Here is a 53,576-nt window from a genome sequence, read left to right as displayed (position 1 = left end):
GCCCGAGGCTTACCGCGAAACCGCCGCCAAGCTCGGCGGCGCGGTGAAGTTCGCTTATCTCTCGGCCGACTTCTCCAACCCGACTGGCGAAACCGTCGATCTGGCCGGCCGCGAAAAGGTTCTGGCGCTAGCCGATGAGCTGGATATCGCCGTCATCGAAGACGCGGCCTATCAGTCGCTGCGTTACGATGGCGAGGCTGTTCCGCCGATCATGGCGCTCGACATCGCCCGCTCGGGCGGCATTGAGAACACCCGCACCATCTATTGCGGCAGCTTTTCGAAGACGCTCGCACCGGGCCTTCGCGTCGGTTACATCGTCGCTTCCGCGCCGGTTATTCGCAAGCTGGTGCTGATGAAGCAGGCAGCCGACCTGCATTCCTCCACCATCAACCAGATCGCCATCGAACGTGTCGCCTCGCGCGGCTTCGACAAACAGGTCGCCAAGATCAAGGCAGCCTATAGCGCCCGCCGCGACGCGATGCTGGCCGCACTCGACAAATATATGCCGAAGGGCACGCGCTGGACGAAGCCGGAAGGTGGAATGTTCATCTGGGTGACGTTGCCGGAAGGCATGGACGGTGCGGCGTTGCTGGCGAAATCCATCGCCACGGAAAAGGTCGCCTTCGTTCCCGGCCGCGCCTTCTTCGCGGATGGCTCTGGCACGAATACGCTGCGCATCAGCTTCTCCTGCGCTAATGAGGCGATGATCGAGGAAGGCATGAAGCGGCTTGGCCGGTTGATCGCGACGGCCCAGGCGGAAACGGGTGAGGCGCTGCCGGCGATTTGAGGGCGGCGGCTTACGGCAGCGGCAGAGGGGGGTAAGCCGCACCCTCGACCTTGGCTATCGAAATCCCACCCCAAAAATCCTGCCTGTCACATACATGTTATGCAATCATGTTTTAGCGGTCCCACCAAACAACAGGGACTGGACCCATGAAAACGCTGCTCTCCGCTTTCACCGCCATCGTGTCGCTCGGCTTCATCGCCACAGCTGCCAATGCTGCCGATCTGGTGCTTTACACCAGCCAGCCCAACGAGGACGCGCAGGCGACCGTTGATGGTTTCAAGGCCGCCAATCCCGGTCTTGAAGTCGAATGGGTGCGTGACGGAACGCCGAAGATCATGGCCAAGCTGATGGCTGAGATCAATGCTGGCAATCCAGTTGCCGACGTCCTGTTGATTGCCGACACCGTGACGCTCGAGCGCATGAAGCAGGCTGGCCAGCTTCTGGCCCACAAGTCTGCGGAAGCCAAGAATATCGACGCTTCGCTCTACGATGCGGACGGTTTCTACTATTCCACCAAGCTCATCACCACCGGCATCATGTACAACACGGCTGCCGCGATGAAGCCGACGAGCTGGAAGGATCTTGCCAAGGCTGAAGCCAAGGGTCTCGTGACCATGCCGAGCCCGCTGACCTCGGGTGCGGCGCTGATCCATGCGCAGACGCTGGCCGCTGCCAACGGCCTCGGCTGGGACTATTACAAGCAGCTGAAGGCCAATGAAGCCATTGCCGGCGGCGGTAACGGTGCGGTTCTGAAGTCCGTTGCATCGGGCGAAAAGGCCTATGGCGTGGTCGTCGATTACATGCCGATCCGCGAAAAGGCCAAGGGCGCGCCGGTCGAGTTCGTCTTCCCGGAAGAAGGCGTTTCGGCCGTCACCGAGCCGGTTGCGATCATCAAGGGCACGAAGCACGAGGAGGCGGCGAAGAAGTTCGTTGACTACGTGCTTTCGGAAAAGGGCCAGCAGGGCTTCGTCAAGCTCGGCTACATTCCTGTTCGCGCCGATGCCGGCATGCCGGAAGGTTTCCCGGCCCGCGACAAGATCAAGGTTCTGCCGCTCAGCGCCGCCGACGCGCTGAAGAACTCCGAACAGGACCTCAAGACCTTCTCCGATATCTTCGGCTCCAAGGGCTGATATAGCGGAATGACCCGTTCCAAGGCTTATGGAAGCAGCCAGCCGCGCTGGCTGTTTCCTTTTGTGGTGAGTGTCGTTTTTGCGCTCAGTGCCCTGCCGCTCGGCCGGCTCGCCTATACCGGCATCGTCTCATCACTCAATGGTGACATATGGCGACTTCTGGCCGATCCCGCTCTCTGGGATGCGGCGCTGAACACGCTCTCCACCTCGTTTTTCGGCATGCTGATTTCACTCGGCATCGGCGGCGCTTTTGCGCTTGCACTGACGCTTTGTGATATTCGCGGCAAGTCGATTTTGAGCTTCCTGTTCATGCTGCCGATGATGATACCGCCACAGGTGACGGCGCTGTCGTGGATTGGCATGACCGGCCCATCGAGCACGCTTTTGAAGGCGATCGGCCTTGCGCCGGCGATGGGATCGCCGCAGCCGCTTTATTCCATTGCGGGCATCGCGCTGCTGCTCGGTGTGCAGCACGCGCCGCTCGTCTATCTGTCGCTGCGGGCCGGTCTGCTGGCCTTGCCGCAGGACGGCATCGAGGCCGCCAAGCTGTCCGGCGCGTCGCCGCGACGGGTGCTGTTCGATATCATCCTGCCGCTGTCGACACCGGGATTGATCGCCGGCGCAGCGATCTCCTTCGTCTCCAGTGTCGGCAATTTTGGCATTCCGGCGATCCTCGGCATCCCCGCCTCGATCTTTACCCTGCCGACGCTGATCTACAGCCGTTTTGCCAGTTTCGGCACCAGCACCTTCGGCGATATTGCCATCCTCTCCACCATGATTGCCATCATCTCGGTCGCCGGGCTTGCTTTGCAGGAACGGGCTATGAAGGGCAGGGACTATCGCATCATTGGTCTTTCCGGCAAGGCGGCGACCTTCCGGCTTGGGCTGTGGCGGGTGGCTGCGGAGCTTGCCCTGTGGTTCGTGCTGTTCTTCATGCTGGTGGCGCCGCTGACGGCGCTGGTGGCAAGCTCGCTCGCGCCTGCCTATGGCGTGCCGCTCAGCCTCAAGACGGCGACGCTGCATGCCTATGAGGAATTGCTCTACCGGCAGAGCGTGACGCGTACCGCCTTCCGCAATTCGTTGTTCCTAGCGACCGCCACCTCGCTTTGCCTGCTGGCGGTGACGGTGCTGACGGCCTATTTTCTGGTGCGCGGCAAGAGCCGTTTCATGTTCCTGCTGTCGGCGCTGGTGGATATTCCCTATGCGTTGCCGGGGGTGGTGATTTCCGTCTCCTTCGTGCTGCTTTTCGCGGCCCCCATCCCGCTTGTCGGCATCACGCTTTACGGCACGATCTGGATCATTCTGCTTGCCTATTTCTCCTCCTTCTTCGCCGTCAGCCTGAAACCCATGGTCAGCGCCTTCCTGCAATTCGATCCGTCGCTGGAAGAGGCAGCAAGGCTCTCCGGCGCCGGTTTCTGGCGGCGGCTGAAGGATATCATCCTGCCGCTGGTCGGGCCTGCGGCGGGGGCATCGGTCATCCTCGTTTTCCTGATCGCCTGCAACGAGTTGACGGTCTCGGCACTGTTGTGGTCGGCCGGCACCCAGACGCTCGGCGTGCTCATTTACAATCTCGATGACAGCGGCAGCTTCGATCTTGCCTCCGCACTTTCGGTGCTTGTCGTCATCATGGTGATTTTCCTCATGGCTCTGCTGGAAATTCTGGGGCGCTATCTGCCAAAAGGAGTGGTCCCTTGGCGAAATTGATCCTCAACCGCCTGTCGAAGAGTTTTGGTGCCGGTTCGAAACCAGCCGTGGACGATGTGTCGCTGACGGTGCGTGACGGCGGTTTTCTCGCTCTTCTCGGGCCTTCCGGCTGCGGCAAGACGACGGTGCTGCGCATGATCGCCGGTTTTGAACAGCCGACCGACGGTTCCATCCTGCTCGGCGAGCGGGTGCTGGCCGATGCCGGCAGCATGGTGCCGCCGGAGCGGCGCAACATGGCGATGGTGTTCCAGTCCTATGCCTTGTGGCCGCATATGTCGGTTGCCGACAATGCCGGTTATCCCTTGAAGGTGCGCGGTATTTCGGGCGAGAAATATCGCGAGAAGGTGCGCCAGGCGCTTGCCGCCGTCCGTCTCGAGAGCTTTGCCGACCGCCGTCCTGCCGAATTGTCCGGCGGCCAGCGGCAGCGCGTGGCGCTTGCCCGCTGCCTCGTTACCGAGCCTGACGTGGTGCTGCTCGACGAGCCGCTCGCCAATCTCGACCGGCATCTGCGGCAGGAGATGGAGGAGACATTCCGCGAGTTTCACATCCGCTCCGGCGCGACGATGATCTATGTCACCCACGATCAGGCGGAAGCCATGGCGCTGGCAACCGATGTTGCCGTGATGTCGCAGGGCAAGCTGCTGCAGGTCGCGCCACCGGCGGAGCTTTATGCGCGGCCCGAAGGCAGGCTGGTCGGCTCGCTGGTGGGGCAGGGGGCGATCGTGACATTGCCGGCGCCGGAAGGGACTTCGCGCGATCTCGAATGGTCGGTGCTTCGGGCAGCGATGGAGAGCGGCAGGCAATCGCCACAGGCGGATATTCTCGTGCGGCCACAGGATGTGGTGCGGGATGCAGAGGGCATCGCCTGCACCGTCACCTCGGTTCTCTACGAGGGCGAGCGTTATGCCCTGCGTCTCGACCTGCCGGATGGGCAGGCGCTCAGGGCCTATTCACGCGAAGCGGTTGCAGTCGGAGACCGTCTGCCGGTGGCCATTCGCGCGGCGTGGCGGCTTTAGGGTGAGAAGTGTACTTCCCTTATCCCTGTGCTTGTCACAGGGATCCAGCCGACGCTCGTCGGCGCGGCGAAAAGAGCTCTTTTCAGTTTAAGGACCTGGGCTGACTGGATTCCTGTGACGAGCGCAGGAATGAGGGCGGGTGAAGGACGTGGCCCTGGCTACTGGCGAGGCGGAGCGACACCGGCTAAGCTTTCCCTGTAGCAATAGGATTGATTCATGTCGCTTCGGCTTGCCACCTTCAATATCGAAAATCTCCTCACCCGTTTCGATTTCACCGGCTTTCGCAACCAGACGCGGCGCGACAGGGCGATCCAGCTTTTCGATATTCGCGACGAGGCGACCTATCAGGCGCTGGAAAGCGCGCGGATGGTCTCTTCCACCGACGACACGCGCCAGCTTTCGGCACTCGCCATTGCCGATGCCGACGCCGATATTCTCTGCCTGCAGGAAGTCGATAACATGGCGGCGCTGCAGGCCTTTGAATATGGCTATCTCTACCGCATGGTCGGCAATGGCTATCTGCAGAAATATCTGGTCGAGGGCAATGACAGCCGCGGCATCGATGTCGCCGTTGTCATGCGCGAGGAGACGCGCGACGGCGACAGGATCGAGGTGGTCGACATCAAGAGCCATGCGGCGCTGACCTATCGCAATCTCGATCTCTTCAATCCCGCGCTTGCCGCCACAAACCAGATCGACGACAAGATTTTCAAACGGGATTGCCTGGAAATCGATCTGAGGATCGGCGGCAAGCCGCTGACGCTTTACGTCACGCATTTCAAATCCATGACCAATGCCCGCGATGCCGTCGACGCCCGTATCGCCACCATGCCGATCCGCGAGGCGGAGGCCATGGCCGTGCGCCGTATCATTGAAAACCGCTGGGGTGTGGGCAACACCCGCAACAAGAATTTCGCGATCTGCGGCGATCTGAACGATTATCAGGAGCGTGTCGCGATTTCCGGCGACAGGCGCAGCGGCTACAGCTTCACGCCGGTCGAGGAGGAGCGCAGCGCGCTCGATATCCTCTCGGCCGATGGTTTCGTGGTCAATCCGATGATGCGCCGTGACGTCATGGATCGCTGGACGCTCTACCATTCACGCGGGCCGCAGGAACAGCATCTGTGCCAGCTCGACTATATCTGGCTGTCCCCGCGTCTGGCGGAGACGAACGCCACGCATGTTCCCGAAATCATTCGCAATGGGCAACCTTTCCGGACGATATTCCCGCCGGGGCAGGAGGTCGAACGTTATCCCCGCACTGGCTGGGATCGCCCCAAGGCTTCCGATCATTGCCCCGTGGTCATGACGCTGGATTTGATCTAGTCGCGGCGAAGTCTGCCGCCGGCGATGTTGTTAGCCGTTCGCGACCTTTGGGAAATAGGTTGCCCAGACCCGGTTGCGGCCCGCACGCTTGGCTTCGTAAAGCCGGTCGTCGGCGATGGCGATCAACTCGTCCCAGCTATTGATCGCACGCGCTTCCTGCCAGACCACGCCGAAACTTGCCGTCAGCGACAGGCCGCTTTGCTCATCGATGGTCTGGGCTTCGATCAGGCGGCGCAGGCGGTCTGCGGTGGCCGTCGCCGTGGCGTGGCTGACATCCTGCAGCACGACGACGAATTCCTCACCGCCATATCGGGCGAGAATGTCGTGCTTGCGCAATGCGCTGCGCAACAGGCCAGCGGTCTTCTGAAGCGCGATGTCACCCATGGCATGGCCGTAACGGTCATTGATCGATTTGAAATGGTCGATATCGACAATCATCACGCCGAGCGACTGACATTGCTCCTCGCCCGTCAATATGGAGCGAACCGCCTTTTCGAGTGCGCGGCGGTTGAAGACGCCCGTCAGCGCATCGGTTTCGGAAAGAGTGCGCAGCTGCTCGGCCAGCGCACGCTGCTGGTTTTCCATTTCGCCCTTCTGGCGAAGCTGTTCGCGCAGGAAATCCAGTTCCTCGAACATCTTCTTCACTTCCGGCGCAACCCTGTCCTCATGATTGCCCTCGGAAAGATCACCGCCGGCGATGGCGGCGATCTGCGTCTGGACGGATTGCATGGGACGGAACAGCGCGGTTTTGTAAACCGATGTCAGCCGCAACAGCACCAGCACAGCGATGCCGGCGAGAAAGAGCGAGGTTCCGCCATAGATCATGGCCTCCTGCTTTTTCTTTTCGATCCGCGCGCGCGTTTCGGACAGAATAAGGTCGCGCAGGGTGTCGGACGATCGCATGCCGGCAATATAGTTTCTGGAGAATTCAAGCGCGCTTGGCTGGGCGGATGGCACCGCCATCACGATCGTGTTCTGCGCGTAACGCAAGGCCTGACCGAAATATTGGGTTTCAAGATCGCGCAATGCGCCGTCCAGCCGCGGCGTCGAGAGATAGGCGGCGGTATAATTGGTCAGCGATGCTTTCAGCGACAGCAGGCTCTGCATCTCGGTATCGAACTTGGCGCGATAACCGAGCGTTTCCTGCCGGTTCGCCTTGAGACTCATGATGACATAGGAACCGAGGCGGCCGATCCGGTCGCGCATCACGCCCGCCGTGCCCGTCATGGCGATGTCGATCGCCACGTCGGGCGTCACCTTGATGATGGCGCGTGCGGCCCTGCCGCGCAGCAGATTGACGCTGTCCGCCGCCTTGAACATCGATGCAATCGCATTGGACATTGCGCCGTGGTTACGCGCGTCAGGGGGGAGCGCGGCAACCTGATCGATCAGCTCTCGCGATTGCTCGAGCTTCTGGCGGGTATCAGCAAGCGACTTCGCCAGTTCAGGCTGTGTTCTGATATCGTTGGCGAAGGATTGCTCCAGCTCCGACAGCTTGTCGTCCGTTGCCTTGCGCGCGGCGGCAAGCCCTTCGGTTAGCCTTGCATCCGGCACGGATGCGCCCATCAGATTATTGGCGGGGCCTCGCTCGGCCGACACCAGCCATGCGGACTGGAGAGCAGTTTCAAAGCGGCTGAGCTGCGCGGCATTTGTGCGATAACGCAGATAATTATGGACGCTGGGCAGCGCGGCAAGGGTTGCCAGCAGGATGGAGCTTACGGCGATGATGATCGTGCCCGTCAGCTGGATTTTCTGTATGCTTGCGCGCATATGATGCGTTGTTCTCACTGGAATGGTTATGTTTCATCGCCATTCTAGTGGTGCTGCGTAAATACTTCGCTTATTTTCCGGGCCTTTTGCTACAATTGCGATCATGCGGACAGCCCGGCCGGCCACGGTGTGGAAAAGCGGTCTGTCGGTGCCACGGCGTTAGTTTTTACTTTACACCAAGTCAGAATCTGATAGTTGGCAAGGCACTGGCTTGCCCTTGTAGCTCAGTTGGTAGAGCACCTGATTTGTAATCAGGGGGTCGCGGGTTCGAACCCTGCCGGGGGCACCAGTAAAATCAATCGCTTAATCCTGAAATCTATTTGGTTGAATGAACCGTGTGACGGGTGGCGCTTTGCGTTTGCCGCCGCCGGTGGTTGAGCCCTGAGGAAACTGGAGTGACCGGCTTCGGCCTGCCAGCCCGGGAGACTTTCGCACCGGGAAGCCGGTTTAGCCCACCAGAAGGCGAGATCGGGAAGGGCGGGGAATCCGCCAGAGTTGTAAAGCCCCAAGTTTTAAGCATATTGTTCGGCAGATAAGTTGAGCAAAGCGGGCGCTTTCAATGGATGCATATGGTCATTTGCGGATATTGGTAAGCCTCATCCTCGGCCTGGCCATTACCAGGGTGTTGTCCGGACTTTCCAGAAGGTTGCAGGAGCCGCAGAAAACCGACCGTATGCATGCGCAGATCGTCTGGTCGATTGCCCTGCTTCTTGGAGCTGTGCATTTCTGGTGGTGGGAATTTGCCCTGCGGCTGATCCACAACTGGAATTTCTGGATTTACATTTTCGTTCTGGTCTACACGTCGCTGTTCTTTTTGATGTCGACGCTGCTTTATCCCGATCACATTCAGGAGCTGTCCGAACGGGAAAGTTTTTTCGTGCGCAGGCGACATGCGTTCTTTGCCCTGTTTGCCGCCTCGTTCGTCTTCGATCTGGTGGACACCTACATCAAGGGCAGGGAACATTTCGAACAGCTTGGGCCATGGTATCTGGCAAGGATAGTCGGCGGTCTGCTTATCGCGATTGTGGCGATGAGAACCGATAGCAGCCGCAAAATCATGTGGCTCGGTGTTATCTGGCTCTTCTTTAACGCGCTCTGGATAACAGCGATCTACAGCGACCTGTTCTAGCTCCTTCAGTGGCAAAGTAACCGGATCGCGAGCCGCGGCTGCGAGTGGAACGCGCAAGCGCGCAATGCGGGGTGGCGGTTTCGATGATCGCCTACGGCTTTATGTGATAGAGCTTGTGCACGATAGACCAGTTGCCGTCGCGTTCCAGCAGGGACAGATATTCGTAAAAATCCATACCGTCGAAACGGGTCGTCAGTTTCACCGAGGCGCTGTCGCCTTCCTTGTCGATGCCCATGATTTCAAAAGCGGGATCGTGATCGGGGAGGCCGCGTTCGCTTTTGCGCATCTGGTCGACAAAGTCCTCCAGTGACAGCCATTCGATCTCGCCTTCGAAGGTTCCGACGATGCTGGCGCGCGGGTCGAAAACGTCACGCATCAGGCTCTCATCCGCATAGGCCATGGCATGGACATAGTCCGTGACGGTCTGGGTAATCGTTTGCGGCATCGGATCATCCTCCCTTCTAATCCAAAGGCCAAGCTTACACCCGTTGGCGTCTTTCCACCATAACCGCCTGAAAACGCGCCGGTTACGCTTCTTCCTGCGGTGTTTCCCGCCGGTTGCGGCAGGCGCGGTGCGAAACCGTGCGGCATGTTTTGCCGCCGCTTTCCACAATTTTGTCCTGCCTGTCATTATAGTCGCCTTGGGTCCGACAAATTTCGGCATCAAGGGCTTTTCCGCCCGTTATTATGCGGCGCGCCGCGAGGCTTTGTGTGGGCTTTGCCGGTTTAACCGCCCGGGCGGGGTGCCGCGCCGGGCGGAATTGGCCTATGATCCGCCCGCGTGCCAAACGGTAGCGGTGTTGGGCATGCGGGTAACAGTTTGCGTTTGAAGGTGTTTTTGTGATTGATCCCTATGTTTTGCTTGGCGTGGAGCGCGATGCCGACGAGGCGGCGATCAAGTCGGCCTACCGCAAGGTGGCCAAGGCCGCGCATCCCGATAGCGGCGGCGATGCCGAGCAATTCGCGCGCCTGCAGACGGCCTATGAGCTGCTGAAGGATCCGGTGCGCCGTAAGGTATTCGACGATACCGGTTACGATCCGCAGCTTGCCGACGCCAAGGACCTCAAGGGCCTGCTGATGCTGGAAACGCTGGTGAATGAATTCATTCTGGACGAACGCGAACCCGGCAGTTTCGACCCCGTGGCCGCCATGCGCCGCAAGCTGACCGACGATATTCTGAAAAGCCGTTTCCATATTCTCGAGCTGGAACGGCACCGCACCCGGGTTCGCAAACATATGGACCGTCTCGGCCGCAAGCCGGAAACCGATGTGCTGAGTTCGATGCTGCGCGCCCGCAGCCAGTCCATCGCCGAAGCCATCCGTAATGCCGAAGCCCAGATCGAGGCAATCGAACAGGCCTATACGATGCTCGAAGGTTATTCCTACGAGCTGGAAAGCGTGACTTTGGCCGAGCCCTTGCTGAAAGGCGAGGCGGCGGAATAGGCGGCTGTTCAGGGGCCGTTGACGAGGGCGAGGATGAGCTGATGCACCCGCCCGCCGGGGGAAAGCTCGTCCCGGTCGAAATCGCGGCCGCGCTGGCGCTGCTCGTTGGAAAGCTCACCCAGCCGCTGTTGCAGAACGGCGCGCACCTTCTGGCATTTGGCATCGTTCTCCGCCCTCAACCCGATGCTGAAGGCTTCGATCTTTTTCACCATGTCGAGAATATGGTCACCATGGACGCGTTCATGGGTTTCCACGCCGGAAATGAAGGTCCTCCAGCTGGCGGCGACGGCGGGCGGCAGATTGGCGGGCGCTTTCGGCCAGGTGTAGATGATTGTGAGATTGGGCCTTGCGGTGGCCAGCACGCAGGCGCCATCCGGCTGCGGACGGTAATCCCGCCGCCATGTCAGCTTGAAGGTGGTGTGGGCAATCGCCTGCACACCGGCGGTCGGACCGCGCTCGCCAATCGATTGATAAAGCGCACCGCCCGAATTGCCGCTGATGGCATAGGTTTTTATCTGCTCGACCGGTTTCCAGTCGGCCGCCTGCGCTGACAGCGGCAGGGCGCCGAGCGTGATGGCGGTGCTGATGGCAAAGGAAAAGAGGCTATTGGCGGGCACGCAGCGATCCTTGATGATTTGCGCGCCGAAGATAGGCGAGAGGCGCGCCGTCAGGCAAGGGCCCTCCGGCGGGGAGTGCCAGGTTTCCCGATAGGTCGCCACATATGAAAACCCCCGCGACAGGGCGCGGGGGGACAAGCTTGCGGACTGCAGGGGTAATCAGTCGTCCAGCTTGTCGTAATCGAGCTTCGGAGCGTTCTGAAGCGCTTCCTTGGTGGTGTCGACATAGGCCTTCCAGGTGCCGTTGTCGTTGTGGACCGCGACGGAAGCTGGGTCGAGCACCACATAGCTCTTGTCGATGCCGAGGAAGCCGCCGACGCTGGCCACCAGGCCGATCACCGACTTGCCGTCACCGATGACGACATCTTCGATTTCACCGATGTTTTCGTTCTGGGCGTTGTAGATGTCCATGCCATCGAGCTGGGAGGCGGTGAGGTCGGTCTTCTGGACATTGACGAACTTCAGCGGGCCGCTGGCCTTGGTGCCCATGGTAATGCCAGGGCCGGACAAAGTGGCGTCCGCGCCGGCAGCAGGAGCAGTAGTGGCCGTCTGGGCAAAAGCCACGGAAGAGGAGAGCGCTGCTGCGGCAGCGAGAGCGATGACCTTGATTTTCATGATGTTTCTTCCCTTTGTATGCTGAACGTTGCGTTCGGGGAGGAAACGATGGGAGGCGGATTTGGTTCCTCATGGGAGGACAGGAAAATTTCGTCTATGCTGAAAAAAGGAACAGGCGTGCGTCGAAATCGGGAGGATGTCATGGCGAAAAACACGGTGGCGAAAGATGCAGAGGAGACCGCACCGTCGGACTTCATCGACCGCAAGATCGCGGAGCTCGGCGACTGGCGCGGTGAAACGCTCGCGCATATTCGCGCGGTGATCAGGAAGGCCGATCCGGAGGTGGTGGAAGAGGTGAAATGGCGCGGCGTGCCGGTCTGGTCGCATGCGGGCATCCTTTGCACCGGCGAAACCTACAAAAGCGCGGTGAAGATGACATTTGCGAAGGGTGCCTCGCTGGAGGACCCGGCGGGCCTGTTCAATTCAAGTCTGGAGGGAAACACACGGCGGGCGATTGATTTTCACGAGGGGGATGTCGTGGATGAGGAGGCGCTGGCGGCGCTGATCCGGGCGGCGGTGGCGTTGAATGTTGCCGGGAAAAAAGTAAAGATTGAAGGGATTTAAAGGAGGGTTCTGCTTGGAGAATACACTAGGTAATAGAAAACGAATCCTTTCCGAGGTTATAAGCTTGGAGGCGTGGCAACAGCCCGGTGGTAACCCGTCTCAGGTTAATTTGCATGCTGACGTTGTTTTTAAGGAAGGTCGTATTGGCGGAGAGGAGGCGTCTAAGATTCGTTTCAGGCTTAGTGTTAGGCGTGCGGAACTAATTGTTATTATTCCTGAGAATGAACCGCTGGTGGCAATTCCAAGTTCGGTCGCGAGGGACAGCATCGCTATCGAGGGTACCAAGACCTCGCGCGTTCATCGTACGTCTGGCATGTCCTCTTCCGCAAAGTTGTCTAGCAAACTTAGCACTTTGGGAGTTCGCGCAGAACTTGACGGGAATATAAATGCTTCAATGAACTCCGATGCCGAAGAAGTTTTTGAAAAAAAGCAGTTATTGCGACCGATTTCTGTTGAACAGTCCCTCACTGTAGATGGGCACTATCGTTGGGAGATGTTCAGTGAAGTTAACAGTGTATTGAGAGGTAGGCCATGGAAGGTCATTGAAGAACCTCGTCTTACTCTAGTTGATAAGAGAGTCGATCAGAGAAAGGGTATTCCTCCGGTTGTAAATATACGAGTAAGATGCCTGCGAGAGGATATCGTTATTTCTGATATCTCCATAAAAGATGAGGGTAAGTGGAGTATGATTAAGTCAGGATCTTTTTTCAAAAATAAATTGATTGCTGCTCAAGCATACATACGGAGCATGCTTGTAAGCGAAGGGTTGAATAGCGGTGATTTGTCTGACCCGTTCTGCTCTATAGATCTTGCTTACATCGCTGTAGATCGGACCTGCGTGTGATGCATTGGTTGAACAAGATTCTTGAACTTTTCGACTCGGAGTCTGGCGATCTTAGGCGTCTGGCGGAATTGGCTGGTAGTGATCCAACGCATTTTTATTATGGGACGGATATATCGGGCGCTGATATACGGGGACAAGATTTAAGAGGAATGACATTTTTAAATTTGGACCTGTCCAAGATAATATATGATAAGGAAACGAAAATAGATGGATATAATTTTGATGGCATCAGTGTCTTTCCTCGAGACGAACTCGAATTAATAGACAAAATAACTGATTTGCAGATTAAGAAAGAGATTGCTCTCATCCATAGAATGAAGCGACAAGAAGAAAGGTTGGTAGCTATAATTAAACTTTACATAAACAATCATGGATTTGAGAATCTGATTGATGAATTGTATTTTGAAAAGGGAAAGTATGCATTTGGTGTTGTAAGGGAATTTCGTGCTGTCTATGATGCAGATTTGTTCGGCGAAAATATAAAAAAAAGAAAGCTATTAAAATTTATTGATGGGTTTATTAACAAGTCATTTCCGCAAAATAGAGGGTATGTCGTTCTTTATTTGGCTAAGTACTTCGGTGGCGATCCAGAAATATCTGAGCTGATACGTAGGCGTCTTCTTCCAAACGTTACGATGTCGAGGCACTTTGAAGAAACAATAGCTTTCTTAAAGGAGTGGAAGATAAAAACAGCGAAAAAAAAGAAAACTCCTCTCTAACGCCCCGGCCGGCCCGTCTTGCCCTTGGTTCGGCTCTTGCGTTTCTGCTCGCCGGCGTCCTCATAGGAACCCGCGCCGATCTTGCCGCGTACCAGCGGTCGGGGATCGTCCGTGGCGCGCTCCGGCTGGCCTTCGAGAAGCGGTGAGAACCGTTTGCCGGGTTCGGTCTCGGGCTTGTCGGGCAACGCGCCGCGCACGGGTTTTTCGGTTCTGCCCACCGTCATCTCATCCAGTGTGTTCCTGCGGAATAGCGGTTTTCCCGCATCCGAGCCGGGGCCCATTTCGTCGAGCGAGGGTTTGGCGAAGAGGGATTTGCCGCTTTCGTTCGCTGCGGCGTCCGTCTCTGTCCTGCCGGATGTCTCACCCTCCGGTGGGGAGATCGACAAGTGGCTGCGTCTGTTGTTTTTTCCGCCGCCTTCGATGGCGCGGGCCTCTTCCTTGGCCATCGGGTCGTCCATGGTCGCCAGCTCGGCGGCCTTGAGGCGTTTGATTTCGTCGCGCAGGCGGGCGGCTTTTTCGAAGTCGAGATCGGCTGCGGCGTCGCGCATGGATTTTTCCAGCGCGTTGAGATGGGCCTGCAGATTGTTGCCGACGAGATGGCCGCCATCGGCGAAGCCCTTGCCGGAAACGCCAGAAATATCGGCCCTTACGTGATCGCGCTCATAAACAGAATCAAGAATGTCGGAAATCTTCGCCTTGACCGATTCCGGCGTGATGCCGTGTTCGGCGTTGTAGGCCATCTGCTTTTCGCGGCGGCGGGAGGTTTCCTCCATCGCCCGCTTCATCGAGCCGGTGATGTTGTCGGCATAGAGGATGACCTTGCCGTCGACGTTACGGGCGGCGCGGCCAATGGTCTGGATCAGCGAGGTTTCCGAGCGCAGGAAACCTTCCTTGTCGGCATCGAGGATGGCGACGAAACCGCATTCGGGAATGTCGAGGCCTTCACGCAGCAGGTTGATACCGACGAGCACGTCGAAGGCGCCGAGGCGCAGGTCGCGGATGATTTCGATGCGCTCCAGCGTGTCGATATCCGAGTGCATGTAACGGACGCGGACGCCCTGTTCATGCAGATATTCGGTCAGGTCCTCGGCCATGCGTTTGGTCAGCACGGTGCAGAGCGTGCGATAACCCTTGGCGGCGGTCTCGCGGATTTCGCCGAGAACATCGTCGACCTGGCTGCGGGCGGAGCGCACTTCCACCGGCGGGTCGATGAGGCCGGTCGGGCGGATGACCTGTTCGGCAAAGACGCCGCCGGACTGTTCCATCTCCCATGAGCCGGGTGTTGCCGAAACCGCCACGGTGAGCGGGCGCATCGCATCCCATTCCTCGAAGCGCAGCGGCCGGTTGTCCATGCAGGAGGGCAGGCGGAAGCCATATTCGGCCAGCGTCGCCTTGCGCCTGAAGTCGCCGCGATACATGCCGCCGATCTGGCTGACGGAGACGTGGCTTTCGTCGATGAACAGCAGCGCGTTATCAGGGATATATTCGAACAGGGTCGGCGGCGGTTCGCCGGGATTGCGGCCGGTGAGATAACGCGAATAGTTCTCGATGCCGGCGCAGGAGCCGGTCGCTTCCAGCATCTCGATATCGTAGCGGGTACGCTGCTCCAGCCGCTGGGCTTCCAGCAGACGCCCGGCCTTTTCCAGTTCGGCGAGGCGGCCCTTCAGCTCTTCCTTGATCGACTTGATCGCGCCGTTCAGCGTCGGGCGTGGGGTCACATAGTGCGAATTGGCGTAAATCTTGACCGATTGCAGGTCGCCGGTCTTCTGGCCCGTCAAGGGGTCGAATTCGGTGATGGAATCGATCTCGTCGCCGAACATCGATATGCGCCAGGCGGCATCTTCAAGGTGGGCGGGGAAGATTTCGATGGTATCGCCGCGCACGCGGAACGAGCCGCGCTGGAAATCCATGTCGCGGCGTTTGTATTGCTGGGCTACGAGGTCGGCCAGAAGCTGGCGCTGGTCCAGCCGGTCACCCACCTGCATCTGGAAGGTCATGGCCGTATAGGTCTCGACCGAACCGATACCGTAGATACAGGAGACCGAGGCGACGATGATGCAGTCGTCGCGTTCCAGCAGCGAGCGGGTGGCGGAGTGGCGCATCCGGTCGATCTGTTCGTTGATCGAGGATTCCTTCTCGATGAAGGTGTCGGAGCGCGGCACATAGGCTTCCGGCTGGTAATAATCGTAGTAGGAGACGAAATATTCCACCGCATTATCGGGGAAGAAGTTCTTGAACTCCGAATAGAGCTGCGCGGCCAGCGTCTTGTTGGGCGCAAGGATGACGGCTGGTCGCTGCGTCGCCTCGATCACCTTGGCCATGGTGAAGGTCTTGCCCGAGCCGGTGACGCCGAGCAGCACCTGGCTGCGTTCGCCGGAATTGATGCCTTCGACGAGGTCGGCAATGGCCGTCGGCTGGTCACCTGCGGGCTTGTACTCTGAAGCCATGCGGATCGGCACGCCGCCTTCCGATTTCGGCGGCCGGGCCGGGCGGTGCGGCGTCCACAGCTTGCCGTCCTTGAACAGCGGATTGCCGCTCTCGATCAGCTTCGAGAGCGCGTCCACCGTGGCGGTGACGGCGCCGGGCGCAAGGTTGGCGGCATCCTCCAGCGATACGTCCATGCCGGCGACCGGATTGAGACCGGCGGCGGCGCGGGTTTTCGGATCGCTCGATGCGCCGACGGAAACGCCGCGTGCGGTCTTGGAGGCCGTGGTGTTCTTGGCCGTCTTCGGGGGGGCTTTCTGGGCCTCCTTGCGCGCTTCGATCTCGATCTTCTTGCGGTGCTTGCCCGCCTTCGAGGCGATTTCGCGCTGGGTTTCCACGGAGGAAGCCTCCGCTTCCGCCTCGAGCTGCTTCACCCAATCGGCGACGCTGCCGCTGAGCGGCGCGCCTTCGAAGGACGATTGCGGAGCTTCCTCGAAGCCCGAGGGCGAGGAGGTGGAGTTTTTCGGTGATCTGGCCATAGGCGAAATATGGAGGGAGTCACGCATAAAGGGAAGGGGATGCGGTGAAAAAATGAGTACAAAAAGGAAACGAAGCGTGCGGAACAAAATTCGGCCGGATGCGTTGCGTAGCGGCTGAAGACAGCTTTGTTCAAATCCGTCGGAAATCGATTTCGGTTTTCGGGCGGATGCGCTAGAGCAAATCCATACGGGCGGAATGAGGGTTCCCTTCTGACTGCCTTCTCTGCCGCATTTCATGACATCCCTCCTTTTTCCAGGACCCATCATGCCGTTCTCAATCAGCCCTGCCCATATCTGGCCTGTCCTGATGCTCATCGCCTCCAATGTTTTCATGACCTTCGCCTGGTACGGCCATCTCAAGCACAAGGGCAGCGCGCTCTTCCTGGCGATTGTCGCCAGCTGGGGCATCGCCTTCTTCGAATATGTGCTTGCCGTTCCCGCCAACCGCATCGGTTCGGAGGTCTATTCGACCGCGCAGCTCAAGACCATTCAGGAAGTCATCACGCTCGCGGTCTTCGCGCTGTTTTCTATCTTCTGGCTGAAGGAAAGCATCACCATCAATCACGTGATCGGTTTCGCGCTGATCGCTTTCGGTGCGTCCTTCATTTTCCGCTCCTGAAAAGGAAAAAATACCCCGGCGCTTGCCGGCCCGGAACCAGTCGCAACGGATATGGGTGATGTATCGATGAAAATACGGCCTGCGACAGTTGACGATGCAAGGGGAATGGCGGCGGTTCAGAACGAGATATTCTCGGCCGGCCTCCGAAAAGCGCCGACGGACATTACGGCGGTGCTGGAGAATTACCTCCAGCACGCCGACCGTATCGAATGCTCGGTCGCCGAGGACGGCGACGGGCGTATCCTGGGCTTCCAGTCGCTGCGTTATGCGCGCACGGACAATCCCTATGGCGTGGCGGAAGGCTGGGGCATCATCGGCACCCATGTCAGCCCGCAGGCGGCGCGAAGAGGCGTGGGATCCGCCCTCTTCGCGGCAACGCGCAGCGCAGCGGAGGCGCGTGGCCTTAAAAATATCGATGCCAGCATCGGTGCGGACAACATGCTCGGCCAAAGCTATTACGACGCCATGGGATTTACGACCTATCGCCAACCGGAGGGGCTGGTCTGCAAGGTTTACCGGCTGGGATAGACGCGGTCTGCTCCCGGTCAGCCGCGATTGTCGTTTTCGGAATATTGCAGGCGGGCCTTGCAGATGCGAACGTGGTTCTCGTCAGCCCATTGCACCAGCAATTGCATCGGCACCAGAAACGAGCGGCCGAGATTGGTCAGCTCATATTCAACGCGCGGCGGCACCTCGGCATAAAGCGTGCGGCGGATGAAGCCATCCTCTTCCAGCCGTTTCAGCGTGCGGGACAACATCTGCTTGGAAATATCGTCGATCCTGCGGTTCAGCTCGTTGAAGCGCAGCACGCCGCCCTGCAGGGCTTCCAGAACCAAAAGGCTCCATTGATCGCCGATACGGTCGAGCACATCGCGGATGGGGCAGGGCTGGTCGAAGGCAAAAACCTCTTTCGTCTGCGTATCCGCCATGTCCTTACCCCTTGCCCTTTTACCCTTGCAGGTCATCGCCATGTGACCAGATCAGCCGCCGCTGACTTCTTGCGGCTATGGCTGCGATACCATAGCTCTTCTTCTAGGTCTATAATCTAGACCGGTAACGATAGTGACAAGAGGAAAGAAGCCATGGCTAAAATCGCGCTCATCGGCGCTTCCGGCAATGCCGGGTCCCGTATTCTGAAGGAACTTTCCGACCGGGGACATCACGTGACGGCAATTGCCCGCAATCCCGAAAAGATCGCCAGCCTGCCGAATGTGGTGGCAAAGGAGGGCGATGTTTTCGATCAGGCAGGGCTTTCGGAACTGCTGAAGGGTCACGATGCCGTGATCAGTTCGGTGCATTTCACCGCCAGCGATCCGGCAAGGCTGATCGAGGCCGTGCGCGCCTCCGGCGTTCAGCGCTATCTCGTCGTCGGCGGCGCCGGCAGCCTTGAAATTGCGCCGGGCCAGCGTGTGGTCGACCTGCCGGATTTCCCGGCCGCCTACAAGGCTGAAGCGACCAAGGGCGCGGAGTTTCTGGACCGGCTGAAACAGGAAAAGCAGCTCGACTGGACCTTCCTGTCGCCATCCGCCGAATTCGTGCCGGGCGAAAGAACGGGCAAATTCCGCATCGGCAAGGATAATCTCCTCAGCAACGATGAGGGCAGCCGCATTTCCTTCGAAGACTATGCCATCGCGCTTGTCGATGAAATCGAGAAGCCGCAGCATTCCCGCCAGCGTTTCACCGTCGGTTATTGAGAGGTATCACCCATGAATTTCGTAACGCGCCGTCTTGCCATCGCCGCTTTCGCCCTCGTGCCCGCCTTGATGGCGGTACCCGTTCTGGCGCAAACCGCAGCACGGGACTTCGCGCAGGAAGAAGCCAACCGCAAACTGGTGATCGAGTTTTACGACACGGTCTTCAACAAGCATGAGGTTGACAAGGGCGCCGCCGTCCTCGTCGACAGCTACAAGCAGCACAACCCGATGGTGCCGGATGGCAAGGCGCCGTTCGTCAATTATTTTACCGGCTTCTTCAAGGAAAACCCGCAGTCGAAAGCGCGGATCGTGCGTAGCGCCACGGATGGCGATCTGGTCTATCTGCACATCCATTCGACGGAAAATGAAGGTGATCGCGGCAGGGCCATCGTCGATATTTTCCGGGTTACCGACGGCAAGATCACCGAGCACTGGGACGTGATCCAGGAGGTGCCGGAAAAGGCGGCGAACACCAATACGATGTTCTGAGGGCCGTTGCCGTCGCATTGCCGATAACAAGGGAACAGCCGGGATTTTCGCCCGGCTGTTTTCATTTTCAGATTGAACGTCGTTTCTGGCGCGACTGTACGATCAGATCCAGCGCCAGCATGACCAGCAGGCTCGCGCCCACCAGCGGGAAAATGATGCCGCCGATGGCGAGTATGGCGAGCAGGCCGTATAGGGCGCGTTTCTCCTGCGGCAGGGGTGGCACGCCGAGCGCCCCTTTCGGGCGGCGTTTCCACCACATGATGCCGGCAGACACAGCAAGCAGCACAATGCCGATACAGGCGGCCAGAAGCACGATCTGGTTGGCGAGGCCATATTGCTGGCCCAGATGCACGTTGATGCCCCATTCCAACGCCTTACCGAGCGGGCCGTAATCGGCGTAGCTCATATCGATCAGCGGTTTACCGCTATATTGATCGAGGTGGACGACTCGTTGCTGCGCGAGATCGTCGGGATAGACGGAGCCGCTATAGACGCCCGTCGGTTTTCCCGGCAGGGAGACAGCGTAACCGGCGGCAAGAACGAGCGCGTCGAAACGTGCTATCGCCTCGTCGATCCCGATTGGCTGGCCTTCCGCTGAATGGGTGGATTCCGGTATTTTCGCCTGCTCCAGTGACCAGCTTGTCTTCGCCACGTGATCGAGATGTTCCCCCGACATCGGAACATCGGTGCGAATGCCCGCCGGATATCCGAAGTTGCTGCCATTCGCCCATTCATTGACCTTCGCACCCCAGACGCCCGACCAGGGCATGCCGGTGACCGCAAGGAAAACGATGAAGGAGCCGACGAAAATGCCGGTGACAGCATGGGTATCGCGCCAGAACACCCGCTTTTTCGGCGTGCCGCGCACGGTCACGACACCGCCGGTCTGTTTTCGCGGCCACCAGAGATAGATGCCGGTGGCGACAAGAAGGATGGACCAGCCGGCAGCGATCTCGATCAGATAGCGGGCATAGGTACCGAAATATTTCAGGCTGTGGAGATAGCGGATCGTCCACATGACGGTGCCGCGATCCGGCAGGGAGCCCGCAACCTCAACAGTGTAGGGATTGACGTAGACGGCCCGCTTTCCATCCGCCGTATTGACGGTGATTTCCGTCGATGCGCCCGGATCGGCGGGGGTGGTATATTTGACGGCTGTGCCGGGAACGGCCGCAAGTGCTGCACTCACGATCTCGGAAGGCAGCGCTTTCGGCGCATTTTGCACCACTTCGATCCGCTTCAGGTCTGAATGGATGAGATTATCGAACTCGTCCCGGAAGAGATACAGCGCACCGGTGACGGCGAGCGATATCATGAAGGGCAGGACGAGCAGACCGGCGTAGAAATGCCAGCGCCATACGGCGCGGTAAAGATTTGCGGACGAGGAATGCGCAGGCGCGCGCTCGCCCTCGAAAGAGGTCGTAACGGACATGGATGTCTCCGCAAGAGAATTGATTTTCCGGTAGGCCGGACAGTGTTCTAGCGTTGCGGAGCGGAGGGAGGTGCGCGTGGGCGCGATTCCAGATTGGGCGGCGATGGCGGCAACGCCGCGTGGATGTTCAGGAAGGTGACTTCGACCGCAGGGAGAATATTGTCCGCGCGCTCGACGGGAATAACCGGAAGAGCGGCGGCCGTGGCCGAAGCCAGACGGCAGAGCGTGCCGCAACAGTCGTCGGCGATCTTGCCGGCAGGGTTGTGTTTGCCGGAGCCGCCTTCCGGCATATGGCTGGAACAGATGATCTCATCCGCCGCCAGCGCGGCCATCGCCATGTTGCCGCTGGTCAGGCCGTTGGCGAGCCCCTGCAAAAGGAAAAGCAGAACCGCCAGCATGGCGATGGCGCCAGCCGAACTTCTGTCCTGCATGATCCTGCGAATGAATCCCATGCAATCGGAATGTCATATTTGCGGCGAGATGTCACCGCGACACAATGACGGGAAGGGAGGGGTCGGTCCCGACAAAGCGTGGGATGCCGATGCTGCTTGTTGTTATATATGCCGCTTAAATGGAGAGTGGCGCTGGAGCCCAGCGCCGCAGCGCGCTTATTCCGCTGCCGGAATGGGCGTGGGTTGTCCGTTTTCGTCCATCGCCACCATGATGAAGGTTCCGGCGGTGACTTTTTCCAGCTTGTCATAACGCGACCGCTGCGCCCAGGCCTCCACCGTCAGGGTGATGGAGGTGCGGCCAACGCGGGCGATATCGGTATAGATGGACAGCGTATCGCCGATCTTCACCGGCAACTCGAACGCCATTTCCTTGACCGCCGCCGTGACGACGCGACAGCGCGAACGCTCCGCTGCACGGATGCCGCTCGCCAAGTCCATCTGCGACATGACCCAGCCGCCGAAAATATCGCCGGCCGGATTGGCGTCGGCCGGCATGGCAAGCGTTCTGAGCGTCAGCTCGCCGGTCGGTTTGATGGTCTGCTCGGTCATGTTGAAATTTGCTCCTTGCGAAAAAGCGCAGCATGCGTTGCGCTTTGCGATTTCGCAAGGAAGGCGAAGCGTCAGGACGACGCTTTGCCCAGAAATTGCTGCGTTGCATAAAGGGCGATGGCTGCCGCATTCGAAACGTTGAGCGATTTGATCTCGCCGGGCATATCGAGACGGGCGAGCGCCGAGACGGTTTCGCGCGTTTTCTGGCGCAGGCCCTTGCCTTCGGCGCCCAGCACCAGAGCGATTTTTTCACCGCTGAAGGTCTGCTCGATGGGGGCGGGGCCTTCCGAATCCAGACCGACGGAGAAGAAGCCGAGCTTGTGCAACTCGCCGAGCGCATCGGCCAGATTGGTGATCTGGATATAGGGAATGAGTTCCAGCGCACCGGAAGCCGATTTCGCCAGCACGCCCGACTCGGTCGGGCTGTGGCGCATGGTGGTGATGACGGCGCCGGCGTTGAAGGCGACCGCCGAGCGCATGATGGCGCCGACATTGTGCGGATCGGTGACCTGATCGAGCACGAGAATGAGCGGGCTGTCCTTCAGCGCGCCGAGACGCTTGACCGGCAGCGGCCGGGTTTCCAGCATCACGCCCTGGTGGATGGCCTCGGGGCCGAGCACACGGTCGATATCCTGAGGGGAAACCATCTCGACCGGGAAGGGCTGGGCATCGGCCTCGCCGATATCCAGCCGCACAAAGGCGTTCTGGGTGACGGAGAGCTTGACGATCTGCCGTTCGGGATTGGCGAGTGCGGCACGCACGGTATGCAGGCCGTAAAGATGCACCTGATCGGGCGCTAGCTGCGGCGGCTTCCAGTCGTCCGCGCCGCGGTTCTTGCGCCTCGGTTGCTGCGGGGTCGGAATTTCGCCGCGCTCGCGCTTGGCGTCGCGCACGGCGCGGCGCAGGTTGGCATAGTGCGTGTCGCGGGTGGATTTGTTCTTGGGATCGTCTTTGCTCATGGCGCCTTATATCTCCGCCGGGAGGCGCGCACCAGCCCCCGCGATAATCCACAGGGCCGTAAAGAGGTTTGAATTTTTTCCCGAAAATTCGTGAAAGGGCGTGTTGACAGAAACGAACGAGGCCGTCATATACGCGCCACAGACGACGCAACGGCGCTTCGCCGCAGCGAAATCTGAAGAGCTTGGTCGCTCGATCCTAGCAGAAAGCTGGAGGGATGCCCGAGTGGTTAAAGGGGACGGACTGTAAATCCGTTGGCTACGCCTACGTTGGTTCAAATCCAACTCCCTCCACCATTCTGCACGGATCGAAATCACCACCGCGGGTATAGCTCAATGGTAGAGCAGCAGCCTTCCAAGCTGAATACGCGGGTTCGATTCCCGCTACCCGCTCCAGCTACCCCTGAAAAAATCGATAAATTTCCTCAATCGCTGGCTTCCCTTCGCTTTACCGTGCGCATGTAGCGCCTATTTCTGCGGGATGGTCCGGCACGCGAGCTTTTCACCGTCACGGTTTTGCCAGCCAATGAATCGCATTGATGTCATATGGGCGCCATTTCAACCTCTTGCCAAAACCAGCGTTTACATCTTCGCAATAATCAATAGGTTGGCGGCATCTTTTGAGCAGGTCGAACGTTCTTGCAAAGAGAGCGGCTGGAGAAAGTTATGAGTTCAAATACGCCGAAACTGGATAGTTGCGGCGCCGAGCCCATCCACATTCCCGGTGCTATTCAGGAACATGGGGCCCTTCTGGCTCTGTCCGCGCGGGAATTTTCCCTGGTGCAGGCGAGCGATAATCTTGCCGACTATATTGGTGTGGCCCTGCCAATCGGGGTCGTCGTCACCGAAAAAATCTTGCCTTTCATCTCCGCACTCTCCGCCTGGTATTCCTCCGAAGAGAGCAACTTCCGATATGCGTGGGCCGAAAAGAAACTCGATGTTTCGGCGCATCGATCAGGGACTTTGGTTATTCTCGAGGTGGAAAAGGCAAGAGAGGGCGAGTCGGCTGAAAAGCTGATGGGCGAACTTACCAATCTGGCGCAATATCTGAACAGCGCGCCGTCGCTCGAGGACGCTCTTTCGCGGACCGCGCAATTGGTGTCCTCGATCAGCGGTTATGATCGTACCTTGATTTATGATTTCGCACTGGACTGGAGCGGCCATGTCGTGGCGGAAGCCGGAAGCGGGACTTTGCCGTCTTATCTCGGACTTCGCTTTCCGGCGGGCGATATCCCGCCGCAGGCGCGGCAGCTCTACACCATCAATCGCCTGCGAATGATTCCCGATGTCGATTATAAGCCTGTCCCGATCAGACCGCCGGTCAATGCGGAAACGGGAGCGGTGCTCGATATGAGCTTTTCGCAGCTTCGCAGCGTGTCGCCGGTTCATCTCGAATATATGCGCAATATGGGCACGGCCGCTTCGATGTCCGTGTCTATCATCGTTAATGGCACTCTCTGGGGCTTGATCGCCTGCCACCATGCGACACCCCATTCGGCATCCTTTGCCGTCCGTGAAGCCTGTGATTTTGCGGCACAGCTCCTGTCTATGCGGATCGCGGCCGAGCGGAGTTCCCAGGATGCATTCCGCCGGGTGGAGCTTGGCCAAATTCAGGCGCGTCTCTTGAAAGGCATGGCCGCCGCCGAAAAATGGGTTGATGGACTGCTTGCGGGTGACGACGAAAAAAACGACCTGCTGAAACAGGTGGGAGCGGACGGCGCTGCACTCGTCCTTGGCGACGACTATGAGCTTGTCGGCAGAACGCCGTCACGGCAGCAAGTTGAAGAGCTTGTCTTATGGTTGGCAGAGAAGGACGTTGTGGATGTTTTTGCAACCGACAATCTGGCCGGCGATTACGCTGCCGCTGAGGCCTATGCTGCCGCCGCAAGCGGAATTATTGCGATGCGGGTTTCGGAATTGCACGGCAGTTGGCTTATCTGGTTTCGGCCGGAAGTCATAAAAACGGTGCGCTGGGGCGGTGATCCGCACAAGACGGTGCAGGAGAGCGGGCGCATTCATCCGCGCAAGTCCTTTGAAATCTGGAAGGAGCAATTGCGCAATACGTCATCCCCCTGGTCGGAGGCCGAGCTTGCGGCGGCGAGGGAGCTTCGCAGCGCGATCATCGGCATTGTCCTGCGCAAGGCCGAGGAGATGGCGGATCTGACGCGGGAATTGCAGCGGACCAACAAAGAGTTGGAGGCATTTTCCTATTCTGTTTCGCACGACCTGCGTGCCCCGTTCCGTCATATTGTCGGGTTTGCGCAGTTACTGCGGGAGCGCAGCAATGTTCTGGACGAGAAATCCCTGCATTATCTGCAGATGATATCAGAGGCGGCGCTGGGTGCCGGCAGGCTGGTGGATGATCTCCTGAATTTTTCACAGCTTGGCCGCACGCAACTCACCCTGAAACCGGTGGATATGCAGAAGGTGGTGAGCGAAGTTCGTCGCTCTCTGGCGCCCGCCGTTGCGGATCGCCAGATCGAGTGGCGCATCGGAGAGTTACCGGTGATATTCGGGGATGCGACCCTGCTGCGGCAGGTCTGGTACAATCTCATCGAAAATGCCATCAAATATTCGTCTCGGGAGCCGGTCTCGATCATCATCATTTCTGCGGTGGAAACCGAGGATGACGTCACTTATTCGGTCGAAGACAATGGTGTTGGCTTCGATATGGCCTATTACTCCAAGCTTTTTGGTGTGTTCCAGAGGTTGCAGCGGGTAGAGGATTTCGAGGGAACGGGCATTGGACTGGCGTTGGTGCGACGAATTGTCGAACGCCATCACGGTTCGGTCGGTGCCGAGGGAACTGTCGGTGAGGGAGCCACGTTCTTCTTCACATTGCCGGTTATGAAAGTTGAAGAGGAAAAAATTGCCTGAACTCAGACCCATTCTGCTGGTGGAAGACAATCCACGCGATCTGGAACTAACGCTGACCGCTCTTGAAAAATGCCAATTGGCGAATGAGGTGGTGGTGGCACGCGATGGCACCGAGGCACTCGACTATCTGAATGTAACCGGTAGCTATCATAACCGCTCGGCTGGTGATCCGGCAGTAGTTCTTCTCGACCTCAAACTGCCGAAAGTGGATGGGCTTGAGGTGTTGCAGACGGTCAAGGGCAGCGATCACTTGCGGCACATTCCCGTCGTCATGCTGACGTCTTCGCGAGAAGAACAGGATCTCGTTAGGAGCTACGAACTCGGCGTGAACGCTTTTGTCGTCAAGCCCGTGGAATTCAACCAGTTCTTCAAGGCGATACAGGATCTTGGTGTCTTCTGGGCTCTCCTGAACGAACCGCCACCGGGTGCACATCGCAATGGCGGATGAGGCGGTGTCGCGAATGGAGGCAAGCAGACTTCTTCTCCTGGAAGACAGTTCTGTGGATGCCGAACTGATCGAAGAACAGCTTTCACGCCTTTCGCCGCCACCTGCGGTAACGAGAGCCGTAGGCAAGGCATCGTTCATTGAGGCGTTGGAAAAACAGCAGTTCGATATCATTCTCGCGGATTTCTCCTTGCCGGACTTCGATGGCATGTCGGCGCTCGATGTCGTTATGGCGAGAAGACCCGATACGCCGTTCATTTTCGTGTCCGGTGTCTTAGGCGAGGACGCGGCGATCGATGCATTCCGGCGCGGGGCGACGGATTATGTTCTCAAGCAGCGGCTTGTGAGACTGCCATCCGCTGTCGAGCGCGCGCTGGCGGAAGCCCGGGAGAAACAGGAGCGAAAGCGGGCGGAGCTGCACAAGGAGCTGCTCGTCCGTGAGCTCAGCCATCGCGTCAAGAACACGATGGCGATGGTCGTTTCAATCATTCGCAGAACGGCCAAAGGCAGCACCTCCATCAAGGATTACCAAGAACGGCTGGTGGCCCGCGTGAGTGCCCTTGCGGAGAGCCATGCGCTGCTTTTTCAGAGTAATTGGGGCGAGACGAATCTGAGGGATGTCGTGACGCGGGCGATCGAGCCGCATAATACCTTTGCGAGCAGGATCGAACTCGACGGTCCGGATGAGGTACAGGTGTCGCCGAAATCGGCGCTGGCGCTGGGAATGATCCTGCACGAGCTAGCCACAAATGCCCAGAAATACGGTTCTCTTTCCGGCGCAAACGGAAAGGTCGAGGTTGTCTGGAAAAAGGTTCTGAACGGAGACGGCCATGACTGCATCGACCTGCGGTGGCAGGAAAGTGGCGGCCCGCCTGTTTCCGTGCCGCAGGATACCGGATTTGGAACAACCCTGATAACAAGGGGTGTGCAATACGAATTGCAGGCGGAAAGCGAAATTCGCTATGATCGCGACGGCTTGCGATATCAGGTCATCTTTCCCCTGGACTAAGTCGCCAGACGAAAAGAAGCGGAGTGGGGCACCCGACCGAGATTGGCCCCGCACTTAGTTGGTCAGTGAAAACTCGTTCGCCAGAACACGCGACAGATTGTCGAAATCGCAGGGTTTGGAGACGACCGTCAGCCCGTCTAGTTGCGCGCGGACCCCGGGTATCTCCGCATATCCGCTGCAGATGACGAAGGGGATGTTTGCCGCCTTGAGTTCTTCAATGACGGGTAAGGACAATTCGCCTCGCAAATTGAGATCGATGACGGCGCCATCCAGATCGGTGTCGTTTATTTTCTCCAGGGCGGCACCGATGTGCGAAACCGGCCCGACGACATTGACTCCCAGATCGGAAAGGAAATCCTCCATATCCATCGCCAGAAGCGCGTCGTCCTCTAATACGAGGATTTGTTTTCCCTGGAAACTATAGCTCATCGTTACCGCATTTTCGTCATTTGGGCTCAGTCTGGCACCGCCAATCAACATTGCAAAACCCCTAAGTCCCCAACTGGTTCCTTCCATAAATAAAAAGAAAACAGTCGCCTGTGATGTCGTCGTACTCTAGTTTGCAAACTCAATTCGTGCGTACCGGGAATGTGTTTCTGTGACTGGTTTTTCACCGTTTGCCCAACGAAGCCTTTTGATGCTTGCCGTGGGTGTTGCGATTTTGATTGGCATGGTCTCCATGTCGTTGTGGCTTGTGCAGGTGAATAACCGCTATTCCCAGGAAACAGCGGAACTCCGACGTTTCCGTGCCGCTGTTTTGGATGTGCTGACGACGATGCAGGACATCGAAACCGGCCAGAGGGGATATCTGCTGACCAATAATCGCGATTATCTCCTGCCTTATGAAGAAGCCCTGCGTGGCTTGCCTCAACGCCAGTCAAGACTTTTCGATCTTCTGACGGAAGACGAGCAATACAAGCAGTCTCTTTCGGGCCTGAGACAGGCAATCGACGCGAAGTTGGCCGAGACCCGCGAGACCATAGATCTGCAGCGTGCGGGCCGAATAACGGAGGCGGTTGAGGTTGTCCGCAATAATGACGGCAAACGCTTCATGAACGAGATCAGGAGTATTCTGTTTGACCTGCAATCGGACACAGATGATCGCTTGCGCATCATCGTTGCGGATCAGCTGGGGGCCGCCAATACGCTGCGGTGGGTGACGGTCGGCGGTGCGCTCGCCATCCTCATTGTGGTCGGTGGTTCGATCTTCCTTGTCTTCACCTATATCCGCGCCCTGACAAGGTCGCGGGAGGATGTCGATGAACTCAATCGTCATCTTGAAGAACGTGTAGAGGAAAGAACGCGCGATCTCCGGCGAGCCAATCAGGAAATTCAGCGCTTCGCCTATATCGTAACGCATGACCTGCGCGCGCCGCTCGTCAATATCATGGGCTTCCTCTCCGAATTCGATACATCGCTGAAGCCGGTGAGCCGTTATGTTCTCGCAGATGGCGAGTCGCTGCCGGAAGATGTTATCCGTGAGGCGCGGCTGGCTGTTGAAGAGGATATTCCAGAGGCTATCGGCTTCATTCGCTCGTCTACCCGCAAAATGGATCAGCTGATCAACGCCATCCTTAAAATATCCCGCGACGGCCAGCGAAAGCTACAGCCGGAAAAGGTTGATATCGAAACGTTGCTTTCGTCGCTGTCTGAGACGGTGCGCCACCAGATCAACGCCAATGGCGGTGAGATTGAGGTCGATACGCCGAAGCTGACGATCGTGACCGATCGAATATCCCTTGATCAGATTCTTGGAAATCTTTTCGACAATGCGGTGAAATACCAGATGCCTGGCCGTCCGCTGAGGCTGACGGCACGAGCCTATCCGGCCGGGCGGGGGGCGATTTGTATCGAGGTCGCCGACAATGGGCGCGGTATCGGGGAACAGGATCTTGAACGGGTATTCGAGCTCTTTCGCCGGGCGGGCAGTCAGGACCAGCCGGGAGAGGGCATTGGTCTCGCGCATGTTCGTTCGCTAATCAGAAATTTAGGAGGTGACATTAAAGTCGAGTCTAAACTCGGTGAGGGCAGTACATTCATCCTGCTGATGCCGAGCGATCTCAGACGAGTCACCAAGGAAGGCGAAAAATGAAAGCGACCGGTCAGGAAGTAACGATCGTGATGATCGAAGATGACGAAGGCCATGCCCGGCTGATCGAGAAGAACGTGCGGCGTGCCGGCGTGAACAACGAGATCGTGCCTTTTACGCTTGGCGCCAAGGCGCTGGATTTCATATTAGGCGAAAGTCGGGATGGGCTTGTCAGCAAGGACCGCTATCTTCTCGTCCTGCTCGATCTCAATCTTCCGGATATGTCGGGCCTTAACATTCTCGAGCAGATCAAGAGCAATGAATATACCCGCCGTTTGCCCGTGGTTGTGCTGACAACCACTGATGACGAGACTGAAATTCAGAAATGCTATGATCTCGGTGCGAATGTTTATATAACCAAGCCGGTCGATTATGAGGGCTTTGCCAATGCCATCAAAAATCTCGGCCTGTTCTTTTCCGTAATTCAGATACCTTGAAGGCATGATGGCTTTGCGCGTTTTGTATGTCGACGACGACCCGGCTCTGGCGCGGCTTTCCAGCCGCGTTCTTGGTCGTCACGGGATGGAAGTGGTTCACGCCACCTCCGTCGCTTCCGGACTGGAGCTTTTTCAAAACGGGCAGTTCGATGTCGTTGTTCTCGACCATTATTTCCAGACGGCGACGGGCATGGAATTTCTTGCCGCGATCCAGACGATACCGGCAAGGGCTCCGGTTCTCTATGTGACGGGCTCAAACGAGGCCCAGATCGCCATCGACGCGCTCAAGGCGGGTGCTGCCGACTACGTCATCAAGAATGTCGGAGACGATTTTTTTCCGCTTCTGCTCACGGCGATCAACCAGGCATTGGAAAACCATCGCCTGCGCCAGACAAAGGAAGAGGCCGACCGCTTGCTGGTAAAGGCCAAAGAGCACGCGGAAATGATGGTGAAAGAGATGAACCATCGTGTCGCGAACAGCCTATCGCTGGTGTCGGCCATGATCCGTTTGCAAATAAACACCCTGAAATCGCAGGAAGCGGAAACCGCGTTGCTGGAAACGCAAAGCAGGATTTCGGCCATCGCCGGCGTGCACCGCAGCCTCTATAATACCGCCAATGTCGGGCTGGTCTCCCTGAGTTCCTATCTAACCTCCATCATCGGCGACCTGTTCCAGGCGGTGCCCGGCTCTTCTTCCGTCACGGTCGAGACTTCGCTTTGCGAAATCGATCTCAAGGCGGATCATGCCGTGGCGCTTGGTGTCATCATAACCGAGCTTCTGACCAATGCGCTGAAATATGCTTATCCTGACCAGACCGGTACGGTTCGCGTCAAACTCTCCGAAGATAATGGACAGTTTGTTCTGCTGGTGGAGGATGACGGCGTCGGCGTGCCGTCAAATTCGACTCCGCGTGGCACAGGCCTCGGTACCAAGCTGATCATGGCGATGGCGCAGAATATCGGTGCACGTGTCGAGCAGACCCATACGCATCCCGAGCTGAGGCAGGGAACGCGTTTTACGATGACATGGCATGAGAAGCGGCAGGATTGATTTTCCGCTTTTACCACCGCCAATAATGAGAGCGGCGCAGAAGCTTCTCTCAGGCGGTGCTAAACCGGTTTGAAAACTCACAGATGCCGCGCCGTGCCGATAGCGATGAACGGGCCGGTTGCATGACCGGTCGGAGAGCCTGCGAAGGGCTCCACGCTGATTGCGACGGTCGTGCCATCCGTTATGGTGCCGCACATGTCGGCGGGAATGATAAGGTCGCCGTTCGTGCCCGGCTGGAAAACGCCAAGCGAGCGGGTCTTGCCGCCATCCATGACGAGCCACAATTCTAATGATTTTTCGTCCGTCTTGCCGGTTGCGACCGGTACGATACGCATCCGGCCCGATTCCGCATCGTAGGACGCAAGGAGATTTACCCTACTGTCGGTTGTCGCAAGCTCGGCCACGAGCGGGTTGCCGCCTTTTGCCTCGGCAGAAACATGCGGCCGTCTTCCGGCATTTTCCAGCTGTAGGAAGCGTTCTTCCTGAGCGCCCTGTTATGAGGTCTGACTGCGTCTGTGGGCTCCGGCCATGCAGAACGCGTCTTCAGGATGGCTCCAGCGCCGACTGGATCCGCAGTTTTTCCGCGTCCAGTTCGCTCAGCCTTCCCATATGCGCCGAGATTTCCTCAAAGATCGAGATGCGATCCGTTTTCGACAGGCGCTCCACGCGACGCAGGGCCGTGATGACCTCGATCAGATCAAGTCGCTCCTGCTCGAGCTTTTCCAGATTCCAGAACATCGCGTTTTCCCCGTTGATACGCGTTCAAACGGTTCGCCGGGCAAAAGGTTCAGATCAGTCGAATTTAAGGTAAATTTTATCTTTTCGGCAACGGCCCGGGCTGGAGATGTCCCCCGGGCCTAATCGAATCAATAGGGGGAGCGGCACTGCGTCCGCGTGCCGGCAGGGGCCATATAGCTGTTGTCGGTGGGGTGGTAGGATGTGTAACGCGCCGCACACCATTTTATATGGTTGATCTCGGCTTCAGACAGGGCGTAGCCGTTGGGCGTGGCTTCTTCGCCTTTCCCTGCCGCAAAGGCAGACGCCGGGTAGCCTCGCTGATTTGAATTCTGCGCCTGCGCCTGTGTTTCGTAGGCCGGCTGTATGAGACTCAACGCATGGGCGGGCACGACAGCAGCGGCAGATATCGCGACGCCAAGAGCGAGCGCGGAGATGGTCTTCGGCATCCTCAACATCGATAAATCCTCGTTATTCGTTCGGTATGCTAACGAAAACTTAGGAAATTCGTTCCGGCGAAGGGTTGACGCCACACGAACACGTGATTCTCCAGGCTGGGCGCGGGAGGCGGTTGAAGCGGCAATATGGGGATGCTCCGCGTCCTGCGGCGGCTTTCATGATGACGGTGCGACGCTGCCTTCAACGGGAAAATGGTTGTCCGGTGAGCAAGTTCCATTCCCGCCAGCTTCGCTTCACCGTCCTTTCGCACTGCTCGTTGACAAGCGGAAAATCCGGTCAGATAGTCGGCCGGCAATCATGCAAACGGGAGTCTTCAATGTTTAACAGGGTTGTCATTCTCTCATCCTTTGCGCTGCTGGCATCGGCGGCGTTTGTCTCCCCCGCAGCCGCACTCACCATGAAGGAGTGCAGTGTGAAATATCAGGCGGCGAAAGCCGACGGGTCGGCCAAGGACGTCAAGTGGAACGACTATCGCGCCAAGTTCTGCGGCAGCGAGGCGGCAGCCGAGGATGCGGCCGACGACAAGCAGGTCGCGGCCACCACCGAAAAAGAACCCGAAAAAGCGACGACAAAGGCCCCGAAGGGCGTCGCTTTCCCGAGTGCTGTCGATAAGAAATACTCAAGCGAGACGCCCGCAAAGGCCCGCCTGAAAACCTGTGTCGACTCCTATCACAAGAACAAGAATGACGGCACGCTCGGCGATCTGAAATGGATCCAGAAGGGCGGCGGCTACTGGAGCCTGTGCAACACGGCTCTGAAGAGCTGAGACAGGCGGGGGCGGATTACCTCTGGCGTTAGCGCGTTATCCGGCACGGTTTCGGATAACGCGTGAGTCGATTCGGTCGCGACCGTTTGCCTTCGCCCCTTTTCTCCTTGCCGCCATTCGCCGGCAGATACGGATATCGCTTCCTGTTCGCGATCAGGACCTGATCGCGGATGAGTCCATTCCTTTGAGGGTGGAAACGTGTCGCATGGGGCAACCCCGTTTTCGGGCGGGTAAAATCTGCGAATGGCTTGCGATTCAGTCTCTTGATAGAAAGATTTGACCCTGCGGCTTGATCCGCATCCAGCAATTCAACGGCTGCGGCTGTCCGATGACGGCTCGCCGGCAATGTGGGCGGATGACCAGACGATTTCGAAACTATCTCACCGTGCTGGCCATATCGCTGCTGATGTGGACGGTGATCCTTGGCGTCGTTTATTGGCTGTTTCGATAGGTTTTGCCGCAGCTTGCCGGCCTGAATGAAAGTGCCGGAGGCCTGTGCGGCGATAAAGCCGCCTTATGCCTGCAAAGCCGATATTCCCGAAAATTTGATATGGTGAGAGACGGCCGCCCCATTTCGGCTTTGCTGGCGTGACCTTATGGTTCGGTGAGATCAGGAAAGGGTCATCATGAAAAAATCCGTTGCCGCGACATGCCTTGCAGCTTTCTCCATGTCGGTCGCTACCGGCGCCATGGCTGAAGAGCTGGTGATTCCGCTCCCGAATGACACGAAGGTTGAAAAGGTGGAGACCGTCTACCAATGCGCCGCCGACAAGGTGGAGGCCGTCTATTTCAATGCCGGTGAGATCAGCCTCGTGCGGCTTGGGCTGAAGGATGGCGTCACCGTTGCCGCAAATGTCATTTCCGGGTCGGGCGCCAAATATCAGGGCGGCATTTATGTCTGGTGGTCGAAGGGCGAGGAGGCGGATCTTTACGATCTGATGGCGGATCCGGAGATGAAAAAGCCGGTTCATTGCGTGGAGGCGAAGAAATCCTGATCGTGGGGAGCGTTGCCTCAAAGGAGCGGCGGCAGGGCGGTTTTTTGAAAACCTTGCCATGCCGCCGGTCAGCGTGCGAGTGCGCGCGCGGCGCGTTCAGCCAAGAACGAGCGACGCAAGAAGCGCCAGCAGGATAAGAGAGCTGGCGACAACACCGAGCCTCACCCTGCGAAGGCGGCGGGTGCGACCGCCGCTCCAGTCATAAGCCATTGGCAGCTTTACCTTTCTTTTTATTATTATGACTTATTGCCTAGCTCCCTAGGCTTGCCCGTGGCTGACCTCAATTGTCAGAATCCATCGGCGAAAATTCACGATTTCCCTGTCTTCTCCCGATGTTGCAGCACGCACGGCGATTGATTCTTCCTGTCCTGCGACGGCAAAGAGGATGAGGCGGCCTCATGGGCGCAGGCCATGAAAAAGGCCCGGAAACTGGCGTTTCCGGGCCTTGTGGAGAAGCGTTTCTGCTGGTCGTTTCAGCTCAGATAGGGCTGGAGATAGGGCAGAACCTCGAGCGTGCCGTGATACAGCATGTTGAGGGCGACATAGATGATGACCATCAGGCCGAGATAGGAAATCCAGCGATAGCGGTGCAGCAGCTTGGCGACGAAGTTGGCGGCAAGACCCATGAGCGCAATCGAAACGACGAGGCCGATGATGAGCACCGTCACATGTTCCTGCGCGGCGCCGGCGACGGCAAGGACGTTGTCCAGCGACATGGAAACATCGGCGATGACGATCTGGGTCGCGGCCTGGAAAAAGGTCTTGTGACCTTTGGTCAGATCGGCCTCTTCGTCCGTCACCTCGTCTTCGATGGAGCCTGCGGCCTCACGCAGTTCGACCCACATCTTCCAGCACACCCAGGCGAGCAGCAGGCCGCCGAACAATTGCAGGCCGACAATGGCGAGAAGCTGCACGGTGACGGCGGCAAAGCCGATACGCAGAACCGTGGCGGCGATGATGCCGACCAGGATCGCCTTGCGGCGGAGGTGAGCGGGCAGACCGGCGGCGGCAAGGCCGATGACGATGGCGTTGTCGCCCGCCAGCACGAGGTCGATTGCGATGACCTGTAAGAATGCCGTGAAACCGGCGGCTGTGAAGATTTCCATGGGATGGTCCTGAAACGGATAGAGAGGTCGCGAGGGAAGCGACAGATCGACATATGGCTTGGGATGGCGCGCTCGCGCCGGATTCCAGTCGCCCGTCTCCCCCCGGCGATGAAATGTCCTTAAGCCATCATGCCGGTGCAGGTAAAGAAGTTGTGATAGAAATATCTTATTTAGTGATCGGCCATTCTGGGGGAGGGGCTCGTCGGGCCGATGCCCGCTTCGCCTTTGCGAGGGTTTGAATGTCGCAAATCAGATACCATATACGGGCCTCAAGGCACGCTTAGGGCGCGCGCGAAGGCGCTTTCACAATTAAGTCTTGCGCATTCGCTTACAAAGCCTTAAACGGCGACACCAAACCGGTACGCCGGGGAAACTACTTCACGTTCACAGGAAGCAATTCACATGGCAAAGAGCAAGTTTGAGCGCAATAAGCCGCACGTCAACATTGGCACGATCGGTCACGTTGACCATGGCAAGACGTCGCTGACGGCAGCGATCACGAAGTTCTTCGGCGAATTCAAGGCGTATGACCAGATCGACGCCGCGCCTGAAGAAAAGGCCCGTGGTATCACGATTTCGACGGCGCACGTTGAATACGAAACGCCTGCCCGTCACTACGCGCACGTCGACTGCCCCGGCCACGCCGACTACGTGAAGAACATGATCACCGGTGCTGCCCAGATGGACGGCGCGATCCTGGTTTGCTCGGCTGCTGACGGCCCGATGCCGCAGACCCGCGAGCACATCCTGCTTGCCCGTCAGGTTGGCGTTCCGGCGATCGTCGTGTTCCTCAACAAGGTCGACCAGGTTGACGACGCCGAGCTTCTCGAGCTCGTCGAGCTTGAAGTTCGCGAACTTCTGTCGTCCTACGACTTCCCGGGCGACGATATCCCGATCATCAAGGGTTCGGCACTTGCCGCTCTTGAAGATTCTGACAAGAAGATCGGTGAAGACGCGATCCGCGAGCTGATGGCTGCGGTTGACGCCTACATCCCGACGCCTGAGCGTCCGATCGACCAGCCGTTCCTGATGCCGATCGAAGACGTGTTCTCGATCTCCGGCCGTGGTACGGTTGTGACGGGTCGCGTTGAGCGCGGTATCGTCAAGGTTGGTGAAGAAGTCGAAATCGTCGGCATTCGTCCGACCTCGAAGACGACGGTTACCGGCGTTGAAATGTTCCGCAAGCTGCTCGACCAGGGCCAGGCCGGCGACAACATCGGTGCACTGGTTCGCGGTGTTAACCGTGATGGCGTCGAGCGTGGTCAGATCCTGTGCAAGCCGGGTTCTGTCAAGCCGCACAAGAAGTTCAAGGCTGAAGCCTACATCCTGACGAAGGAAGAAGGCGGCCGTCATACGCCGTTCTTCACGAACTACCGTCCGCAGTTCTACTTCCGCACGACGGACGTAACGGGCATCGTTACGCTTCCGGAAGGCACGGAAATGGTTATGCCTGGCGACAACGTGACCGTTGACGTCGAGCTGATCGTTCCGATCGCGATGGAAGAAAAGCTGCGCTTCGCTATCCGCGAAGGCGGCCGTACCGTCGGCGCCGGCATCGTTGCCTCGATCGTCGAGTAATTTCGACCTTTGAAATTCAGACTGGCGGCGGTGTGAACAACACCGCCGCCGGACTTTTGGTAAAAAGCCTGGCGGCGTTGCATTTTTAGTGCTTGAAAAATTCGGTGAAAGCGCGTAAACGCGCACTCACACTCACCGCTGGATTCGCAAGCGATTGCGAAACGCGGTGTTTTAGCAATACAGACAATTGAAATGATTGGGATGCGACAGCGCATTTCTCTCGATTTTTGAAAATCTGCGGCGCCACGATCAATAGAAGTTCATGTGTTTCCGCGTGCGGAAACGAATAACAAAGAACAAGGACAAGACGAATGAACGGCCAGAATATCCGTATCCGCCTCAAGGCGTTCGATCACCGGATCCTCGATGCCTCTACCCGTGAAATCGTGTCGACCGCAAAGCGCACCGGCGCCAGCGTTCGCGGCCCGGTTCCGCTCCCCACCCGCATCGAAAAGTTTACCGTCAACCGCTCTCCTCACGTTGATAAGAAGAGCCGTGAACAGTTCGAAATGCGGACGCACAAGCGTCTTCTCGATATCGTTGACCCCACCCCGCAGACTGTCGATGCTCTGATGAAGCTCGACCTCGCTGCTGGCGTTGACGTGGAAATCAAGCTCTAAGACCCGGCCCGATCCATTCAAGGTGAGGGCTGAAGTAACAAGGCCGGACTTCACCTTTGGGTGAAGGCCAATAACAAGGAAGGTACGTGGAGCAATCCAACGACTTCCAAACCGGAGACCGGAAACATCGTGAGATGTCGAAGGGCACTCCTTAACAAAGGCCAGAGAGGGTTTTCCCTTCAAGGCTCGCAAGAGGATGAACCAATGCGTTCAGGTGTGATTGCACAGAAAGTGGGTATGACACGCGTCTATAACGACGCAGGTGAACATATCCCTGTAACAGTATTGCGACTGGATAACGTACAAGTCGTTGCCCAGCGCACGGAAGACAAGAATGGCTACACCGCAGTTCAGCTCGGTGCCGGCCAGTCCAAGGTCAAGAACACGACGAAGGCACTTCGCGGCCACTTTGCCGCTGCCAATGTCGAACCGAAAGCCAAGCTCGTCGAGTTCCGGGTTTCCCCCGAGAACCTGATCGATATCGGTGCAACACTGACCGCAAATCATTTTCAGTCCGGCCAGCTGGTCGACGTCACTGGAACCACGATCGGTAAAGGTTTTGCCGGTGCGATGAAGCGTCACAACTTCGGTGGTGGCCGCGCTTCGCACGGTAACTCCGTATCGCACCGTGCACACGGTTCGACCGGTAACAACCAGGATCCGGGCCGCGTCTGGAAGGGCAAGCGCATGGCTGGTCATATGGGCCAGACGCGCGTCACGACCCAGAACCTCGAAGTCGTTTCGACTGATGAAGACCGTGGCCTCATCCTCGTAAAGGGTGCAGTTCCCGGCTCGAAGGGTTCCTGGATCATCGTCCGCGACGCCGTCAAGTCGGCTGCGAAGTAAGGGAGCCTTATCATGGAATTGAACGTCAAGACCCTCGAGGGAAAAGACGCCGGCAAGGTTTCTCTGTCGGATGAGATCTTCGGCCTCGACCCCCGCCAGGACATCCTGGCCCGCATGGTTCGCTGGCAGCTTGCAAAGAAGCAGCAGGGAACCCACAAGTCCAAGAACCGGTCGGAAGTTTCCCGCACCGGTGCGAAGATGTACAAGCAGAAGGGTACGGGCCGCGCTCGTCACCATTCGGCTCGCGCACCGCAGTTCCGCGGCGGCGGCAAGGCCCACGGCCCGGTCGTTCGCAGCCATGCACACGACCTTCCGAAGAAGGTTCGCGCGCTCGCTCTGCGTCACGCCCTGTCTGCAAAGCTGAAGGCTGAGGAACTGATCATCGTTGATCAGCTCGTTGCGTCCGAAGCAAAGACCAAGGCTCTGCTGGGCAGCTTCGCTTCGCTTGGCCTGACCAACGCTCTCGTTATCGGCGGCGCTGAACTTGATGGCAACTTCAAGCTCGCTGCTCAGAACATCCCGAACGTGGATGTTCTGCCGGTACAGGGCATCAATGTTTACGACATCCTGCGCCGTGGCAAGCTGGTGCTTTCCAAGGCTGCTGTAGAGGCTCTGGAGGAGCGGTTCAAATGACGGATCTTCGCCACTACGATGTGATCGTATCTCCTTCGATCACGGAAAAGTCGACGCTGGTATCCGAACAGAACCAGGTCGTATTCAACGTCGCCAAAAGCGCTTCCAAGCCTGAAATCAAGGCTGCCGTGGAAGCTCTCTTCGGCGTCAAAGTCACGGCTGTGAACACGCTTATCCGCAAGGGTAAGACCCGTCGTTTCCGTGGGTTCGCCGGTAAGCTTAAGGACGTCAAGAAAGCCGTCGTTACGCTCGCCGAAGGTCAATCCATCGACGTGTCCACCGGACTCTAAAGGTTAGGCCCAAGCGGGCAAAGACCCAAAAGGGAACAATAAAATGGCATTGAAAAGTTTCAATCCGACCACGCCGAGCCAGCGCCAGCTGGTTATCGTGGACCGCGCTTCGCTCTACAAGGGCAAGCCGGTAAAGGCTCTTACCCAGGGCCTCAGCTCCAAGGGTGGCCGTAACAACCAGGGCCGGATCACCGTCCGTTTCCAGGGTGGCGGTCACAAGCGGACCTACCGTCTGGTTGACTTCAAGCGTCGCAAGTTTGACGTTGAAGGCACCGTTGAACGTCTGGAATACGACCCCAACCGCACCGCGTTCATCGCGCTGGTTACGTATACCGACGGCGAACAGGCTTACATTCTCGCGCCACAGCGTCTCGCTGCCGGTGACAAGGTGATCGCCTCCGACAAGGCAGTGGACGTGAAGCCCGGCAACACCATGCCGCTTCAGTACATTCCGGTTGGTTCGATCATCCACAACGTCGAGATGAAGCCGGGCAAGGGCGGTCAGATCGCTCGCTCCGCCGGTACGTATGTCCAGCTCGTCGGCCGCGATGCCGGCATGGCCATCCTGCGTCTCAATTCGGGCGAACAGCGTCTGGTGCACGGCTCCTGCCTCGCATCGATCGGTGCTGTTTCGAACTCGGACCACGCCAACATCAACGACGGCAAGGCCGGTCGTTCCCGTTGGCGCGGCAAGCGTCCGCACGTTCGCGGCGTCGTCATGAACCCGGTCGACCACCCGCACGGTGGTGGTGAAGGTCGCACGTCGGGTGGTCGCCACCCGGTTACTCCGTGGGGCAAGCCCACGAAGGGCAAGCGCACCCGTTCGAACAAGTCGACCGACAAGTTCATCATGCGCTCGCGCCATCAGCGTAAGAAGTAAGAGAGGTAGTCACTAATGGCTCGTTCAGTATGGAAAGGTCCGTTTGTTGACGGCTATCTTCTCACCAAGGCTGAGAAGGTGCGCGAGAGCGGACGTAACGAAGTAATCAAGATCTGGAGCCGTCGCTCCACGATCCTGCCGCAGTTCGTTGGTCTGACCTTCGGCGTCTACAACGGCAGCAAGCATGTGCCCGTCTCCGTCAACGAAGACATGGTCGGACACAAGTTCGGTGAATTCTCTCCGACCCGTACCTATTACGGTCACGGCGCGGACAAGAAGGCAAAGAGGAAGTAATCATGGCGAAGGCTAAGACCGAACGCCGGCTGAAGGACAACGAGGCTCAGGCCGTTGCCCGTACGCTCCGCGTCAGCCCCCAGAAACTGAACCTGGTTGCCGCTCTTATCCGTGGCAAGAAGGTTGATCGCGCTCTCGCCGAGCTCGAATTCTCCCGCAAGCGCATTGCAGGCACCGTCAAGAAGACGCTCGAATCTGCAATTGCCAATGCGGAAAACAACCATGACCTCGACGTCGACGCTCTCGTCGTCGCCGAGGCCTATGTTGGCAAGTCCATCACCATGAAGCGTTTTCACGCTCGTGGCCGTGGTCGTGCTTCCCGCATTGAAAAGCCGTTCGCTCACCTCACGATCGTTGTTCGTGAAGTTGAGGAAAAAGGGGAGGCCGCATAATGGGTCAGAAAATCAATCCGATCGGCTTCCGCCTCGGCATCAACCGTACCTGGGATAGCCGCTGGTACGCTGACACCGCAGAATACGGCAAGCTGCTGCATGAAGACCTCAAGATCCGGGCTTACCTGATCAAGGAACTCAAGCAGGCCGGTATCGCCAAGGTCGTCATCGAGCGTCCGCACAAGAAGTGCCGCGTCACGATCCACTCGGCTCGCCCGGGTCTGATCATCGGCAAGAAGGGTGCAGACATCGAGAAGCTTCGCAAGAAGCTTTCCGAGATGACCAACTCCGAAACGCACCTCAACATCGTTGAAGTGCGCAAGCCGGAAATCGACGCGACGCTGGTTGCCCAGTCGATCGCTCAGCAGCTCGAGCGCCGCGTGGCTTTCCGCCGTGCGATGAAGCGTGCTGTTCAGTCCGCAATGCGTCTTGGCGCCGAAGGCATCAAGATCACCTGCGGCGGCCGTCTCGGCGGTGCTGAAATCGCTCGTACCGAATGGTACCGCGAAGGTCGCGTTCCGCTGCACACGCTGCGTGCGGACATCGACTACGGCACGGCTGAAGCTGAAACCGCATTCGGCATCTGCGGCATCAAGGTCTGGATCTTCAAGGGCGAAATCCTTGAGCATGATCCGATGGCTTCTGAGCGTCGCGGTCTCGAAGGCGACGCACAGGGCCCTGCAAGCCGTGAGCGTGGCGATCGTGGCGATCGTCGTCGCGAAAACGCTTGATTGACGCTGGCGAAAGATAAGCTCGGAGAAGTAAGAAAATGTTGCAGCCAAAGCGTACTAAGTACCGTAAGCAGTTCAAGGGACGCATCAAGGGCGTCGCCAAGGGCGGCTTTGACCTGGCATTCGGTGAATTCGGCTTGAAGTCGCAGGAACCGAACCGCGTGAATGCACGCGAGATCGAAGCGGCCCGCCGCGCGATCACGCGTTACATGAAGCGCGCAGGTCGCGTGTGGATCCGCGTATTCCCCGACGTTCCGGTAACGGCAAAGCCGACCGAAGTTCGTATGGGTAAGGGCAAGGGTTCGGTCGATTACTGGGCATGCAAGGTCAAGCCCGGTCGTATGATGTTCGAGATCGACGGTGTGTCCGAGGAGATCGCCCGTGAGGCGCTTCGTCTCGGCGCTGCCAAGCTCTCGGTCAAGACGCGCTTCGTACAGCGCATCGCAGAGTAAGGAGCAAGGCATATGAAAGCCGATGAAGTTCGCGGCCTCAGCGCCGACCAGCTCAAGGACAAGCTCGCCGATCTGAAGAAGGAGCAGTTCAACCTGCGCTTCCAGAAGGCAACTGGTCAGCTGGAGAAGTCCTCGCGCATCAACGAAGTCCGGAAGGATATCGCCCGCGTAAAAACCATTGCCCGCCAGAAGGCGGCAGAAGCCAAGGCCTAAGGAAGAATAATATGCCGAAACGCATTCTGCAGGGCGTCGTTGTGTCCGACAAGAACGAGAAGACTGTCGTAGTTCGTGTTGAGCGTCGATTCGCTCACCCGCTGCTTCAGAAGACCGTTCGTCGTTCGAAGAAGTACAAGGCACACGACGAAAACAATCAGTATAAGGTCGGCGATGTCGTTTCCATCGAGGAATGCGCACCGATCTCCAAGGACAAGCGCTGGACGGTCGTTTCCGCCCAGGCTTAATTTCATCAGAATCGCGCCTTGTGTCTTGCACTTGGCGCGAATTCCTGTATGAAGCAGCGCAAGGACGCTCGTGACCCGGGCGTCTTTTGCTTTGATGCGCACGGAAGGTCCTTCGGGAAACCACCCTGTCACGATTTTTCCGCGCAAAAAAAGAGATATTCATAAGCTGGGGCAGGGGGCTCGCTCGGGAGAGTTTGCCCAACCGTTCCGGTAACAACAAGAAGGCGACCTGACATGATTCAGATGCAAACAAACCTCGACGTGGCGGATAATTCCGGCGCACGTCGTGTCATGTGCATCAAGGTGCTGGGCGGCTCGAAGCGCAAATATGCTTCTGTTGGCGACATTATTGTCGTTTCCATCAAGGAAGCTATTCCGCGCGGCCGCGTCAAGAAGGGCGACGTGATGAAGGCGGTTGTCGTGCGCACCGCCAAGGACATCCGTCGCGCTGACGGCAGCGTCATCCGTTTCGATAACAACGCAGCCGTTCTTATCGACAACAAGAAAGAGCCCATCGGCACCCGTATCTTCGGACCGGTTCCGCGCGAACTTCGCGCCAAGAATCACATGAAGATCATCTCGCTGGCTCCGGAAGTACTGTAAGGAGCGTATGCGATGCAGAAAATTCGTAAAGGCGACAAGGTTGTCGTATTGACCGGTAAGGACAAGGGCCGTACCGGCGAAGTAATCCAGGTTTTGCCGAAGGAAGATCGGGCCGTTGTGCGTGGCGTTAACATGGTGAAGCGTCACCAGCGCCAGACCCAGGCCCAGGAAGCCGGCATCATCAACAAGGAAGCATCCTTGCACATCTCCAACATCGCCATCGTCGACAAGGATGGCAAGCCGAGCCGCGTTGGCTTCTCTGTTGTGGATGGCAAGAAGGTCCGCGTGGCCAAGCGTTCGGGAGAAGTGATCGATGGCTGATAAGTACGAGCCGCGTCTCAAGACGGAATACGTTTCCCGTATCCGTGGCGCCATGCAGGAGAAGTTCTCCTACGCAAACGTCATGATGATCCCGAAGCTTGAAAAAATCGTGATCAACATGGGCGTTGGCGAAGCGACTGCCGACTCCAAGAAGCCCACCATCGCTGCCGGTGACCTGGCTGCGATTGCCGGCCAGAAGCCGGTCGTTACCCGCGCTCGCAACTCGATCGCTGGTTTCAAGGTTCGCGAAGGCATGCCGATCGGTGCGAAGGTTACCCTTCGTGGCGCCCGCATGTACGAATTCCTTGATCGTCTGGTCAACATCGCGCTTCCGCGCGTTCGCGACTTCCGGGGTCTGAACCCGAAGAGCTTTGACGGCCGTGGCAACTTCGCCATGGGCATCAAGGAACACATTGTGTTCCCTGAGATCAACTACGATAAGGTTGATCAGATGTGGGGCATGGACATCATCGTTTGCACGACGGCGACGTCGGACGACGAAGCTCGGGCTCTGCTGACAGAGTTCAACTTCCCGTTCCGTCACTAACCGTAACGACGAGCGTAGAAAAGGAACTCCGATATGGCGAAAACAAGCGCAGTTGAAAAGAACAAGCGCCGCCGCAAGTCGGTCGCCCAGCAGGCCGCCAAGCGCGCCGCACTGAAGGCGATCGTGATGAACCAGTCCCTTCCGATCGAAGACCGGTTCAAGGCCACTCTGAAGCTCGCTTCGCTGCCGCGTGACGGCTCGAAGACGCGTATCCGCAACCGCTGCGAAGTAACGGGCCGTCCGCGCGCGTTCTATCGCAAGCTCAAGATGTCGCGTATCGCGCTTCGTGAGCTGGGCAATTCCGGCAAGGTGCCGGGCATTGTCAAGTCGAGCTGGTAAGGAGACGGGCACATGACCATGACTGATCCTTTGGGTGATATGCTCACCCGCATCCGCAATGGTGCTGCTCGCCGCAAGTCTTCGGTAAGCACGCCGGCTTCCAGCCTCCGCGCACGCGTTCTCGACGTGCTGCAGGCTGAAGGCTATATTCGCGGTTATTCCAAGGTCGATTTCGAAAACGGCAAGTCCGAATTCACGATCGAGCTGAAGTACTACGAAGGCGCGTCCGTGATCCGTGAGATCGGCCGCGTTTCCAAGCCGGGCCGCCGGGTTTATGTCTCGGTAAAGTCCATTCCGCAGGTCGCGAACGGCCTCGGCATCACCATCCTTTCGACCCCGAAGGGCGTGATGGCCGATCACCAGGCTCGCGAACAGAACGTTGGTGGCGAGGTTCTTTGCTCGGTCTTCTAAGACCCGAGCAAGGATCTCCATAACGAACAGACAGGATTGAATAATGTCTCGTATCGGTAAAAAGCCCGTTCCGGTTCCAGCAGGTGTGACGGCCAATGTTGACGGCCAGAAGGTTACTGCTAAGGGCCCGAAGGGTGAACTGTTTTTCGTCGCTAACGACGACATTCAGCTGAAGCTCGAAGATAACGGCGTTTCCGTAACGCCGGCTAACGGCACCAAGGAAGCTCGTTCGAAGTGGGGCATGTCCCGCACGATGATCGAGAACATCTTCAAGGGTGTTAAGGACGGCTATGAGCGCAAGCTCGAAATCAACGGCGTCGGTTACCGTGCCGCCATGCAGGGCAAGAACCTGCAGCTGGCTCTCGGCTTCTCGCACGATGTTGTTTACGAGCCGCCGGTCGGCATCACCATTGCCGTTCCGAAGCCGACGGAAATCATCGTTTCCGGCATTAACAAGCAGCAGGTTGGCCAGGTAGCCGCGGAAATCCGCGAATACCGCGGTCCCGAGCCCTACAAGGGCAAGGGCGTGAAGTACGCTGAAGAGCGTATTGTCCGCAAAGAAGGCAAGAAGAAGTAAGGATCACGCGAAATGGCTAGCAGGAAAGAAGCACTTGCACGTCGCGCGAGCCGTGTGCGCCGCCAGATTAAGGCGGTTGCCAACGGCCGCCCGCGCCTGTCGGTTCATCGCTCGTCGAAGAACATCTATGCCCAGATCATCGATGACGTTGCTGGCAAGACGCTTGCGTCTGCCTCCACGCTCGAAGCCGATCTGCGCGGCTCGCTCAAGACCGGCGCCGACGTTGCAGCAGCAACTGTCGTAGGCAAGCTGGTTGCCGAGCGTGGCGTCAAGGCTGGCGTCAAGGATGTCGTATTCGACCGTGGCGCGTTCATCTACCACGGCCGCATCAAGGCCCTGGCAGACGCTGCCCGCGAAGGCGGCCTGAACTTCTGAGTGCATGACCCTTTCGATTTTTTGAGATCGAAAGAAAGGATCATGCACCAACAAAGATGCTGCAGCGCTTTTCGCGCTGCAGTTTCCGCCCGGACAACGATCCGGGCGGAATTTCACCGGACCATGCGGATCTCTTCATCGGGGCCGCTGGTCTTTTCGTTTGCCGTTCCACCCGTAAAAGAAAAAGGACAAGGACAATGGCACAGGATAAAAGAGGTTCCCGCGAAGAGCGTCAGAACCGCGAAGAGCGCGATAGCGAATTCGTCGACAAGCTGGTCGCGATCAACCGCGTTGCAAAGGTTGTTAAGGGTGGCCGTCGCTTCGGCTTCGCCGCTCTCGTCGTCGTTGGCGACCAGAAGGGCCGCGTTGGCTTCGGTCACGGCAAGGCTCGTGAAGTTCCGGAAGCGATCCGCAAGGCAACCGAAAGCGCAAAGCGCGATCTGATCTTCGTTCCGCTGCGCGATGGCCGCACGCTGCACCACGACGTCAATGGCCGTCACGGCGCAGGCAAGGTTCTGCTGCGTTCGGCCAAGGCCGGTACCGGTATCATCGCCGGTGGTCCGATGCGCGCCGTTTTCGAAACGCTCGGCGTTCATGACGTTGTTGCCAAGTCGACCGGTTCTTCGAACCCGTACAACATGGTTCGCGCCACGTTCGACGCTCTGAAGCATCAGGTTCATCCGAAGGACATCGCTGCACAGCGTGGTCTGAAGTATGCGACCCTTCAGGCTCGTCGTGCCGCTTCCGGCAACGCTTCTGAAGAATAAGGAGCTGGATCATGGCCAAGAAAACTACTGAAGCCAAGAAGACTGTTACGGTCGAACAGATCGGCAGCCCTATTCGCCGCCCGGCAATCCAGCGTCAGACGCTGGTCGGTCTGGGTCTCAACAAGATGCATCGTCAGCGCACCCTGGAAGACACTCCGGCGGTTCGCGGCATGATCCGTGCGGTCCAGCATCTCGTTCGCGTCGTTGACGAGAAGTGAGACGGAGTAACCTATCATGAAACTCAATGAAATCAGAGACAACGAAGGCGCCTCCAAGGATCGTATCCGCGTAGGTCGCGGTATCGGTTCCGGCAAGGGCAAGACCGGTGGTCGCGGTGTGAAGGGCCAGAAGGCTCGTTCGGGCGTCGCCATCAACGGCTTCGAAGGCGGTCAGATGCCCATCTACCGTCGTCTGCCGAAGCGCGGTTTCAATAACATTTTCGCTTCCGAATATGTTGTCGTATCGCTCGGCCGCATTCAGACCGCCATCGACGCCAAGAAGCTTGACGCTTCCGCAACGATCGATGCCGCTGCTCTCAAGGCTGCCGGCGTTATCCGCCGCGCCAAGGACGGCGTACGCATTCTCGCCGACGGCGAGCTGAAGGCCAAGGTCGCTTTCGAAGTTGCCGGCGCTTCCAAGCCCGCAGTCGAAAAGATCGAAAAGGCTGGCGGTTCGATCAAGCTTCTCGCAGTTGCAGCAGAAGCCGCCGAGTAATATATAGACTTCAGACGCCCGGGGCTCGTCGCTCCGGGCGTTTGCGCTCCCTGGCCTATGGTGCTTTCGATCTAAATCGATTTATGGAGCATCAGGGCAATCTCTTCGCGGTGTGCTTCCACGGCCCCGCTTGCGGCAGAAAGTGCTGCAGGGAGAGCCTCACAGTTCTTGAACTTCCGTAGGGGAGGGGATAGGACATAAAAAACAGGGTGAGGCATGATGGCGGCTCAGAGCCGCATTTGTCCGAAGCCCGGTTTTGACCAGTATCTTTTAGACCTTTCCGCATCGGCCGGTTGCGCTGGCTGGCAAGGGTCATTCGGAGAAATTTATGGCTTCAGCAGCGGAACAACTGGCTTCGAACCTGAATTTTTCGACCTTCGCTAAGGCGGAGGATCTGAAAAAGCGTCTCTGGTTTACTCTTGCCGCACTTCTCGTCTACCGTCTCGGCACCCACATTCCGCTTCCGGGCCTGAACCCCGAAGCCTATGCGCAGGCCTTCCGTGGCCAGGCCAACGGTATTCTCGGTCTTTTCAACATGTTTGCGGGTGGCGCCGTCGAGCGCATGGCGATCTTCGCGCTCGGCATCATGCCTTACATCTCCGCTTCGATCATCGTGCAGCTCATGACCTCGGTCGTGCCCTCGCTCGAAGCGTTGAAGAAGGAAGGCGAGGCCGGTCGCAAGATCATCAACCAGTACACCCGCTACGGCACGGTGCTGCTCGGCACGCTGCAGGCCTATGGCATTGCGGTCGGCCTCGAAAGCGGCAACGGTCTCGTGGTCGATCCGGGCTGGTTCTTCCGCATCTCCACCGTCATCACGCTGCTCGGCGGCACGATGTTCCTGATGTGGCTGGGTGAGCAGATCACCTCGCGCGGTATCGGCAACGGTATTTCGCTGATCATCTTCGCGGGCATTGCCGCAGGCCTGCCCAAGGCGCTGGCCGGCACGCTGGAACTCGGCCGTACCGGTGCGCTTTCCACCCCGCTCATCCTGACGGTCGTTGTGGTCGCCATCGGCGTCATCGCGCTCATCGTCTTCGTGGAGCGCGCGCAGCGCCGCCTGTTGATCCAATATCCGAAGCGACAGGTCGGCAATCGCATGTTCCAGGGCGATACCTCGCATCTGCCGCTGAAGCTCAACACGGCCGGCGTCATTCCCGCGATCTTCGCATCGTCGCTGCTGCTGCTGCCGGCAACGGCTGCGGGTTTTGCCGGAAACACCAACCTGCCGGGCTGGGCGACTTCGATCATCGCGTCGCTGCAGCACGGACAGCCGTTGTTCATGGCGCTCTACGGCCTGCTGATCGCGTTCTTCGCGTTTTTCTATACGGCGATCGTCTTCAATCCGAAGGACACCGCAGATAACCTCAAGAAGCATGGTGGCTTCATTCCGGGCATCCGTCCGGGCGAGCGCACCGCGGAGTACATCGATTACGTCCTGACCCGCATCACCGTGGTCGGCGCGATTTATCTTGTCTTCGTCTGTATCCTTCCTGAGACACTTATCGCACGCACGGGCATTCCATTAGCCCTTGGTGGTACTTCGCTTTTGATCGTTGTCAGTGTAACTCTGGACACGGTTGCGCAAATTCAGGGTCACCTGATCGCGCAGCAGTATGAAGGGCTGATCAAGAAGTCGAAGTTGCGTGGAGGAAAGAGGGGACGATGAGACTGATATTTTTGGGTCCGCCGGGTGCGGGCAAGGGAACCCAGGCCAAGCGGCTGACGGACAAGTACGGGATCCCGCAGCTTTCCACCGGTGACATGCTTCGCGCTGCGGTCAGCGCGGGCACCGAAATCGGCAAACGCGCCAAGGCCGTCATGGACGCCGGCGGGCTTGTTTCCGACGATATCGTCAATCAGATCGTTTCCGAACGCATCGAAGCACCGGACTGTGCCAAGGGCTTTATTCTCGACGGCTATCCGCGCACCGTTCCGCAGGCCAAGGCGCTTGCCGAGAACATGCGCAAGAAGAATCTGGTCCTCGATGCCGTCATCGAACTCAAGGTGGACGAAGAGGCGTTGATTCGCCGAATCGAAAACCGCGTGGCTGAAACCATTGCCGCCGGCGGTACGGTTCGCTCGGATGACAATCCGGAAGCGTTCCGCAAGCGCCTGACGGAATATCGCGAGAAGACCGCGCCGCTGTCTGCCTATTACAGCGAACAGGGCGAGCTCGTGACGCTGGATGGCATGGCTGACGTCGATGCCGTCACCGAGGCTATCGAGCGCGTTCTCGAGAAAGCCTCCGCCTGATCGACGGAGCGGATGGGCGAGGCTGTTGCGCTCTTGCCCATATCTCGCCTCCGCATGGCGGCAGATCCTTTGGATCGTAAAAGAATCTTGGCGGAGCCGGTTGCTTTTTTGCGCTGATTCCGTTAAACACCGCGCCAACTCGCGACATCCCAAGCGACTGGCGCGGATTTCCCTAAGGGAAGGGAGATCCGGGTTCGGTCGTTTTGACTTGTCACGGACACCAATTTGAACTGGCGGTCTTCTCGGCCGCTCGAATGGAATCACCACTTGCCGGATGGCAACTGGAACCAAGGAGAAGAGACGTGGCACGTATCGCTGGCGTCAACATCCCGACCGCGAAGCGCGTTGTTATTGCGCTGACCTACATTCACGGGATCGGTCCGAAATTCGCGCAGGAAATCATGGACAAGGTCGGTCTTCCGGCTGAGAAGCGCGTTCATCAGCTGACGGATGCTGAAGTTCTTCAGATCCGCGAAGCCATCGACCGCGACTACCAGGTCGAAGGCGACCTGCGTCGTGAGACCTCGATGAACATCAAGCGTCTGATGGATCTCGGTTGCTACCGCGGCCTGCGTCACCGTCGTGGCCTTCCGGTCCGCGGTCAGCGCACGCACACCAACGCCCGCACCCGCAAGGGTCCGGCGAAGGCTATCGCTGGTAAGAAGAAGTAATTTTCCGGTTCTCCGGAAAGGGGAGGCTGGTGCAGTCCGCGCCAGCCTTTCTGAGTTTGGCGTGAAGCTCCGATGGGGCTGATCGCCGGTGTAGCCGCTGGTGTTACGGCGGTGAAGAGATCAATGAAAGGTATAAAATGGCCAAGGAAGCCGCACGTATTCGCCGTCGCGAACGTAAGAACATCACGTCGGGCGTCGCGCACGTCAACTCGACCTTCAACAACACGATGATCACCATCACCGACGCACAGGGCAACGCCATTGCCTGGTCGTCCGCTGGTGCCAAGGGCTTCAAGGGTTCGCGCAAGTCGACCCCGTTTGCTGCCCAGATCGCTGCTGAAGATTGCGCGAAGAAGGCTCAGGAACACGGCATGAAGTCGCTTGAAGTTGAAGTTTGCGGTCCGGGTTCCGGCCGTGAATCGGCACTTCGCGCCCTGCAGGCTGCCGGTTTCATGATCACTTCCATTCGCGACGTGACGCCGATCCCGCACAACGGTTGCCGTCCGCGCAAGAAGCGCCGCGTCTGACGCGACCGTGGTTCGGAAATTCCGCCTTACCTCAGGTCTGGCGGAATTTTCGTGTATCTGGCGTGTGCGCGTCGATTTCGATCGGCGGACTTGCGCTCAAGAACCCACCGATGAACCGCTGAATTAGGTTCCTCTCGGTGTTTTCATGCTCGGTCCGTCACGATTGGATGGTGGCGGCGAACGGAAGGTTTAAAGATGATTCAGAAGAACTGGCAGGAACTTATCAAGCCGAACAAGGTCGAGTTCACCTCGTCCAGCCGCACCAAGGCAACCCTGGTTGCCGAGCCGCTGGAGCGTGGTTTCGGTCTTACCCTCGGCAACGCGCTGCGTCGCGTTCTGTTGTCTTCTCTGCGTGGCGCCGCTGTGACGGCCGTGCAGATCGACGGTGTCCTGCACGAATTCTCCTCCATCCCCGGCGTTCGGGAGGATGTGACGGATATCGTGCTCAACATCAAGGAAATCGCCATCAAGATGGACGGCGATGATTCCAAGCGCATGGTCGTGCGCAAGCAGGGTCCGGGCGCCGTGACCGCTGGTGACATCCAGACGGTTGGCGATATCGAGATCCTGAACCCCGACCACGTGATCTGCACGCTCGACGATGGCGCTGAAATCCGGATGGAATTCACCGTCAACAACGGCAAGGGTTACGTACCGGCTGAGCGCAACCGCGCGGAAGATGCCCCGATTGGCCTCATTCCGGTGGACAGCCTCTATTCTCCGGTCAAGAAAGTGTCCTACAAGGTGGAAAACACCCGTGAAGGCCAGGTTCTCGACTATGACAAGCTGATCATGACGATCGAGACCAACGGTTCGGTTTCCGGCGAAGACGCCGTTGCCTTCGCCGCTCGCATTCTTCAGGACCAGCTCGGCGTCTTCGTCAACTTCGACGAGCCGCAGAAGGAAGCAGAAGAAGAATCGGTTACCGAACTCGCGTTCAACCCGGCGCTTCTCAAGAAGGTCGACGAGCTCGAACTGTCAGTTCGTTCGGCAAACTGCCTGAAGAACGACAACATCGTTTATATCGGCGACCTGATCCAGAAGACCGAAGCCGAAATGCTTCGCACGCCGAACTTCGGTCGCAAGTCGCTGAACGAAATCAAGGAAGTTCTCGCTTCCATGGGTCTGCACCTCGGCATGGAAGTGCCGGCATGGCCGCCTGAGAACATCGAAGATCTCGCAAAGCGTTACGAAGACCAGTACTAACAATCAAAAAGGCAGACCCTTTAAAGACTGCCTTTCCCCGTCAAACAGCAGGTAAGTCACCTGCATGTGCCAGGAAACGGCAGGCCTTAGAGAAGGAACCTGCGAAGAAGGAGAATAGCAATGCGCCACGGTAATTCAGGCCGCAAGCTCAATAGAACCGCCAGCCACCGCAAGGCAATGTTTGCCAACATGGCTGCTTCGCTCATCACCCATGAGCAGATCGTAACCACGCTTCCGAAGGCGAAGGAAATTCGTCCGATCGTTGAGAAGCTCGTCACCCTCGGCAAGCGCGGCGACCTGCACGCTCGTCGTCAGGCGATCTCGCAGATCAAGGATCAGGACGCCGTTCGCAAGCTGTTCGACGCGATCGCAGCCCGCTACGCAAACCGCAACGGCGGCTACCTGCGTATCATGAAGGCCGGCTTCCGCCAGGGCGACAATGCCGCTCTCGCCGTCATCGAATTCGTCGAGCGCGACGTTGACGCCAAGGGCGCAGCCGACAAGGCTCGCGTTGCTGCGGAAGCTGCTGCTGCCGAAGCTGCATAAGGTTTGACGCCGTTCAGGCGTCATGAGAAAAAAAGCCGGGCGAGAGATCGCCCGGCTTTTTCGCGTTAATTTATCTGTTCAGGGTTAGCGGTCTGGCAAACACCGGCTGATCTGGAGAAGAAGATCGGCAATGGGCGCGGTCAAATAAAATCGGTCAGAAGCGTGATGCGCTTGCCAAAGCACTTGCAGGTCTTCTTCTGTAATCTCGCCGCTCTCAATGAGTTCGCCCAGCTGAGAGAGGGCTCGCTGATGCTTGTCGCCTAAGGCTTGCGCAATTCGAGCGGGAGCGAAAGCCACGCCGTCGGCAGCGGCGTGGAATATCTCGGAAAGCGCAGCTTGAGCGCCGGCGAAAATGTCAGGTCGGTGGGAAGCGGTTCGATTTCGATCATTTGGCTTCATGATTTGGACTGATGTTGTAGAGGACTCCTGTTGGCGCGTCTTCCCCGTTTGTGTTGCATGATCGTCGGTCGCACCAGCCGATACCCCAGCAATACCACCATCGTGCTGATATAAAACACCGGCTCCAGCGTGATCGACTTCCGTGCCAGCACGAAATGCAGCACGCCTACGATGAGGACGAGATAAACGAGTTTGTGCAGCGTGTTCCAGCGGCTGCCGAGCTTGCGGATCGACCAGCGGTTGGAGGTGAGCGCGAGGGGCAGGAGCATGATGAGACCGGCCATGCCGAGCATGATATAGGGGCGCTTCAGAATATCGCCGGCGATGGAACCGAGGATCAGGCCGCGATCCAGCACCAGATAGACGGTGAAATGCGCCAGCACGTAATAAAAGGCGATCAGCCCCAGCGCGCGGCGATAGGCGATGAGGTTGATGTTGAAGAGATCGCGTAGCGGCGTCACCAGCAGCCCGAGGCACAGGAAGCGCAGCGCCCAGATGCCGAGCAGGTGCTCGAAATCCTTGACCGGATTGAAGCCGAGACCGCCGGTTGCGGCGAGATAGAAATACCAGACACCCGGACAGAGACCGATTACATAAAGCGACCAGATGGCCGCCGGCTGGTAACGCTTCGGCAGCGAGGGAAGAGGCAGGACGAAGGCCATGGTCAATAATTCGCTTTCAGGTCCATGCCGGCGTAGAGGCTCGCAACCTCGTCATAACCGTTGAACATCAGGGTAGGGCGGTTCTCAGTGCCAAAGAAGCCGCCTTCGCCGATGCGCTGTTCCGTCGCCTGGCTCCAGCGCGGATGGTCCACATTCGGGTTGACGTTGGAATAGAAGCCATACTCGCGGGCGTTGGAGTTTTTCCACGTCGTTTCCGGCTGTTTCTCGACCAGCGAGATGCGGACGATGGATTTGATGCCCTTGAAACCGTATTTCCATGGCACGACGAGGCGGATCGGCGCACCGTTCTGGTTAGGCAGGGTCTCTCCATAAAGGCCGACGGCGAGAATGGTGAGCGGATGGCGTGCTTCATCGAGGCGAAGCCCCTCGACATAGGGCCAGGAGAGAGGCTGGAACAGGCCGCTTTGGCCCGGCATTTCGTCTGGCCGCACCACAGTTTCGAAAGCGACATATTTCGCGCTGCCAAGTGGCTCCACCTTGTCGAGAAGGGCGGCGAGCGGGAAGCCGATCCACGGAATAACCATCGACCAGCCCTCCACACAGCGCATGCGGTAAGTGCGCTCTTCGAGAGGATATTTCATCAGCTCTTCGATGCCGAATTCCTGCGGTTTGGAGACGAGGCCATCCACCTTCACCGTCCAGGGGGTAGGCTTGAACTTGCCGGAATTTT

67 protein-coding genes, 3 tRNA genes and 1 pseudogene (2 of these 71 running past the window's edge) are annotated in these 53,576 nt (G+C 58.2%); 53 read left to right on the top strand and 18 right to left on the bottom strand.

All coding sequences use genetic code 11. The features are described from left to right. The 5 genes from F3H58_RS01265 to F3H58_RS01245 all read left to right on the top strand — a co-directional run. On the top strand, positions 1-787 hold the 3' portion of the coding sequence (locus F3H58_RS01265) for an aminotransferase-like domain-containing protein (RefSeq protein WP_003522401.1). 458 nt of this gene lie to the left of the window's left edge; only the last 787 of its 1,245 coding nucleotides appear in the window; its start codon lies off the left edge, out of view; its stop codon occupies positions 785-787. 146 nt (positions 788-933) lie between these two features. After that, the gene (locus tag F3H58_RS01260; RefSeq protein ID WP_149740945.1) at positions 934-1,917 is read left to right on the top strand and encodes an ABC transporter substrate-binding protein; all 984 of its coding nucleotides are present in this window, start codon (positions 934-936) and stop codon (positions 1,915-1,917) included. A 9-nt stretch (positions 1,918-1,926) separates the two neighbouring features. Then, positions 1,927-3,621, top strand: coding sequence for an ABC transporter permease (locus F3H58_RS01255; RefSeq protein WP_149740944.1), 1,695 nt, complete (start codon positions 1,927-1,929; stop codon positions 3,619-3,621). Next, the gene (locus tag F3H58_RS01250) at positions 3,609-4,637 is read left to right on the top strand and encodes an ABC transporter ATP-binding protein (protein WP_149740943.1); all 1,029 of its coding nucleotides are present in this window, start codon (positions 3,609-3,611) and stop codon (positions 4,635-4,637) included. Before F3H58_RS01255 ends, F3H58_RS01250 begins: the two co-directional genes overlap by 13 nt. 216 nt (positions 4,638-4,853) lie before the next feature. Next, complete coding sequence (locus F3H58_RS01245) at positions 4,854-5,963, top strand: endonuclease/exonuclease/phosphatase family protein (protein ID WP_003522405.1); 1,110 nt, start codon at positions 4,854-4,856, stop codon at positions 5,961-5,963. A 30-nt stretch (positions 5,964-5,993) separates the two neighbouring features. Here the strand turns inward: F3H58_RS01245 and F3H58_RS01240 are convergent, their stop codons facing one another. After that, positions 5,994-7,733 (bottom strand): GGDEF domain-containing protein, encoded by a 1,740-nt coding sequence (locus tag F3H58_RS01240; protein ID WP_149740942.1) that lies wholly within the window; start codon positions 7,731-7,733, stop codon positions 5,994-5,996. Between the two features lie 213 nt (positions 7,734-7,946). Between F3H58_RS01240 and F3H58_RS01235 the strand changes: the two genes are divergently transcribed. Next, positions 7,947-8,022, top strand: a tRNA-Thr gene (locus F3H58_RS01235). Between the two features lie 270 nt (positions 8,023-8,292). Further along, complete coding sequence (locus tag F3H58_RS01230; protein WP_065655864.1) at positions 8,293-8,862, top strand: hypothetical protein; 570 nt, start codon at positions 8,293-8,295, stop codon at positions 8,860-8,862. Positions 8,863-8,953: 91 nt separating this feature from the next. On the opposite strand, the gene F3H58_RS01225 is transcribed toward F3H58_RS01230, so the two are convergent. Then, a complete protein-coding gene (locus F3H58_RS01225) occupies positions 8,954-9,307 on the bottom strand; it encodes a nuclear transport factor 2 family protein (protein ID WP_003522435.1) in 354 nt (117 codons plus the stop codon). 395 nt (positions 9,308-9,702) lie between these two features. Between F3H58_RS01225 and F3H58_RS01220 the strand changes: the two genes are divergently transcribed. Continuing rightward, positions 9,703-10,305 carry a J domain-containing protein gene (locus tag F3H58_RS01220; RefSeq protein WP_003522436.1) on the top strand — a complete coding sequence of 201 codons (603 nt, stop codon included), beginning with the start codon at positions 9,703-9,705 and terminating at the stop codon, positions 10,303-10,305. An 8-nt stretch (positions 10,306-10,313) separates the two neighbouring features. Here the strand turns inward: F3H58_RS01220 and F3H58_RS01215 are convergent, their stop codons facing one another. Further along, positions 10,314-10,922, bottom strand: coding sequence for a DUF922 domain-containing Zn-dependent protease (locus F3H58_RS01215; protein WP_149741322.1), 609 nt, complete (start codon positions 10,920-10,922; stop codon positions 10,314-10,316). A 159-nt stretch (positions 10,923-11,081) separates the two neighbouring features. Then, entirely contained in the window at positions 11,082-11,537 is a 456-nt protein-coding gene (locus tag F3H58_RS01210) for a PRC-barrel domain-containing protein (RefSeq protein WP_003522438.1), read from the bottom strand. 141 nt (positions 11,538-11,678) lie between these two features. Here F3H58_RS01210 and F3H58_RS01205 point away from each other — a divergent pair, with 141 nt between their 5' ends. The 3 genes from F3H58_RS01205 to F3H58_RS01195 are packed head-to-tail and all read left to right on the top strand — an operon-like array spanning position 11,679 to position 13,664. After that, complete coding sequence (locus tag F3H58_RS01205) at positions 11,679-12,101, top strand: DUF1801 domain-containing protein (protein ID WP_149741321.1); 423 nt, start codon at positions 11,679-11,681, stop codon at positions 12,099-12,101. Between the two features lie 13 nt (positions 12,102-12,114). Next, complete coding sequence (locus F3H58_RS01200) at positions 12,115-12,945, top strand: hypothetical protein (protein ID WP_149740941.1); 831 nt, start codon at positions 12,115-12,117, stop codon at positions 12,943-12,945. Between the two features lie 8 nt (positions 12,946-12,953). Beyond that, positions 12,954-13,664 (top strand): hypothetical protein, encoded by a 711-nt coding sequence (locus tag F3H58_RS01195; protein WP_149740940.1) that lies wholly within the window; start codon positions 12,954-12,956, stop codon positions 13,662-13,664. Here the strand turns inward: F3H58_RS01195 and uvrB are convergent. Then, positions 13,661-16,627: an excinuclease ABC subunit UvrB gene (gene uvrB, locus F3H58_RS01190; protein WP_149740939.1), complete on the bottom strand. Its 2,967-nt coding sequence runs from the start codon at positions 16,625-16,627 to the stop codon at positions 13,661-13,663. The genes F3H58_RS01195 and uvrB overlap by 4 nt on opposite strands. A 265-nt stretch (positions 16,628-16,892) precedes the next feature. Here uvrB and F3H58_RS01185 point away from each other — a divergent pair, with 265 nt between their 5' ends. Together F3H58_RS01185 and F3H58_RS01180 are read left to right on the top strand one after the other, a co-directional pair. Continuing rightward, entirely contained in the window at positions 16,893-17,246 is a 354-nt protein-coding gene (locus F3H58_RS01185) for a DMT family protein (RefSeq protein WP_003507620.1), read from the top strand. 105 nt (positions 17,247-17,351) lie between these two features. Beyond that, entirely contained in the window at positions 17,352-17,774 is a 423-nt protein-coding gene (locus F3H58_RS01180; protein ID WP_149741320.1) for a GNAT family N-acetyltransferase, read from the top strand. 17 nt (positions 17,775-17,791) lie between these two features. Here the strand turns inward: F3H58_RS01180 and F3H58_RS01175 are convergent, their stop codons facing one another. After that, complete coding sequence (locus F3H58_RS01175; RefSeq protein ID WP_065655871.1) at positions 17,792-18,175, bottom strand: winged helix-turn-helix transcriptional regulator; 384 nt, start codon at positions 18,173-18,175, stop codon at positions 17,792-17,794. Between the two features lie 153 nt (positions 18,176-18,328). On the opposite strand from F3H58_RS01175, the gene F3H58_RS01170 reads away from it, so the two are divergent. Then, entirely contained in the window at positions 18,329-18,940 is a 612-nt protein-coding gene (locus F3H58_RS01170; RefSeq protein ID WP_149740938.1) for an NAD(P)-dependent oxidoreductase, read from the top strand. Positions 18,941-18,952: 12 nt separating this feature from the next. Next, positions 18,953-19,429 carry a nuclear transport factor 2 family protein gene (locus tag F3H58_RS01165; protein ID WP_149740937.1) on the top strand — a complete coding sequence of 159 codons (477 nt, stop codon included), beginning with the start codon at positions 18,953-18,955 and terminating at the stop codon, positions 19,427-19,429. Positions 19,430-19,496: 67 nt separating this feature from the next. Here the strand turns inward: F3H58_RS01165 and F3H58_RS01160 are convergent, their stop codons facing one another. The 4 genes from F3H58_RS01160 to F3H58_RS01145 form a co-directional block, all read right to left on the bottom strand. Next, on the bottom strand, positions 19,497-20,861 hold the full coding sequence (locus tag F3H58_RS01160; protein WP_149740936.1) for a PepSY-associated TM helix domain-containing protein: 1,365 nt from the start codon (positions 20,859-20,861) through the stop codon (positions 19,497-19,499). 47 nt (positions 20,862-20,908) lie between these two features. After that, positions 20,909-21,313, bottom strand: a complete 405-nt coding sequence (locus F3H58_RS01155) for a DUF2946 family protein (protein ID WP_149740935.1) — start codon at positions 21,311-21,313, stop codon at positions 20,909-20,911. Between the two features lie 156 nt (positions 21,314-21,469). Continuing rightward, on the bottom strand, positions 21,470-21,862 hold the full coding sequence (locus tag F3H58_RS01150) for an acyl-CoA thioesterase (RefSeq protein WP_063949081.1): 393 nt from the start codon (positions 21,860-21,862) through the stop codon (positions 21,470-21,472). Between the two features lie 71 nt (positions 21,863-21,933). Next, entirely contained in the window at positions 21,934-22,821 is an 888-nt protein-coding gene (locus F3H58_RS01145; RefSeq protein WP_149740934.1) for a TrmH family RNA methyltransferase, read from the bottom strand. Positions 22,822-23,030: 209 nt separating this feature from the next. Between F3H58_RS01145 and F3H58_RS01140 the strand changes: the two genes are divergently transcribed. From F3H58_RS01140 to F3H58_RS01120, 5 genes are all read left to right on the top strand, one after another. Beyond that, positions 23,031-23,115, top strand: a tRNA-Tyr gene (locus F3H58_RS01140). A gap of 25 nt (positions 23,116-23,140) precedes the next feature. After that, positions 23,141-23,214, top strand: a tRNA-Gly gene (locus tag F3H58_RS01135). Positions 23,215-23,484: 270 nt separating this feature from the next. Continuing rightward, the gene (locus F3H58_RS01130) at positions 23,485-25,695 is read left to right on the top strand and encodes a sensor histidine kinase (protein WP_149740933.1); all 2,211 of its coding nucleotides are present in this window, start codon (positions 23,485-23,487) and stop codon (positions 25,693-25,695) included. After that, complete coding sequence (locus F3H58_RS01125) at positions 25,688-26,143, top strand: response regulator (protein WP_065655878.1); 456 nt, start codon at positions 25,688-25,690, stop codon at positions 26,141-26,143. Before F3H58_RS01130 ends, F3H58_RS01125 begins: the two co-directional genes overlap by 8 nt. Positions 26,144-26,156: 13 nt before the next feature. Next, positions 26,157-27,149: a sensor histidine kinase gene (locus F3H58_RS01120; protein WP_149740932.1), complete on the top strand. Its 993-nt coding sequence runs from the start codon at positions 26,157-26,159 to the stop codon at positions 27,147-27,149. A 54-nt stretch (positions 27,150-27,203) separates the two neighbouring features. On the opposite strand, the gene F3H58_RS01115 is transcribed toward F3H58_RS01120, so the two are convergent. After that, entirely contained in the window at positions 27,204-27,629 is a 426-nt protein-coding gene (locus F3H58_RS01115; protein ID WP_236766920.1) for a response regulator, read from the bottom strand. 157 nt (positions 27,630-27,786) lie between these two features. Between F3H58_RS01115 and F3H58_RS01110 the strand changes: the two genes are divergently transcribed. From F3H58_RS01110 to F3H58_RS01100, 3 genes are read left to right on the top strand one after another with little or no spacing between them, the layout of a single operon-like run. Beyond that, a complete protein-coding gene (locus tag F3H58_RS01110) occupies positions 27,787-29,241 on the top strand; it encodes a sensor histidine kinase (RefSeq protein WP_149740931.1) in 1,455 nt (484 codons plus the stop codon). Continuing rightward, positions 29,238-29,675, top strand: a complete 438-nt coding sequence (locus F3H58_RS01105) for a response regulator (RefSeq protein ID WP_006316407.1) — start codon at positions 29,238-29,240, stop codon at positions 29,673-29,675. Before F3H58_RS01110 ends, F3H58_RS01105 begins: the two co-directional genes overlap by 4 nt. Before the next feature lie 4 nt (positions 29,676-29,679). After that, complete coding sequence (locus F3H58_RS01100) at positions 29,680-30,726, top strand: sensor histidine kinase (protein WP_149740930.1); 1,047 nt, start codon at positions 29,680-29,682, stop codon at positions 30,724-30,726. Between the two features lie 77 nt (positions 30,727-30,803). Here the strand turns inward: F3H58_RS01100 and F3H58_RS01095 are convergent. The 3 genes and pseudogenes from F3H58_RS01095 to F3H58_RS01085 all read right to left on the bottom strand — a co-directional run. Continuing rightward, positions 30,804-31,163, bottom strand: a pseudogene (locus F3H58_RS01095) (anti-sigma factor); the annotation flags it as partial. A gap of 106 nt (positions 31,164-31,269) precedes the next feature. Continuing rightward, the gene (locus F3H58_RS01090) at positions 31,270-31,464 is read right to left on the bottom strand and encodes a hypothetical protein (protein WP_149740929.1); all 195 of its coding nucleotides are present in this window, start codon (positions 31,462-31,464) and stop codon (positions 31,270-31,272) included. 128 nt (positions 31,465-31,592) lie between these two features. Further along, positions 31,593-31,919: a BA14K family protein gene (locus F3H58_RS01085; RefSeq protein WP_149740928.1), complete on the bottom strand. Its 327-nt coding sequence runs from the start codon at positions 31,917-31,919 to the stop codon at positions 31,593-31,595. Between the two features lie 317 nt (positions 31,920-32,236). Between F3H58_RS01085 and F3H58_RS01080 the strand changes: the two genes are divergently transcribed. After that, entirely contained in the window at positions 32,237-32,686 is a 450-nt protein-coding gene (locus F3H58_RS01080) for a hypothetical protein (protein WP_065655883.1), read from the top strand. Between the two features lie 626 nt (positions 32,687-33,312). Continuing rightward, positions 33,313-33,681 (top strand): MliC family protein, encoded by a 369-nt coding sequence (locus F3H58_RS01070; RefSeq protein WP_149740927.1) that lies wholly within the window; start codon positions 33,313-33,315, stop codon positions 33,679-33,681. Positions 33,682-34,154: 473 nt separating this feature from the next. Here F3H58_RS01070 and F3H58_RS01055 read toward each other — a convergent pair whose 3' ends face one another. Then, entirely contained in the window at positions 34,155-34,787 is a 633-nt protein-coding gene (locus F3H58_RS01055) for a TerC family protein (RefSeq protein WP_035263395.1), read from the bottom strand. 402 nt (positions 34,788-35,189) lie between these two features. Between F3H58_RS01055 and tuf the strand changes: the two genes are divergently transcribed. From tuf to rplQ, 28 genes are all read left to right on the top strand, one after another. Continuing rightward, positions 35,190-36,365 (top strand): elongation factor Tu, encoded by a 1,176-nt coding sequence (gene tuf, locus F3H58_RS01050; protein WP_003525183.1) that lies wholly within the window; start codon positions 35,190-35,192, stop codon positions 36,363-36,365. A 311-nt stretch (positions 36,366-36,676) separates the two neighbouring features. Further along, positions 36,677-36,985, top strand: coding sequence for a 30S ribosomal protein S10 (rpsJ, locus tag F3H58_RS01045; protein WP_003507767.1), 309 nt, complete (start codon positions 36,677-36,679; stop codon positions 36,983-36,985). A gap of 204 nt (positions 36,986-37,189) precedes the next feature. Then, positions 37,190-37,831 carry a 50S ribosomal protein L3 gene (rplC, locus tag F3H58_RS01040; protein ID WP_003507769.1) on the top strand — a complete coding sequence of 214 codons (642 nt, stop codon included), beginning with the start codon at positions 37,190-37,192 and terminating at the stop codon, positions 37,829-37,831. A 12-nt stretch (positions 37,832-37,843) separates the two neighbouring features. Beyond that, positions 37,844-38,464: a 50S ribosomal protein L4 gene (gene rplD, locus F3H58_RS01035; protein WP_003495173.1), complete on the top strand. Its 621-nt coding sequence runs from the start codon at positions 37,844-37,846 to the stop codon at positions 38,462-38,464. Next, on the top strand, positions 38,461-38,754 hold the full coding sequence (locus F3H58_RS01030; RefSeq protein ID WP_003495178.1) for a 50S ribosomal protein L23: 294 nt from the start codon (positions 38,461-38,463) through the stop codon (positions 38,752-38,754). The genes rplD and F3H58_RS01030 overlap by 4 nt, the downstream gene beginning before the upstream one ends. A 43-nt stretch (positions 38,755-38,797) precedes the next feature. Continuing rightward, positions 38,798-39,634, top strand: coding sequence for a 50S ribosomal protein L2 (rplB, locus tag F3H58_RS01025; RefSeq protein WP_003521004.1), 837 nt, complete (start codon positions 38,798-38,800; stop codon positions 39,632-39,634). A gap of 15 nt (positions 39,635-39,649) precedes the next feature. Beyond that, the gene (gene rpsS, locus F3H58_RS01020) at positions 39,650-39,928 is read left to right on the top strand and encodes a 30S ribosomal protein S19 (protein ID WP_003507772.1); all 279 of its coding nucleotides are present in this window, start codon (positions 39,650-39,652) and stop codon (positions 39,926-39,928) included. Between the two features lie 2 nt (positions 39,929-39,930). Beyond that, on the top strand, positions 39,931-40,320 hold the full coding sequence (gene rplV, locus F3H58_RS01015) for a 50S ribosomal protein L22 (protein WP_003521005.1): 390 nt from the start codon (positions 39,931-39,933) through the stop codon (positions 40,318-40,320). After that, entirely contained in the window at positions 40,320-41,051 is a 732-nt protein-coding gene (gene rpsC, locus F3H58_RS01010) for a 30S ribosomal protein S3 (protein ID WP_004442600.1), read from the top strand. The genes rplV and rpsC overlap by 1 nt, the downstream gene beginning before the upstream one ends. 38 nt (positions 41,052-41,089) lie before the next feature. Then, complete coding sequence (gene rplP / locus F3H58_RS01005) at positions 41,090-41,503, top strand: 50S ribosomal protein L16 (RefSeq protein WP_003495190.1); 414 nt, start codon at positions 41,090-41,092, stop codon at positions 41,501-41,503. 12 nt (positions 41,504-41,515) lie between these two features. Beyond that, on the top strand, positions 41,516-41,716 hold the full coding sequence (rpmC, locus tag F3H58_RS01000) for a 50S ribosomal protein L29 (protein ID WP_003495193.1): 201 nt from the start codon (positions 41,516-41,518) through the stop codon (positions 41,714-41,716). Between the two features lie 11 nt (positions 41,717-41,727). After that, on the top strand, positions 41,728-41,964 hold the full coding sequence (gene rpsQ, locus F3H58_RS00995) for a 30S ribosomal protein S17 (protein WP_003495195.1): 237 nt from the start codon (positions 41,728-41,730) through the stop codon (positions 41,962-41,964). Positions 41,965-42,198: 234 nt separating this feature from the next. Beyond that, positions 42,199-42,567, top strand: coding sequence for a 50S ribosomal protein L14 (gene rplN / locus F3H58_RS00990; RefSeq protein WP_003495199.1), 369 nt, complete (start codon positions 42,199-42,201; stop codon positions 42,565-42,567). 12 nt (positions 42,568-42,579) lie between these two features. Beyond that, positions 42,580-42,888, top strand: a complete 309-nt coding sequence (gene rplX / locus F3H58_RS00985) for a 50S ribosomal protein L24 (RefSeq protein WP_149740926.1) — start codon at positions 42,580-42,582, stop codon at positions 42,886-42,888. Further along, positions 42,881-43,435 (top strand): 50S ribosomal protein L5, encoded by a 555-nt coding sequence (gene rplE / locus F3H58_RS00980; protein WP_003495201.1) that lies wholly within the window; start codon positions 42,881-42,883, stop codon positions 43,433-43,435. The genes rplX and rplE overlap by 8 nt, the downstream gene beginning before the upstream one ends. 33 nt (positions 43,436-43,468) lie before the next feature. Then, entirely contained in the window at positions 43,469-43,774 is a 306-nt protein-coding gene (gene rpsN / locus F3H58_RS00975) for a 30S ribosomal protein S14 (protein ID WP_003507785.1), read from the top strand. Positions 43,775-43,786: 12 nt separating this feature from the next. Continuing rightward, positions 43,787-44,185 carry a 30S ribosomal protein S8 gene (gene rpsH / locus F3H58_RS00970; protein ID WP_003521007.1) on the top strand — a complete coding sequence of 133 codons (399 nt, stop codon included), beginning with the start codon at positions 43,787-43,789 and terminating at the stop codon, positions 44,183-44,185. Positions 44,186-44,228: 43 nt separating this feature from the next. Further along, the gene (rplF, locus tag F3H58_RS00965) at positions 44,229-44,762 is read left to right on the top strand and encodes a 50S ribosomal protein L6 (RefSeq protein ID WP_003495204.1); all 534 of its coding nucleotides are present in this window, start codon (positions 44,229-44,231) and stop codon (positions 44,760-44,762) included. A 12-nt stretch (positions 44,763-44,774) separates the two neighbouring features. Next, entirely contained in the window at positions 44,775-45,137 is a 363-nt protein-coding gene (rplR, locus tag F3H58_RS00960; protein ID WP_003521008.1) for a 50S ribosomal protein L18, read from the top strand. A gap of 197 nt (positions 45,138-45,334) precedes the next feature. Continuing rightward, complete coding sequence (gene rpsE, locus F3H58_RS00955) at positions 45,335-45,904, top strand: 30S ribosomal protein S5 (protein WP_004442585.1); 570 nt, start codon at positions 45,335-45,337, stop codon at positions 45,902-45,904. Between the two features lie 11 nt (positions 45,905-45,915). Continuing rightward, on the top strand, positions 45,916-46,122 hold the full coding sequence (gene rpmD, locus F3H58_RS00950; protein ID WP_003495212.1) for a 50S ribosomal protein L30: 207 nt from the start codon (positions 45,916-45,918) through the stop codon (positions 46,120-46,122). 16 nt (positions 46,123-46,138) lie between these two features. Beyond that, positions 46,139-46,618 (top strand): 50S ribosomal protein L15, encoded by a 480-nt coding sequence (rplO, locus tag F3H58_RS00945; protein ID WP_149740925.1) that lies wholly within the window; start codon positions 46,139-46,141, stop codon positions 46,616-46,618. 328 nt (positions 46,619-46,946) lie between these two features. After that, the gene (secY, locus tag F3H58_RS00940) at positions 46,947-48,287 is read left to right on the top strand and encodes a preprotein translocase subunit SecY (RefSeq protein ID WP_003521010.1); all 1,341 of its coding nucleotides are present in this window, start codon (positions 46,947-46,949) and stop codon (positions 48,285-48,287) included. Next, positions 48,284-48,874, top strand: a complete 591-nt coding sequence (locus tag F3H58_RS00935) for an adenylate kinase (RefSeq protein ID WP_003521011.1) — start codon at positions 48,284-48,286, stop codon at positions 48,872-48,874. Before secY ends, F3H58_RS00935 begins: the two co-directional genes overlap by 4 nt. Positions 48,875-49,176: 302 nt before the next feature. After that, entirely contained in the window at positions 49,177-49,545 is a 369-nt protein-coding gene (gene rpsM, locus F3H58_RS00930) for a 30S ribosomal protein S13 (RefSeq protein ID WP_035263425.1), read from the top strand. A gap of 137 nt (positions 49,546-49,682) precedes the next feature. Beyond that, a complete protein-coding gene (gene rpsK / locus F3H58_RS00925) occupies positions 49,683-50,072 on the top strand; it encodes a 30S ribosomal protein S11 (RefSeq protein ID WP_003521013.1) in 390 nt (129 codons plus the stop codon). Between the two features lie 195 nt (positions 50,073-50,267). Then, positions 50,268-51,278 (top strand): DNA-directed RNA polymerase subunit alpha, encoded by a 1,011-nt coding sequence (locus F3H58_RS00920; protein WP_003495228.1) that lies wholly within the window; start codon positions 50,268-50,270, stop codon positions 51,276-51,278. A 120-nt stretch (positions 51,279-51,398) separates the two neighbouring features. Then, positions 51,399-51,824, top strand: coding sequence for a 50S ribosomal protein L17 (rplQ, locus tag F3H58_RS00915; protein ID WP_003521014.1), 426 nt, complete (start codon positions 51,399-51,401; stop codon positions 51,822-51,824). A gap of 84 nt (positions 51,825-51,908) precedes the next feature. Here the strand turns inward: rplQ and F3H58_RS00910 are convergent, their stop codons facing one another. The 3 genes in view from F3H58_RS00910 to msrP are tightly spaced (at most 2 nt apart) and all read right to left on the bottom strand, a layout consistent with a single transcriptional unit that may run on beyond the window. Beyond that, on the bottom strand, positions 51,909-52,223 hold the full coding sequence (locus F3H58_RS00910) for a hypothetical protein (protein ID WP_149740924.1): 315 nt from the start codon (positions 52,221-52,223) through the stop codon (positions 51,909-51,911). Continuing rightward, entirely contained in the window at positions 52,220-52,885 is a 666-nt protein-coding gene (msrQ, locus tag F3H58_RS00905; RefSeq protein ID WP_149740923.1) for a protein-methionine-sulfoxide reductase heme-binding subunit MsrQ, read from the bottom strand. Before msrQ ends, F3H58_RS00910 begins: the two co-directional genes overlap by 4 nt. Positions 52,886-52,887: 2 nt before the next feature. After that, positions 52,888-53,576, bottom strand: partial view of a protein-methionine-sulfoxide reductase catalytic subunit MsrP gene (msrP, locus tag F3H58_RS00900; protein ID WP_149740922.1) — the 3' portion only. The gene runs 253 nt beyond the window's last position; the window shows 689 of its 942 coding nt (coding positions 254-942); its start codon lies off the right edge, out of view; its stop codon occupies positions 52,888-52,890.

Origin of the sequence: Rhizobium sp. NFACC06-2 (genome assembly GCF_900101425.1) — a bacterium.
Classification (GTDB): Bacteria; Pseudomonadota; Alphaproteobacteria; order Rhizobiales; family Rhizobiaceae; genus Agrobacterium; species Agrobacterium leguminum.
This window is presented reverse-complemented; position numbering and strand designations above follow the sequence as displayed.

Excerpts from the sequence above, each read along its gene's own strand:
- F3H58_RS01260 (WP_149740945.1), top strand. The coding sequence starts at position 934 with ATGAAAACGCTGCTCTCCGCTTTCACCGCCATCGTGTCGCTCGGCTTC.
- F3H58_RS01255 (WP_149740944.1), top strand. The coding sequence starts at position 1,927 with ATGACCCGTTCCAAGGCTTATGGAAGCAGCCAGCCGCGCTGGCTGTTT.
- F3H58_RS01245 (WP_003522405.1), top strand. The coding sequence starts at position 4,854 with ATGTCGCTTCGGCTTGCCACCTTCAATATCGAAAATCTCCTCACCCGT.
- F3H58_RS01240 (WP_149740942.1), bottom strand. The coding sequence starts at position 7,733 with ATGCGCGCAAGCATACAGAAAATCCAGCTGACGGGCACGATCATCATC.
- F3H58_RS01230 (WP_065655864.1), top strand. The coding sequence starts at position 8,293 with ATGGATGCATATGGTCATTTGCGGATATTGGTAAGCCTCATCCTCGGC.
- F3H58_RS01225 (WP_003522435.1), bottom strand. The coding sequence starts at position 9,307 with ATGCCGCAAACGATTACCCAGACCGTCACGGACTATGTCCATGCCATG.
- F3H58_RS01210 (WP_003522438.1), bottom strand. The coding sequence starts at position 11,537 with ATGAAAATCAAGGTCATCGCTCTCGCTGCCGCAGCAGCGCTCTCCTCT.
- F3H58_RS01205 (WP_149741321.1), top strand. The coding sequence starts at position 11,679 with ATGGCGAAAAACACGGTGGCGAAAGATGCAGAGGAGACCGCACCGTCG.
- uvrB (WP_149740939.1), bottom strand. The coding sequence starts at position 16,627 with ATGGCCAGATCACCGAAAAACTCCACCTCCTCGCCCTCGGGCTTCGAG.
- F3H58_RS01185 (WP_003507620.1), top strand. The coding sequence starts at position 16,893 with ATGCCGTTCTCAATCAGCCCTGCCCATATCTGGCCTGTCCTGATGCTC.
- F3H58_RS01180 (WP_149741320.1), top strand. The coding sequence starts at position 17,352 with ATGGCGGCGGTTCAGAACGAGATATTCTCGGCCGGCCTCCGAAAAGCG.
- F3H58_RS01175 (WP_065655871.1), bottom strand. The coding sequence starts at position 18,175 with ATGGCGGATACGCAGACGAAAGAGGTTTTTGCCTTCGACCAGCCCTGC.
- F3H58_RS01170 (WP_149740938.1), top strand. The coding sequence starts at position 18,329 with ATGGCTAAAATCGCGCTCATCGGCGCTTCCGGCAATGCCGGGTCCCGT.
- F3H58_RS01165 (WP_149740937.1), top strand. The coding sequence starts at position 18,953 with ATGAATTTCGTAACGCGCCGTCTTGCCATCGCCGCTTTCGCCCTCGTG.
- F3H58_RS01160 (WP_149740936.1), bottom strand. The coding sequence starts at position 20,861 with ATGTCCGTTACGACCTCTTTCGAGGGCGAGCGCGCGCCTGCGCATTCC.
- F3H58_RS01155 (WP_149740935.1), bottom strand. The coding sequence starts at position 21,313 with ATGGGATTCATTCGCAGGATCATGCAGGACAGAAGTTCGGCTGGCGCC.
- F3H58_RS01150 (WP_063949081.1), bottom strand. The coding sequence starts at position 21,862 with ATGACCGAGCAGACCATCAAACCGACCGGCGAGCTGACGCTCAGAACG.
- F3H58_RS01145 (WP_149740934.1), bottom strand. The coding sequence starts at position 22,821 with ATGAGCAAAGACGATCCCAAGAACAAATCCACCCGCGACACGCACTAT.
- F3H58_RS01130 (WP_149740933.1), top strand. The coding sequence starts at position 23,485 with ATGAGTTCAAATACGCCGAAACTGGATAGTTGCGGCGCCGAGCCCATC.
- F3H58_RS01120 (WP_149740932.1), top strand. The coding sequence starts at position 26,157 with ATGGAGGCAAGCAGACTTCTTCTCCTGGAAGACAGTTCTGTGGATGCC.
- F3H58_RS01115 (WP_236766920.1), bottom strand. The coding sequence starts at position 27,629 with ATGTTGATTGGCGGTGCCAGACTGAGCCCAAATGACGAAAATGCGGTA.
- F3H58_RS01110 (WP_149740931.1), top strand. The coding sequence starts at position 27,787 with ATGCTTGCCGTGGGTGTTGCGATTTTGATTGGCATGGTCTCCATGTCG.
- F3H58_RS01105 (WP_006316407.1), top strand. The coding sequence starts at position 29,238 with ATGAAAGCGACCGGTCAGGAAGTAACGATCGTGATGATCGAAGATGAC.
- F3H58_RS01100 (WP_149740930.1), top strand. The coding sequence starts at position 29,680 with ATGATGGCTTTGCGCGTTTTGTATGTCGACGACGACCCGGCTCTGGCG.
- F3H58_RS01090 (WP_149740929.1), bottom strand. The coding sequence starts at position 31,464 with ATGTTCTGGAATCTGGAAAAGCTCGAGCAGGAGCGACTTGATCTGATC.
- F3H58_RS01085 (WP_149740928.1), bottom strand. The coding sequence starts at position 31,919 with ATGTTGAGGATGCCGAAGACCATCTCCGCGCTCGCTCTTGGCGTCGCG.
- F3H58_RS01080 (WP_065655883.1), top strand. The coding sequence starts at position 32,237 with ATGTTTAACAGGGTTGTCATTCTCTCATCCTTTGCGCTGCTGGCATCG.
- F3H58_RS01070 (WP_149740927.1), top strand. The coding sequence starts at position 33,313 with ATGAAAAAATCCGTTGCCGCGACATGCCTTGCAGCTTTCTCCATGTCG.
- F3H58_RS01055 (WP_035263395.1), bottom strand. The coding sequence starts at position 34,787 with ATGGAAATCTTCACAGCCGCCGGTTTCACGGCATTCTTACAGGTCATC.
- tuf (WP_003525183.1), top strand. The coding sequence starts at position 35,190 with ATGGCAAAGAGCAAGTTTGAGCGCAATAAGCCGCACGTCAACATTGGC.
- rpsJ (WP_003507767.1), top strand. The coding sequence starts at position 36,677 with ATGAACGGCCAGAATATCCGTATCCGCCTCAAGGCGTTCGATCACCGG.
- rplC (WP_003507769.1), top strand. The coding sequence starts at position 37,190 with ATGCGTTCAGGTGTGATTGCACAGAAAGTGGGTATGACACGCGTCTAT.
- rplD (WP_003495173.1), top strand. The coding sequence starts at position 37,844 with ATGGAATTGAACGTCAAGACCCTCGAGGGAAAAGACGCCGGCAAGGTT.
- F3H58_RS01030 (WP_003495178.1), top strand. The coding sequence starts at position 38,461 with ATGACGGATCTTCGCCACTACGATGTGATCGTATCTCCTTCGATCACG.
- rplB (WP_003521004.1), top strand. The coding sequence starts at position 38,798 with ATGGCATTGAAAAGTTTCAATCCGACCACGCCGAGCCAGCGCCAGCTG.
- rpsS (WP_003507772.1), top strand. The coding sequence starts at position 39,650 with ATGGCTCGTTCAGTATGGAAAGGTCCGTTTGTTGACGGCTATCTTCTC.
- rplV (WP_003521005.1), top strand. The coding sequence starts at position 39,931 with ATGGCGAAGGCTAAGACCGAACGCCGGCTGAAGGACAACGAGGCTCAG.
- rpsC (WP_004442600.1), top strand. The coding sequence starts at position 40,320 with ATGGGTCAGAAAATCAATCCGATCGGCTTCCGCCTCGGCATCAACCGT.
- rplP (WP_003495190.1), top strand. The coding sequence starts at position 41,090 with ATGTTGCAGCCAAAGCGTACTAAGTACCGTAAGCAGTTCAAGGGACGC.
- rpmC (WP_003495193.1), top strand. The coding sequence starts at position 41,516 with ATGAAAGCCGATGAAGTTCGCGGCCTCAGCGCCGACCAGCTCAAGGAC.
- rpsQ (WP_003495195.1), top strand. The coding sequence starts at position 41,728 with ATGCCGAAACGCATTCTGCAGGGCGTCGTTGTGTCCGACAAGAACGAG.
- rplN (WP_003495199.1), top strand. The coding sequence starts at position 42,199 with ATGATTCAGATGCAAACAAACCTCGACGTGGCGGATAATTCCGGCGCA.
- rplX (WP_149740926.1), top strand. The coding sequence starts at position 42,580 with ATGCAGAAAATTCGTAAAGGCGACAAGGTTGTCGTATTGACCGGTAAG.
- rplE (WP_003495201.1), top strand. The coding sequence starts at position 42,881 with ATGGCTGATAAGTACGAGCCGCGTCTCAAGACGGAATACGTTTCCCGT.
- rpsN (WP_003507785.1), top strand. The coding sequence starts at position 43,469 with ATGGCGAAAACAAGCGCAGTTGAAAAGAACAAGCGCCGCCGCAAGTCG.
- rpsH (WP_003521007.1), top strand. The coding sequence starts at position 43,787 with ATGACCATGACTGATCCTTTGGGTGATATGCTCACCCGCATCCGCAAT.
- rplF (WP_003495204.1), top strand. The coding sequence starts at position 44,229 with ATGTCTCGTATCGGTAAAAAGCCCGTTCCGGTTCCAGCAGGTGTGACG.
- rplR (WP_003521008.1), top strand. The coding sequence starts at position 44,775 with ATGGCTAGCAGGAAAGAAGCACTTGCACGTCGCGCGAGCCGTGTGCGC.
- rpsE (WP_004442585.1), top strand. The coding sequence starts at position 45,335 with ATGGCACAGGATAAAAGAGGTTCCCGCGAAGAGCGTCAGAACCGCGAA.
- rpmD (WP_003495212.1), top strand. The coding sequence starts at position 45,916 with ATGGCCAAGAAAACTACTGAAGCCAAGAAGACTGTTACGGTCGAACAG.
- rplO (WP_149740925.1), top strand. The coding sequence starts at position 46,139 with ATGAAACTCAATGAAATCAGAGACAACGAAGGCGCCTCCAAGGATCGT.
- secY (WP_003521010.1), top strand. The coding sequence starts at position 46,947 with ATGGCTTCAGCAGCGGAACAACTGGCTTCGAACCTGAATTTTTCGACC.
- F3H58_RS00935 (WP_003521011.1), top strand. The coding sequence starts at position 48,284 with ATGAGACTGATATTTTTGGGTCCGCCGGGTGCGGGCAAGGGAACCCAG.
- rpsK (WP_003521013.1), top strand. The coding sequence starts at position 49,683 with ATGGCCAAGGAAGCCGCACGTATTCGCCGTCGCGAACGTAAGAACATC.
- F3H58_RS00920 (WP_003495228.1), top strand. The coding sequence starts at position 50,268 with ATGATTCAGAAGAACTGGCAGGAACTTATCAAGCCGAACAAGGTCGAG.
- rplQ (WP_003521014.1), top strand. The coding sequence starts at position 51,399 with ATGCGCCACGGTAATTCAGGCCGCAAGCTCAATAGAACCGCCAGCCAC.
- F3H58_RS00910 (WP_149740924.1), bottom strand. The coding sequence starts at position 52,223 with ATGAAGCCAAATGATCGAAATCGAACCGCTTCCCACCGACCTGACATT.
- msrQ (WP_149740923.1), bottom strand. The coding sequence starts at position 52,885 with ATGGCCTTCGTCCTGCCTCTTCCCTCGCTGCCGAAGCGTTACCAGCCG.